The sequence below is a fragment of the Nonomuraea sp. AD125B genome, assembly GCF_041402765.1.
Classification (GTDB): domain Bacteria; phylum Actinomycetota; class Actinomycetes; order Streptosporangiales; family Streptosporangiaceae; genus Nonomuraea; species Nonomuraea bangladeshensis.
Genome location: NZ_JBGLOU010000014.1, coordinates 219,972 through 272,505, shown reverse-complemented (window position 1 = coordinate 272,505; position 52,534 = coordinate 219,972). Strand labels below are relative to the sequence as shown.

Genomic DNA, 52,534 nt, shown 5'->3' with positions numbered 1-52,534 from the left:
ACTTCCCGAACGAGACCGCCGCCCTGAAGTGCGTGTTCATGGCTTTGATGAGCCTCGATCCCACCGGGCAGGGCCGCAAGAGATGGACCATGCGCTGGAAGGCACCGTTGAACGCCTTCCAGATCGCTTTCGAAGGCCGCCTCACCCCTGCCAACCTCTGAACACTTCAACAACCAAGATCAGCCGTTAAGTTGACACTCCCTCGGTCTGCCTGGGCTTTCTCTATGAGAGCGGGTGACGGGAATCGAACCCGCGCTGTCAGCTCGGGAACTCTTTCTCGATCATAGCCTCCGACCAGGGGAAACGCTGACCTGGCCGTATGCCGGTCGAGTGGCCGTGGATCCCCGTGACTTCCCCATGGTCGCCATCCGAACGGGCACGCAACGGGCACGGGTTGCCCGACCTACTGGTCAGAAATCCGCAGCGACGTTTTCTTGGCCGCTGAGGGAGCAGTAGTGCAAATATTGATCTATGCGGTACTTCAGTGAGACGGGCTGGACTGCGATCTTCACCGGGACGGAGACTGAGACTGGACGCATGCGACCGGTAGAGGCATGGGATTCGACTACCGGGGTCGCACTTGTAGTGGATCCTCAAAGAGGTGCGCTGCGTCCAGTCACCGACTGGCCGGACTTCTCTCATCTGGAACGGGGGCAGCGCGTTGTGAGTGTCATCTCAGGGGATGGGTGGCGTACTCACTGGAACGAGGGACACGACGGCACAAGAGTGACTGAGCCGGTGCTTGCTTGGCTCGTCCATAGCGATGGCCGAGCCACTCCCATCAGCGTTGAGCCTGATGGGAGTGTGAGCACGGCAGAGTTGGCTGATCGTACTCTCGCGCCCGGACAGAATCTGGACTGAGTCGATTGGAGCAAAAGGCTCAGGTCTGGACCTGCGATCCTGAGCTGACCTTCTCGTTTGGAGCGAGTGACGCGAATCGAACCCGCGCTGTCAGCTTGGAACTGCACCGATCACGGTACGCGTAGCAGGGCGTTCCTGGTCGCAGCGATTGCCGGTTTGGTCGTGAGGGACCGTGGTCGACCCCTCGTCACCCTGTTCAATGGCCCGCTAATGGCCCGACGAGCAGCCTGCGACCTGGTGTTTCGGCCACGCGCGCACCCTGCCCGCCTGATCATCCCGTCTGCCGTCGACCCGCCCGGAGGGGAAGCGGGCCAGGGCCATGGGGAAAAGGGGGGGAGCCCCCAACTGGAGGAACGACCTTGGCCCCATGGCCCTGGCCCGCTCGGCTTGTCCCGGGTCGATGGTGGGCGGGATGATCAGGCTTCCACGTCAGCCCTCTACGGCCCGGCGCACCGCATGGCGATCATTCCGGAGCCGGAGTGCCCCCGCCGGAGGCATCTATGGCACCCTGCTCGGCATGGTGATGAGCGAACAGGCTTCAGAGAACCAGATCAGGTTGGAGGTGGGCCCCGCGCTCGGGGACGTGGAGCTGAACGAGTTGTTCGGGGCGTCGTGGCCTGATTATCGTCCTGCTTCGTTCTCGGGGATGCTGGCCCGCAGTCTCTGCTGGGTGGCCGCATACCGTGAGGGTGCGCTGGTGGGCTTCGTCAACGTGGCCACAGATGGTGGTATTCATGCCTTCATTCTCGATACCACCGTGCACCCCCGAGTTCGTCGACAGGGGGTGGGCGTGCGCTTGGTGCAGCGTGCCGCTCAGGAGGCACGCTCACGTGGTGCCAGTTGGTTGCACGTCGACTATGAGCCGCATCTCGAAGAGTTCTATGCGCGATGTGGGTTCCGGCCAACTGCTGCCGGGCTCATGCGGCTTTGATCGTGAGCGTCGTGGGCAGGGGCGCGGCGCAGGCAAGGCCTCCGCATGCTGGGAGCGGGTGACGGGAATCGAATCCGCGCTGTCAGCTTGAGAATCATCTACTGACCTTGCTGCCCTGAGCTGGGAAAACAGGAGTGCAGGTCAGGGTGGGTCGAGTCCCCGTGAATGACCGTGGGTCCCCGCCTGTTCTGGCACGCATCTGGCACGGGAAACTCGCTCGTCGTCCATTCCTTGACGGCAGTCTGGTTGCGCTGCCGCTGATCTTGTCGGTGGCGGAATTTATGCTCCCCGTCCATGACCAGAGACGAAACTCCTGTCGTGCAGATCAAGCAGCTGGAGGTGGAGGTGGATTACAGCCAGGCTTATCTCGTGGACGAGGGGTGTGATACGGCCGGCCAGTTCGACGACGTGCCGGGCCACCCTGCGGGAATCATCCGAGTGGAGACAGGCAAGGCCATCTTGATCGTGGGCCCTCAGTGGGGACTTGTGGAGTTCACGGTGGCTGTCGCCGATCGGGATCCGGGTGCCGACCTCGATGGCTACGAAGACATCGTCGAGATCAGCTACGAGTCCCCATCGGGCCGGCTTTCGCTGCAGGAGTGGGGAGGAGGGAGGACGCATTCTCTTCCTCCGCTGCCCGCCGGTCCCGGATCATATCGTTTGCGATACCACATCAGAGGAATGGACGAAGAAAACCGGGTCGACCCAGGTGATCATTACTTTCTGCAGATCTGGCCTGAGCCGCCATGTTATCCTGCCGTGCTCAAATCAACGAGTTCATCCTTTCAATGTTGGCTGAACCCTGAATGATCCGGAAAACTGGCATGGAATAGAGCGACCTGCTTTATTAGCTTGGGAACTCTTTCAAGATCATGCCCTCCGACCAGGCGAAATGCTGACCTGGGCATCCGTCCGTCGAGTGACCGCGAGTCCCTGTGACTCCCCGCTGATCGCTCTCCGAACGGGCATGCGATGGGCACGCACTTGCCAGTGCCCGCGTGAGCCGCCGATACTCGTGGTGATCCGCTGGCAAGCCCGCCCTCGTACCTGCTTGGTGAGCCGTATGGCGGCGCGTCGGGGCACTGGCGCGGCGAAGGTGTCTTGGAAGTCAGCGGATCTCCAATATGCGGATCAAAAGATCCAGTTCAGGCCGTTCCAGATCGTTCAATGCAGGTCAGAGGGCCTGTGAAGTCCACACTGAACAGCTGTGAACGGCATCGTATTGCAACCCGAACTGCAACCCTGGTGGCTCGCGAGCCCATCCGGAAACCTTCCACACGCGTGCTGCCGCTGAGCGCGCACTGTGGAGGATGGCCATGGAGGGAAGGGCAGACTCCATCCAGGACCGGCGGTTCCGCGCGATGGTGCTGCTGGCCACGTTCGCGAGCCTGCGTTGGGGGGAGGTCAGCGCACTACGCCGGATGGATGTCGATCTCAAGGCGCGTACGTCCGCGTCCGGTCGCCTTCGTTGAGCGCTCCACGGGCGGGCTGGTGCTGGGGCCTCCCAAGTCCAAGGCCGGACGCCGGACGGTCGGCATTCCGCAGAGCATCGTCCCCGTCCTCCACCCGCGCCCGGTGGGTGGACGTCGTCACGGAGATGGGCCTGCCGGGGCTCCACTTCCACGACCTGCGCCACACCGGGAACATGCTCGGCGCGGGTCTCAAGGACCTCATGGCGCGCATGGGGCACGACGACGTACGGGCGGCCATGATCTACCAGCACGCGGCCAGAGGAGCCGACGAGGCGATCACCAACGCCATTGATCGGCAACTCGGAGGTCGCGACGATACGACGACGAGGGCACTGCGGGCGTACTGGTCCCGGCAGGCTGATCAGGAGCTAATGGCCCGTCAATGGCCCGCGAAGATCGAACCAGGCAGGAAACAACTGAGGCCCGGGTCGGGATCAACGTCCCCATCTGGGCCTTCATAGTGAGAGCGGGTGACGGGAATCGAACCCGCGCTGTCAGCTTGGGAATTGCAGGGATCATGGCTGCCTTAGTTCGCATTCCCCGGTCAGCGCCGCTGTCGGGCCAGTCATGAGTGACCGTGGTTGACTCCTCGTCACCCCTCTTAATGGCACGCTAATGGCACGACGATCAGTCCGCGAATGTGGGGCGCCGGTCACTTTCGAAGGTCATTACCGGCCCAGGAGTGGGAATCGCTCCTCCGTGGCAACCAGGGCGTCAACGATCGCCGGGATGTCCGTCTGATCCAAGCCTTCTAGCTCGAACTGGAGAGTGTTACGCATCGAAGGATGGTCCGCTATCGTCCCCGCGACGGAGAGGGAACCTCGTGGATGGCACTCCACGATGAGCTCCACCCAGTGCTCCATAGAGGACAGTGCGGCGCGCCCCTGAACCTCTGCGTAGATGCGTTGTAGATCCACTCGGAAGTCACGTAGTTCCTCGACCCGGAGACCGGCGTCGATCTTGGCGATGAAGCCTCCGACGCGCACGAGGACGGGAGAGGTGAGCCAGTTTCCGTCCCAGAAATCAGTGGTGCCGGGGTGCATGCGACCTACTACTTGAATCGCTACATGATCGACCTGCTTGCTCCTGCCAATGACGATCTCCGTGGACTCCATGCGCTCATCCTGCACGAGCAGGCGCAGCCTCGCGCCTCCTGCCTGAGCATCCCGTCTGCCGTCGACCCGCCCGAAGGGGAAGCAGGCCAGGGCCACGGGTACCAGATGGAGCGCCCTACCGGACGAACGATCTGGTACCCGTGGCCCTGGCCTGCTCGGCTTGTCCCGGGTCGATGGTGGGCGGGATGATCAGGCTTCCACCTCAGCCACCTTTGGGCCTGCACCGACGCACCGTGATCACCCCGGAGCCGGAGTGCCCCCGCCGGAGGCCGTGCTTCTGCTGCGAATCCGAAGCTCTGCTAGCCATTCGGCTATCTGCTCGTCGCTGTGCAGGTAATCGTCATCAGGGCCGGGACGCAGGTCGATGCCGTGGAGGAGTAGCAGCGCCCACCACACGAGGTCGTCGTCCACGGCCGGGTCGTCCGCACAGACCCATTGGGCAGCCCATCGGTCGGCTTGGTCACGGGTAATGGAGCCGTTGAGGATGCCGTGGAGCTGCGCTTCGACCTGCGCGCGGGATGGTGCTGTGAACACAGGCTCAGGGTCTCACGCGCCTGACGCGGCCCGAGCGCGGGCGCGCGCGAGAACGGCCCCCAGGCCGCACGCGCAGCGTGTGGCCGCGAGCGGGCCGCGTGGCGGCGCGAAGCGCCGCCCTTGATACCTACAAGAGCTATTCGGCAATGTTCCGGCTGAACACCACGGACTCGCGAGTCTCCGCGATGAGTTCCACGAGGTCGGCCACGAGCTTTGGGCTCGCTGCAATGGTCGCGTGGGAGGTCATGCTGTGCGGGCTTCCGTCGAGATCGATCACTGTCGCTCCGGCCTCTCGGGCGAGGATGACCCCCGCTGCGGTGTCCCAGGGGTTGTTGCTGAGCATGATGTTGGCGTCGATCCTGCCCTCTGCCACCCAGGCGAGATCGATCGCGGCTGAGCCGAACATTCGGATGCGCTGGACACGAGCGGCGAGTTCTTTGGTCAGAGCGAGCCGGGGCTGGTTGCGCTCGTCGGCGTTCTCTCCCACGGCGTAGTCGCCGACCGCCACGATCGCGGTTTCCAATTCGCGGATATCGCTCACGCGGATTTCGGATCCGTTGGCGAAAGCGCCGGCCCCTTCGGCTGCCAAGTAGCGGAGGTTGAGGAAGGGCAGGTCGATCACACCGAGTGTGGGTGTGTCCTTGTCGATCAGGCCCAAGGAGACGCCGCAGAGCGGGATGCCGTGCAGGAAGTTGGCCGTCCCGTCCACAGGGTCCAGCGCCCACATTAGGCCGTTGCCTGGGTGACTGCCGCCTTCCTCCTCACCCAGAAAGCCGATTTCAGGAGTCTCACGAGATAGGAACTCCCGCACGGCATGCTCGACGGCATAATCCACCTCCGTCGCCATGTCCCGGTCCCCCTTGGCTGTGATGATGCCCGGAGCCTTGGTACGGATAATCTCGCTGGCGATCGACACGGCGCGGTCAGCGATGGGGAGAAGAGTTCGGGCGTCGATGGTCATACGGGTTTACTCCGCTCCCACATATCCCTGAACACCTGGTCGAAGACGGGGAACAGCCCCTCTGCGGCGGTGTTGTCTTTGATCACGAAGGTCGGTGAATCGACGCCGCGTGCCTGCGGCAGGTACGGCTGGACCACGCACAGCGCCCGGTCCACGAAGAGCAGGTTGAAGCGGATCGTCTCGTCGTATACGTGGAGTTCGAGGCGCTGGGCCGACGTGGTGTCGAGCCGATCGCGCAGCCTGGTCAGCATGCTGATGTTGAGCGCTGTGAGGGTCGTCAGGGCGCTGTCGGTGTAGCCCTCTTCTGCTTCGCGGGCGCGGATCGCCTGGCCCTTCGGGTCGAGGAAGAGACAGCGGATGCGCGTGCCGGTGTCGAGCAGACGCTTGAGCTGATGATCGGGGTAGCTCTGGCAGAGGATGTTGAGCGACAGGCCTGCCGCGTTGATCTCCTTCGCGTCGTCGAACAGTGACGAGGCAGGGTAGGCGGAGGAGAAGGCTGAGCGGCTGCTGAAGACCGCGGTCACGTCAGCCATCTGCGGCATTGGGCAGGCTGCGGTATCGGGGCCGGCGCTTCTGCCTGGCTCCGGGGCTGATCTCTGTGCGGGGATCTCAACCGCGGTCGCGGAGAACAGCTCATGTGCTGACCTGCCTGGGAACATCGCCTCCAGGACGCGGCAGTGGCCCGAGTACGGCAAGCCCTTGAGTTCCCCGTTCAGCCATCGGTGGAGCTGCGCCCGGCTCGGCCAGCCACCCTGCAACGACGGGTCCACCTTCTTGGCCGCCTTGTCGTACTCCTTGCAGAACGTGCTGTACGTCTGCCAATGGCGTTGCGTCAGGAGGGTCTTCAACAGGATCGGCTGGTCAGTCATGATCCGCGCCTCGGGCTGGGGTGCCATATAGGCCCAGGTTAGCGACAGAGACGGTCTCGGACGAGACAAAGAGGAGACGAACAGAGACGGGTCGATCACAGGCGGTGCTCGGGAGCGATCGAGACGTGACAGTTGCTCGGGCAATTCTCGTTCCATGACTGCGTCGTGTAACTCCTGCTCAGGCCGGGGCTGGAAATACATCAGCCTCCGCCGGACCGTGGTGGTGGCCGGGAACAGCTCAGACGATGTCGCTGCGGACGACCGGCACCGTGATGACTGCCGGCGGTGCAGCGGAACCGGGCGGGCGGGTGCGTCGCTGTGAAGATCTATGTCGGCTGTTTTGCGCCTCACGTCGGTCCGCCTCGTCCGAACCAGATGCGCTTGGTCTGGCGTGAGGTTGCTCGCGAGCAAGATCCTCCGCGCGTGGTCGAGTACACCTGTGGTTGCGAGGACACGTTTTACGAGCTGTGCCGCGAGGCCGGCCTTACGTACATCCGCCGGATCACCCGTCTCGACGGGGCGGTGCAGGCGATCCACGAGACGTATCGCTGGCGGTGCGAGGAGACGCACGAGGTCTGGATCGCCCTTCTCAACGGCGAGGCCCAGTAAGCGGGCGCGGCGGTCGGCGACTAAAGGGGTGCCAGGCCGTCGCGTTTTGGTGCTGGTGGAGGGAGTTGAAAGCATCCCCACCAGTCGAGCAGGACGGCCAAGGCGACCTTCCTCGGTGGTCCGGGGTATCTGACGATGATGTCCAGCAACACGTCGGTGCCTATGACGGCGGCTGGATAGAGCGTCCCAGCGTGATCGTTGCCTACCGCTGATCGAACGGCATGTCCCGGATCTTCGCCGCCGCGGGCGGTTTTGATCAGGCTTGTGAATGCCTCCGAGACAGTCTCAGGCTGGTACCACTGCGGTCCGGCAATGGCTGCCCATTCCATCGTCCGGGGATTCATGGGGGAAGCGTACGGCGATCTGGCGATGGCTGTGATTCGTCGCGGCACGCGCGCCACGCCCTCTGATCATCCCGGAGCTGGAGTCCTCGCCGGAGGCGTTAGGTTGAAGCCGCACAGATCGAATGCTCGACTTGGCCACGGCGAAGGGGCGAAGGGTATGGCGTCTCGTCCGAAGGCCTGGAGCAGAGAGTCACGCAGTGTCCTGCTCAAATGGACTGCCGGTATCGTGCTCTTCTTCTTGGTGGAGCTGGTCGTCGACTACATCACTGAAGGGGCCGAAAGGATCACGACGGCATACCTTTCAGCGCGCTCTCTCGTGCTCGCCTTCTTCTGGCTGATCGGAGCGATGTTCATCTGGCGCTGGGGCTATATCCGTGCTCTGAGACGGCAGAACGATTCGAACGGAGTCGAGAAGTAAGGCGTCTCGGCGGAAGGACGATGTCGGTTCCGCGGCTGGCGGCGGGGCCGCCGACGGTCGGCGAGTTGGCTGGGCACGGCCACCGTTAGCGGTGACCCGCGCAGGCTAGACGATTCTTTATTCGGGTTAGGCCGTCGCCTGCCCGGGGCAACGTGCGAGATGGCGAGCGGAGCGAGCGTCCGGGGGTCGAAGGGGGCGGAGCCCCCTGGGAGGCGCTGTCTGGAGCCCGATATGCGCAAAGCGCCCCAAAGCGGAAGGCGATGCAGTTGGAGCGGGTGACGGGAATCGAACCCGCGCTGTCAGCTTGGGAAGCTGATGTTCTGCCATTGAACTACACCCGCGCGCACCCCCCGAAGCCCGCAGCCGACAACCTCACAGCCCGCAGCCTTCGGGAAACTCGCGTCCCCCACTGTAGCGGAACTTTGGCCCGCAACAGCACTCCCGAGCGCCGAACTTCGACCTCGACCGGTAAGTTGCTCTGCGTGCTGCTATCTGATCGTGACATCCTCGCCGAGATCGACTCCGGCCGGCTGGTGCTGGAGCCCTTCGACCAGGAGATGATCCAGCCGTCCAGCATCGACGTGCGGCTCGACCGGTTCTTCCGGGTGTTCGAGAACCATCGTTACCCGCACATCGATCCGTCCGTGGAGCAGCCGGATCTGACGCGTATGGTGGAGCCGGACGGCGAGGAGCCGTTCATCCTGCATCCGGGGGAGTTCGTGCTGGCTTCGACGTACGAGGTCATCACGCTGCCCGACGATCTGGCGTCCCGGCTGGAGGGGAAGAGCTCGCTCGGGCGGCTCGGGCTGCTGACGCATTCGACGGCGGGGTTCATCGATCCGGGGTTCAGCGGGCACGTGACGCTGGAGCTGTCGAACGTGGCGACGTTGCCGATCAAGTTGTGGCCGGGGATGAAGATCGGGCAGCTGTGCGTGTTCCGGTTGAGCTCGCCGGCGGAGCACCCGTACGGCTCCGCCAAGTACGGCTCCCGCTACCAGGGCCAGCGCGGCCCGACCCCGTCGCGCTCCTATCGGAACTTCCACCGTACGAAGATCTGAATCAGATGAACATCAGGTGAACGATCGGGGAACAGTCGGGTGAACGGGCGGGCGTCCCGCCTGATCAGAGGGGCGGGCGCAGGCTCGCCGAACCCGGCTGGAGCTGCAAAAAGGCCCGAAAACTAGCGGCTTTCTCGGTGTCGCACTACCTACGACGGGTAGCCAGTAGGCGAAGGGGACATGAAGTTCGCATTTCGCCTGGTAGGCCATACCCTCTTCCACGGACCATCCCCGCACATCTGGAGAACGACGTGCGCCTGCGTCTCACGCCACGTGAGGACAGCTACTACGACCTGTTCGCCGACTCGGCGAACAACCTGGTCACGGCATCGCGCCTGCTGGTCGAGATCATCAGCGACGGCTCGGACAGGGAAGCCCTGGCCGAGAAGATGCGCGCCTGCGAGCACGCCGGTGACGAACGCACCCACGCGATCATGAACCGGCTCAACGAGAGCTTCATCACTCCGTTCGACCGCGAGGACATCTACCGTCTCGCCTCCAACCTCGACGACGTCATGGACGCGATGGAGGCCGCCTCCGACCTCATCGTCCTGTACCAGCTCGACCACCTCCCCAAGGACGTCGTGCGCCAGGTCGAGGTGCTGGAGCGGGCGGCCGAGCTGACCGCGGAGGCCATGCCGCGCCTGCGCTCGATGAAGAACCTCAACGAGTACTGGATCGAGGTCAACCGCCTGGAGAACCAGGGTGACCAGGTCTACCGCCGGTTGCTGGCCAAGCTGTTCAGCGGCGAGTACGACGCCCTCACCGTCATGAAGATGAAGGAGGTCGTCGACGCCCTCGAGGAGGCCGCCGACGCCTTCGAGCACGTGGCCAACACCGTCGAGTCGATCGCGGTCAAGGAAAGCTAGGCCCGCCCAGTGGACCTCACGCTCGCCCTCGTCATCGGCGTGGTCGTCGTCGCTCTGATCTTCGACTACACCAACGGGTTCCACGACGCGGCGAACGCCATCGCGACCTCCGTCTCGACCCGGGCCCTGACCCCCAGGGCCGCCCTGTTCATGGCGGCGGCCATGAACTTCATCGGCGCCCACCTGGGCACCCAAGTCGCCCAGACGGTCGGCAAAGGCATCATCGACGCACCGGACGGCTCACATGGTCTGGTGATCGTCGCCTCGGCGCTCATCGGCGCGATCGCCTGGAACCTCATCACCTGGTACTTCGGTCTCCCGTCCTCCTCCAGCCACGCGCTGATCGGCGGTCTCGTCGGCGCGGCGCTCGCCTCGGCCAGCGTCGTGCACTGGGACGGCGTGGTCGAGAAGGTCGTCATCCCCATGGTGCTGTCGCCGCTGGTCGGCTTCACGCTGGCGGCGGGCATCATGATCGCCATCTACTGGATCTTCCGGCACGCCCAGCCGGGCAAGACCAACCGCGGCTTCCGCTACGCCCAGACCGTCTCGGCCGCCGCCATGGCGCTCGGGCACGGCCTCCAGGACGCGCAGAAGACCATGGGTGTGATCTTCCTGGCCCTCGTCGTCGGCGGGTTCGCCTCTCCCGGCGACGACATCCCGCAGTGGGTCATCCTGGCCGCCGCGGGCGCGATCTCGCTCGGCACGTACGCGGGCGGCTGGCGGATCATGCGCACCCTGGGCCGGCGCATCATCGCGCTCGACCCGCCCCAGGGCTTCGCCGCGGAGTCGGCGGCGGCGACGGTGCTGTACGTGGCCGCCATCGGGTTCGGGGCGCCCATCTCCACCACGCACACGATCACCTCGGCGATCATGGGTGTCGGCGCGACCAAGCGGCTCAGCGCCGTGCGGTGGGGCGTGGCCGGCAACATCGTGACCGCCTGGATCCTGACCATCCCGGCCGCGGCCGCGGTGGCCGCCGTGTCCTACTTCATCCTCCACGCGATCATCGAGTAAGCGGGATCACGCGATCGCGTACATCACGTCCACGTCCCAGCGGGCGAACCCCAGCCCCTCGTACAGCCGGATCGCGGCCGTGTTGGCCTCGTCCACGTAGAGCATGGCCTGGGCGAGGCCGCGCGCCCGCAGGTGGTCGAGGCCGGCCAGGGTGAGGGCCTTGCCCAGGCCGGTGCCCTGCTGGGAGGGGTCGACGCCGACGACGTAGACCTCGCCCAGCGGCTCGTGGCCGTGCTCGGTGGACTCGGTGGAGCCGTGGATCTTCGTCCAGTGGAAGCCCACCAGCCGGTCGCCGCGGACGGCGAGGAAGAAGCCCTCCGGGTCGAACCAGGGCTCCCGCTCGCGCCGCAGGAGGTCGTCCAGGGTCCACGCACCCTGCTCGGGGTGATGGGCGAAGGCGGCGGCGTTGACCTTGAGCCAGGACTCCTCGTCCTGGCCGGGCACGAACGTCCGCATCCGCACCCCCTCCGGCAGCGTGTACGCCGCCAGCGGCGCGAACAGCGAGCGGCGCATCTGCCAGAGCGACCGGACCCGCTCCAGCCCGAACGAGGCCGCGAGCGCCCCGGCGGCGGCGTGGTCGCCGTGGGCCCAGAGGCGCAGCCGGCCGCCGGCCAGGTCGAGCACGGCCCGCAGCAGGCGGGCGCCGTTGCCGGCACGCCGGCGCTCGGGGTGGATGACCAGCTCGGCGCTCGGCCCCTCGACCTCGTCGGTCGGATCGACGTGGGCGTAACCTGCCAGAACATCGTCCTGGAAGAGCAGGAGCGAACGGGCTCGCGCGTCGCCGCCGTAGCGGAGGTGGAGCATCACGTGCTCGTTGAGCGGGCGGACGCCGTCGGCTCGCGTCGCGGCCTCCACCAGCCCCAGCACCTCGGCGATCTCGGTGTCGTCCAGTCGTTGCCTGATTTCCACGTGCGCGCTCACACCAGAACTCTAGGCGTACGACTGGCAAATAACGCCATGCGGCAGCCGGGCAAATCGTTACCTTTGCGACATTGGCCGCTTGGATTCCGGCTCTAACGTGGATGGCCATGACGTCTCGTTCATTCCTCCGGCTGGTCCTCGCCGGAGCCGTCGCCTCGGGCGCGGTCGCGCTGGCCGCCGCCCCCGCGGGCGCGGCGAGCCCGGGCAAGGCGAAGGCGCCGCTCACGGTCCCCGTGCGGCTGCTCGCGCTCAACGACTTCCACGGCAACCTCGAACCCCCGACCGGCTCCTCGGGCCGCATGGTGGACGAGAACGGCAAGACCGTCGACGCCGGCGGCGCGGCGTACATCGCCACGCACATGAAGGCGCTGACCGACAAGAACACGATCGCCGTGGCCCAGGGCGACCTCATCGGCGCCTCGCCGCTGCTGTCGGCGGCCTACCACGACGAGCCGTCCGTCGAGTTCCTGGGCAAGCTCGGGCTCAAGGTGGCCGCGGTCGGCAACCACGAGTTCGACGAGGGCTACACCGAGCTGCGCCGCATCATGAAGGGCGGCTGCCACCCGGTCGACGGCTGTTCGCCGGCCGGCACGTGGAAGGGCGCCTCGTTCGACTACGTGGGCGCGAACGTGCTGTTCAAGAACCCGAACGAGCGCACCGACGCGCTCGCCGCGCTCGGCGCCCAGCAGGCGCAGGCGAAGAAGCTCATGGCCGACTGGGGCGTGCCCGCCCTGCCGCCGGTCAGCGTCAAGTGGATCAACGGCGTGCCGATCGGCTTCATCGGCCTGGTCACCCAGACCACCCCGAACATCGTCACCGCCGAAGGCATCAAGAACCTCAAGTTCATCGACGAGGTCAAGGCCGCGAACGTGGCCTCGAAGATCCTCAAGCTCGTCGGCGTCAGGGCGCAGGTCGTGCTGGTGCACGAGGGCGACCAGGTCAACGCGGGGCAGTCGCCGGACGCCTGCTCGGCCGTCGCGGGCGCGGGCGCGCGCATCGCCACGCAGGTGGACCCGGAGATCGACGTCGTGCTCACCGGCCACTCGCACCAGGCGTACCTCTGCAAGATCAAGGATCCGGCGGGCAACGACCGGCTCTACTCGCAGGGCGGCTCGTTCGGGCGGGTCATCACGCAGGTGGACCTCAAGGTCAACCTGAAGAACCTGGACATCGACCGCTCCTCGGTCGTCGCGGACAACCACGTCGTGACCCGGACGGTCGACCCCGATCCGGAGATCTCCACCTTCGTCCAGACGTGGAAGGACCGGGTGGCCCCGGTCGCGAACAAGGCGATCGGCTCCATCACGGCCGAGCTCAGCAACACCGCCGGCCCCTCCGGTGAGTCCCCACTCGGCGACGTCATCGCCGACGCCCAGCTCGCCGCCACCCGGACCGGCGGCAACGCGCAGATCGCGCTCATGAACCCGGGCGGCGTGCGGACCTCGCTCAACTACCCCTCCTCCCCGGCCGGCGAGGGCGACGGCGTCGTGACCTACGGCGAGGCGTTCACCGTGCAGCCGTTCAACAACCTCATGCAGGTCGTGACGCTGACCGGCGCCCAGCTCAAGACGGTGCTGGAGCAGCAGTTCACCGGCGGACCCAACAACCAGGCGTTCACCAAGATCCTCCAGCCCTCCGCGAACTTCACCTACACCTACAGCACCAGCGCCCCCTGGGGCTCCAAGGTGTCGGACATGAAGATCGACGGCGTGCCGGTGACGGACACCCAGACCATCCGGGTCGCCGCGAACAACTTCCTGGTCGGCGGCGGCGACGCCTTCGCCGCCTTCACCGAGGGCACCGACCTGTGGAGCGGGCCGCTGGACATCGACGCCTTCGTCGACTACCTCGGCGCGAACAGCCCGATCACCCCGCCGGCCACGAACCGCATCACCGTGACCGGCTGAGCTCGACCAACGGGCCCGCCGCACGGCGGGCCCGTGAAAATCAGTTGCCAGGGGCCCGGCCCGGTGGCCATCGTCGGGCGGATGCGCATCGAGTTCACGAGGTTCGCGGCGGCCGACGCCGCCGCCCTGGCCGACTTCCTGACCGGCGAGGAGTGGCCCCACCACGCCGGCGTCCAGGAGCGGGAGGCCGTCCTGCGGCGGGCCGCCGAGGGCGGCTACGACGACGACGGCAACCGCACGTTCTGGATCGTGACCGGCGGCGAGCGCGTGGGGCTGGTCAGGCTCCAGGACCTCGACGACGACACGCCCATGTTCGACCTGCGCGTACGGGCCGCCTGGCGCGGCAAGGGCCTCGGCACGGCGGCCGTCGCCTGGCTGACCCGCTACCTGTTCACCGAGTTCCCGGGAATCGAGCGGATCGAGGGCAACACCCGCCAGGACAACCGCGCCATGCGCGCGGCCTTCCGCCGCAACGGCTACGCCAAGGAGGCGCACTACCGGCGGGCCTGGCCCGCCCCCGACGGGACGCGCCACGACACGATCGGCTACGGCATCCTGCGCGCCGACTGGGAGTCGGGCGAGGTCACCCCGCCCGACTGGGACGACGAGCTCACCTGAGCTCGGAGCTGAGCAGCCCCATCATGAGGAAGTCGTGCCGCTTGCCCCGCGTGCGGAAAGCCTCCCGCCTGCGGCCCTCCTCCACGAACCCGACCTTCGTGTACGCCTGCACCGCCGCCGCGTTGTCGGCCACCACCCACAACGTGATGCGGTGCAGGCCCATCTCCTCGAAGGCGTAGCGGCAGACGACCCGCAGGGCGTCGGTGGCGTAGCCGCCGCCCCAGCGGTCGCGGTCGCCGATGGCGATGCTCTGCAGCTCGGCCTCGCCGTGCCGGAAGTCGGTGTCGCCGAGGGCGACGTAACCGATGAGCTTGCCGTCGTCGAGCGCCTCGATGCCGAGGACCATCTGCTCGAAGGTGTTGCGTGGGCGGTTCTGGCCCTTCTCGATGTTCTGGGCGAGGGAGATGGGCGGGGTGCCGTCCATCCACCGGCCCACCTCGGGGTCGTGGTACCAGCGCCACAGCTGCTCGCTGTCGGCGGGTTCGAGGGCTCTCAGTCGTACGCGTCGTCCGGTCAGCACGCCGGCCAGATCTACCAGGCCGGCGCTCGCGCCCGCAAAGGGATTTCCGGGGTCAGGCGTACAGGAAGTAGAAGTTGTACTGGGACTCGCAGTGCCAGAAGCCCCACCAGCCCTGGCTGTAGCCGTACTGGCCTATCCGCTGGCACTCGGAGTAGTCGTAGTAGACGCCTCGCAGGCTCTCGGCGTGCGCCGGGGCGGCGGTGAACGTCGTCAGCGCGCCCCCCACCAGCAGAGCCGAGACGAGCAGAGCACGTGCTTTGCGCATCGATACCTCCCGCGGAACGGTTCCTGCCGGGATTGTCAGGGAAAAAGGCGCTCAACCCTCGCTCGGACAGCGGGTAAAGCGCAATGGAAGGGCCTGATCAGGAGAAACAGTGCATAAGGCCACTGAAAGTTTCACCCGCGCTCGTGACGGTTTCAAGCGCGACCACGCCGGGTAAGGCCGTCGGTAATTTCTGCGCTACCTGTTGTTCAGGAGCCACAAATGTCCGCTGTCACGCTCACTCCCGCGGCTCGTGAAGCTCTGCGTGACGACGAAGTGGTGTTCTTCGACTGGCACGTCACCGGCCTCTGCTGCGCGGACGCCGGCGAGTTCTCCGTCCGGCCGCTGCGCCGCTCCCGCCTGCCGAAGCGGGCGCGCGGCCTGCTGCCCGGCGTCGTGTACGCGCACCCCACCGCCTGGGTGCACCTGGCCGGGGCCCCGGTCGCGATCGACTGCCGCCCGCTGTGGCGCTGGCGGCGCTTCACCACCGATCTGCCGCCGGACGCCGGCCTCCGCTGCTGCCTGGGGCGTCCGCTGTATGGCTCTTCCCATGGGAGGTAACCGGTGAAGCTGCGTTCGGTCATCATCTGGACGGCGGTCGCCGTCGTGGGCGCCACCGGCTGGGCGGTGCTCGCCCTGTCCCGGGGCGAGAACGTCAACGCGGTCTGGCTGCTGTGCGCCGCGCTCGGCTCGTACGCCATCGCCTACCGCTTCTACGCCCGCTTCATCGTGCGCAGGGTGCTGCGGGCCGACGACCGCCGGGCCACCCCGGCCGAGCGGCTCGACAACGGCATCGACTACCAGCCGACGGACCGGCGCATCCTGTTCGGACACCACTTCGCGGCCATCGCCGGCGCCGGGCCGCTGGTCGGGCCGGTGCTGGCCGCCCAGATGGGCTACCTGCCCGGCACCATCTGGATCATCGCGGGCGTCATCTTCGCCGGGGCCGTCCAGGACATGGTGGTGCTGTTCTTCTCCATGCGCCGCAACGGCCGCAGCCTCGGCCAGATGGCCCGCGAGGAGATCGGCCCGGTCGGCGGGGTGGCCGCGCTCGTCGCCGTGTTCGCCATCATGATCATCCTGCTCGCGGTGCTGGCGCTGGTCGTGGTCAACGCGCTCGCGCGCTCGCCGTGGGGCGTCTTCTCGATCGCGATGACCATCCCGATCGCCCTGTTCATGGGCTTCTACCTGCGGGTGCTGCGGCCGGGCCGGGTCGTCGAGACGACCGTGATCGGGGTCGCGCTGCTGGTCCTCGCCATCGTGGCGGGCGGCTGGGTGCAGGGGTCGAGCTGGGCGCCGTTCTTCACGCTGAGCCCGTCGGCGCTCGCGCTCTGGCTCATCGCGTACGGGTTCGTCGCCGCGGTGCTGCCGGTGTGGATGCTGCTCGCGCCGCGCGACTACCTCTCGACGTTCATGAAAATCGGGACGATCGTGCTGATCGCGATCGGCATCGCGGTCACCATGCCGCCGCTGCGCACCACCGCCTTCACCGACTTCGCCTTCAACGGCAAGGGGCCGGTCTTCGCGGGCTCGCTGTTCCCGTTCGTGTTCATCATCATCGCCTGCGGGGCGCTGTCCGGGTTCCACGCGCTGATCTCCTCCGGCACCACGCCGAAGCTGATCCAGAAGGAGACCCAGGTCCGGATGATCGGCTACGGCTCCATGCTCATGGAGTCGTTCGTGGCGGTCATGGCCATCACGGCGGCCTGCGTGCTGTCGCCCGGCCTCTACTTCGCGATGAACGCCCCGGCCGGCGTGCTCGGCGCCACCGTGCAGTCGGCCTCCGAGGCCGTCGCGAACATGGGCTTCACGATCACGCCGGAGCAGCTCCAGGCCGCGGCGGCGGCCGTGCAGGAGGAGACGCTGATCGCGCGCACCGGCGGGGCGCCGACGCTGGCCGTCGGCATCTCGCAGATCTTCTCCGGCTTCCTCGGCGGGGCCGCGCTCCAGGCGTTCTGGTACCACTTCGCGATCATGTTCGAGGCGCTGTTCATCCTCACGACCGTGGACGCCGGCACCCGGGTGGGCCGGTTCATGCTCCAGGACACCCTCGGCAACCTGTGGAAGCCGATGGCGCGGGTGAGCTGGTGGCCGGGCCTCGTGGGATCGAGCGCGGTGGTCGTGGCGGCCTGGGGCTACTTCCTCTACCAGGGCGTCAACGACCCGCTCGGCGGCATCAACCAGCTCTTCCCGCTGTTCGGCATCGCCAACCAGCTCCTCGCGGCGGTGGCGCTCACCGTCGCCACCACGCTGCTGATCAAGAGCGGGCGGCTCAAGTGGGCCTGGGTGACGGGCGTGCCGCTGGCCTGGGACGCCGCGGTCACCCTGACCGCGAGCTACCAGAAGGTCTTCTCCGCCGACCCGACGCTCGGCTTCTTCGCCCAGCGCGACCGCTACCAGAGCGCGATCGACCAGGGGCAGGTGCTCGCGCCCGCCAAGTCGATGGACGCGATGCGGCAGATCGTCATCAACTCCACCGTGGACGGCGTGCTGGCCGCGCTGTTCGCCGTCATGATCATCATCGTGATCCTCGACGCGGTCCGCGTGTGGGTCACGGCGATCCGGGCGCGCGAGCCGCTGCCGACCACGGAGGAGCCGTTCGAGGAGTCGAAGCTGCTCGCGCCGTCCGGCCTCATCGCCACCCGCGAGGAGAAGGAGGCGATGGCCGCCCGCGGCCCCGCCGGCCCCTAGCGGAGCCAGCGGTCCGTGGGCCAGCCCTCGCGCCGCCAGGCGCTGTCCCAGAACATCCACTCGTACGCCGCCGCCGTCAGGTAGGCCTGCTCCATCGCCGCCCGCGTGCCGGCGTCCGCGCCTTCGGCGAGCCGGTCGGCGATGGCCCTGGCCCGGGTCACCGACGCCGCGAACTCCGGGTCGGAGTAGGTGGAGATCCACTTGCCGTACGGGTGGCCGCCGAGGTCGCCCGCCCGCCCCAGCAGCGCCGTGCCCACGTCCTGGTAGATCCAGAAGCACGGCAGCACGGCCGCCACCAGCACCGGGTACGGCGCCGCCAGCGCCGTCGCCTGGAGGTAGGACGCGTACGCCAGGCACGTCGGCGACGTGGCGATCCCGGCCGCGTCCGCGCCCAGCTCGGCCACGTAACCGGCGTGCAGCAGGCGCTCGGCGGCCAGCGCCGTGTGCGCGCTGCTCGCGAAGAACGCCGCCTCCTCCAGGTCGGTGGCCCGCGCCGAGGCGGTGGCGAGCGCCTTGGAGAACGCCTCCAGGTAGCGGGCGTCCTGCACGATGTAGAACGCGAACCGGTCGGCGTCGAGGGTGCCGTCGCCGAGCGCGACGTTGAACGGGTGGCCGTGGATCGCGGTCATCAGGTCGGCCGTGCGCAGCCACATGTCATCGCAGAACATGACGTCCCTTCGCTAGTGCGAGCTAGATCAGGTTCGACGGGTGTGATCTCAGCCCGGATCGCCGGGCACCCCGCGTCAGTCGATCACTGTAACAGGTGTTCGGATATCGTGGACGGGGTGACCGGCGAGGAGACCCGCGAGGGCGTGACGCTGACCAATCTCGACCAGCCGTTGTTCGACGGGGCCGAGGCCACCAAACGCGACCTGGTCGACTATCTCGACGCGGTCGCGGACCGCCTGGTGCCGGTGCTGCGCGACCGGGCGCTCTCGGTCGTCCGGGTGCGCCCCGGGCAGGAGCCCTTCATGCAGAAGAACCTGCCGAAGTACGCCCCTCCGTGGATCGAGCGCGTCTCGGTGTGGGCGGACTCCTCGCGGCGGCAGGTGACGTACGCGCTGGGCAACGACCGGCGGACGCTGATCTGGTTCGGCAACCAGCGGGCGGTGGAGTACCACCCGGCGCTGATCGCCGGCGACCACTTCACCCACCTGGTGCTGGACCTCGATCCGCCGGAGGGCGCGGAGTCGTTCGGGCTGGCCGTGCGGGCGGCGTTCCTGGTGCGGCAGGCGCTGGCGGACGCGGGGCTGGCGGGCGCGGTGAAGACCAGCGGGGCCAAGGGCGTGCACGTGTTCGTGCCGGTCGAGCCGGGTGTCCCGATGGAGGACCTGGCCGCCGCCACCCGCGCGATCGGGGCCCGCGCCGAGCGGCTGGACCCGGGGCTCGCGACGACGGCGTTCATCAGGGAGGACCGCGCGGGCAAGGTCTTCATCGACTCCACGCGGGCGGGCGGCGCGACGGTCGTGGCCGCCTACAGCCCGCGGATCCGGCCCGGCGTGCCGGTGTCGTTCCCCGTGCCGTGGCCGGACCTGGACCGGGTGACGCCGCGCGACTTCACCATCAGGACGGCGGCGGCGCTGGTCGACAAGAGCGATCCGTGGGCGGGGGAGATGCCCGGGCCGCAGCGCCTGCCCGCCGACCTGGTGGAAGAGGGGCACACGATCCCGGTGGCGCGGGTGCAGGCGATGCACGAGGGGAAGCGGCGTGCCCGTGCCCGCCGCGAGGCGACCTGAGACGGCGTGAATCCGCCGCGACAGTGGGTCTTCTCAGCGGCCCGGTGGCGGGTTACGTTCGCGTTCGGCGCGGCTCGGGGGGACGGCGCGCGCCGTAACCGATCCCGGCACAGGGAGATCCGTCGCATGCGTATGCGTAGAATCGCCGTCGCGCTCGGCCTGCTCCTCACCACGGTCCCCGCCGCGGTCCTCGCCGCGCCACCCGCGCAGGCGCGGACCGGCGGCCTCGACGACGTCTTCGCCAAACTGCTCGTCCAGCAGGTCAAGGGCACGAACGTGGCCAAGCACCTCAAGGCGTTCCAGGCCATCGCCGACGCGAACGGCGGCACCCGCGCCGTCGGCACCCCCGGCTACCGGGCCTCCCGGGACTACGTGGCCGGCAAGCTGCGCAGGGCCGGCTACAAGGTCACCCTGCAGCCGGTCACGTTCGTGGAGAGCTGGAGCGAGAACGCCCCGCCGACGCTCGCCGTGCAGGGCGGCGCGACGTACGCGCCGAACGAGGACTTCTTCACCTTCGCGCCGTCACCGTCCGGCGACGTGACCGCGCAGGTCCAGGGCGTGGACCTGACCCTGCCGCCCGCGCCGTCGCCCTCCTCGACCAGCGGCTGCGAGGCGGCCGACTTCGCCGGGTTCGTCGCCGGCCGGATCGCGCTCGTCCAGCGCGGCACCTGCCCGTTCGTCACCAAGGTCGAGAACGCGCTCGCCGCCGGCGCGAGCGCGATCATCATCTTCAACGAGGGCCAGCCGGGACGGACCGACGCCTACCCGCTGGACATCGGCGGCCTGCAGGGCCTGCCGATGGTGTTCGCCGACTTCGCGGTCGGCCAGGCGCTGGCCGCCACGCCCGGCGCGACCGTGCACCTCAAGGTCGACGCCAACCTGGTGCTCGGCACCGAGGACAACGTCATCGCCGAGTCCCGGCTCGGCGACCCGCGCCAGGTCGTCATGGTCGGCGCGCACCTCGACAGCGTGACCGAGGGCCCCGGCATCAACGACAACGGCTCGGGCAGCGCCGCCATCCTGGAGGTCGCCGAGCAGATGGCGCTCTACCCGGTCAAGCACAAGGTCCGTTTCGCGTTCTGGGCCGCGGAGGAGATCGGGCTGCTCGGCTCCACGCAGTACGTCGCCTCCCTGTCGCAGCAGCAGCGCGACCGCGTCCGGCTCTACCTGAACTTCGACATGATCGCCTCCCCGAACTACGCGTACAAGCTGTACGACGGTGACGACTCCGACGCCACCGGCTCCCCGGCAGGACCGCCCGGATCGGCCCAGATCGAGCAGCGGCTCGCCACGTTCTTCGGCTCGCGCGGCCTGGCCACGGTCGGCACCGACTTCGACGGCCGCTCCGACTACGGGCCGTTCATCGCGGTCGGCATCCCGTCCGGCGGCATCTTCACCGGCGCCGAGGGCGTGAAGACCCCCGAGGAGGCCGCGCTGTTCGGCGGCACGGCGGGGGCCGCGTACGACGGCTGCTACCACCAGGCGTGCGACACGCTCGCCAACGTGAACGCGACGGCGCTGGACGTCGACTCCGACGCCATCGCGGACTCCGTCGCCCGCTACGCCTTCGACCTGCGCTCCATCCCGCCGAGAACGGCCACCGCCGCCCGCGCCGCCCTCAGCGCGGCGGCCGGCTGAGTCCACCCGGCAGGGGGTCAGAGGTCGCTCATCAGGTCGAGGAAGGCGGTGGCGGCGGGGGAGGGGCGCTCGGCCCAGATCAGGTGCTCGACGCGGGCCGGGGCGTCGCGGAGGCGGATGACGCGCAGGTCGCGGAGCCGGGGCGCGTACGCGGCGGGGAGCAGGCCCACGCCGAGCCCGTGACGGACGAGGTCGGCCATGAACTCGGCGGACGACACCTCGAAGGCGACGTCCCTGAGCACGCCCGCGGCGGCGAACGCCTCGTCGGACTGGGCGCGGCCGGCGTGCCCGGCGCGGAAGTCGACGAACGGCTCGTCGGCGAGGCCCGCCAGGTCCGTCTCCTCGTCCGTCAGGTGGTGGTCGGGCGCGACCACGGCGACCAGCTCGTCCCTGGCCAGCGCGCGGCCGCGGACGCCCCTCGGCTCGGCGCGCGTGGTCAGGCCGAGGAAGGCCACGTCCACGTCGGCCCGCCGGACCCGCTCGATCAGGTCCTCGCTGCCGGCAGCCGCGAGCGTGACGCGCACCCGCGGATGCCGGCGGCGGAACTCCTTGAGCAGGGCCGGCAGGTCCACCGCCGCGACCGTGGTGATCGCGCCGATGGCCAGCCGCCCGCGCAGCTCGCCGCTCGCCGCGGCCACCTCGGCCCTGGCCCGGTCGGCGGCCTCCAGGCACTCGCGGGCCGCGGGCAGGAACGCCTCCCCGGCCGGCGTCAGGCGGACGCGCCGGCTGGTGCGCTCGAACAGGCGGGCGCCGAGCTCGCGCTCCAGGGCGGCGATCTGGTGGCTGAGCGCCGACTGCACCACCCGGCAGTGTTCGGCGGCCCGGGTGAAGTTGCTGGTCTCGGCGACCGCGACGACGTACCGCAGTTGTTGCAGCTCCATGACATCAATCGTGCAGCACGATCGATCTCGATGAAAACTATGTGTTGGACTCATTGATCGATGGGGGACCACTCTTGGATGTATGACTGTGCATGGAGATCGCCCGCTGTCAGCCACGCGGGCCTGGCTGGGGGTCGCCGCGATCACGGCGAGCCTGTTCGTCTTTCTCACCACCGAGCTGATGCCGGTCGGCCTGCTCACCCCCTTGAGCGAGAGCCTGGGGGTGTCGGTGGGCGCCGCCGGGCTCATGGTCACGCTCCAGGGCGTCTCCGCCGGGCTGGGAGTGCCGTTCATCGTGGCCTGGACCAGGCGGGTCAACCGGCGGGCGCTGCTGTCCGCGCTGCTCGCCGTGCTGGCCCTCGGCAACCTGGTGACCGCCCTGTCGCCGAGCTACGCGCTGATCCTGACCACGCGGCTGTTCATGGGGTTCGCCAGCGGGGTGTTCTGGGCCATCGGCGTGGGCATGGCGATGCGCCTGGTGCCCGAGCGGCAGGCGAACAGGGCGTCGGCGACGGTGATGTCCGGCATCTCGATCGCCACGGTGGCGGGCATACCGCTGGGGACGTTCCTGGAGAGCCGTACGGACTGGCGGACCACGTTCCTCATCTGGGCCGGGCTCAGCGTGCTGGTGTTCGTCGCGGTCACGGCGCTGATCCCGTCGCTGCCGTCGCGCAACGCCGTGCCGGTCAGGGAGGTCTTCGGGCTGCCGGTCAGCAACGTGCCGCTGCGGCTCGTGCTGGTCACCGTCGTGCTGTTCGTGCTCGGGCACTTCGGGGCGTACACGTTCGTCCGGCCGATCCTGGAGGGCCACACGGGCGCGACGCCCGCCTTCGTCACCGTCGTGCTCATGGTCTTCGGCGCCGCGGGGGCCGTCGGGAACTTCGTCGCCGGGCACACCGTGAGCAGGAGCCTGCGGGGCACGTTCGCCGTCGGCTGCGCGGGGCTCGTGGTGTCGTTGCTGGCGCTGCTCGCGATCGGCGGCGGGGAGGCGGGCGCGGTGGCCGCGCTGGTGGTGTGGGGGCTCTCCTTCGGGGCCGTGCAGCTGTGCCAGGTCAACCTGACGCTGGCCGCCGCGCCCGACACCTTCGAGGCCGCGATGTCGCTCAACACGATGGCGTACAACACCTCCATCGCGCTCGGGGCGCTCTTCGGCGGGCTGTTCGCCGACCACCTCGGAGTCACCAGCGTGATCTGGTTCGGGGTGGCGCTGACCGCCGGCTCGCTGGTGGTCAACCTCACCACCGGACGGAGGGCGGCGCGCGGGCGGGACGCCGTGGCGACGACCGCGTCCTGAGCGGGAACAAGTCGGCATGGCGTTGAACCGGGGGTCGCCGCGGGGCGTACCACGTGGCGGACGACGGCGTCTGACCTGCGCTGATCACCTGTGACGGGGATGCGATGGCGATGGACTTCCACGGATGGAGCGGCGGCCTCGCGCTGCAGCCGCGTGACTACCTCGCGAGCGGCCGGCCGCTCCTCGACGTCGTACGGGCCGCCGGCCCCTTCCGGGGCGAGACGCTCCACGAGCTCGCGCTCGGCACCGCCGCCACCATGGCCAGGCTGCACCTGGCCGGCATCGCGGGGCTGCGGCTCGGCCCGGACAACGTGCTGATCGGCCGGTACGGGCAGGCGCTCTTCGCCCCCGGGCCGCGCGACAGCGAGTTCCCTTCGAGCGACGTGCGGGCGTGGGCCGAAGTGATGATCTTCGCGGCCACCGGGGCGGAGGCGGGGCAGGGCGGGGAGGCCGGCCTCGACCGGCTGCCGCCGGCGCTGCGCACGCTGATCGACGAGTGCCGCAGGCCCGACCCGGACTCCCGGCCCACGGCGGCCGAACTGGTCGCCGTGCTGCTCGGCCGGCCCGTCCCCGGTGGCCGCGCCCAGGTCGAGCGGCTGCTGCGCGAGGCGGAGAGCCGGACCGTCCCGTACCGGCCGCCCGCGTACGAGGAGACGCTGATCAGCACGCCGCTCTGGCGGCGGCCCGCCTTCCTCGCGGGCGTCGCGCTCGGCCTGGCCGTCGTCGCGCTGCTCGCGGGCGCGGTCGTGCTGGTCTCCTCGCTGGCCACGGGAGGCGTGTGATGAGGGATCTCGGGCTCGGCGTGCTCGTCGGCATCCTGATCGGCACCGTGGTGGCGTCGCTGGCGCTCGCGCTGTCCGACCTGCCGTCGGCTCGCGCGGCGGGGACGACCCGATCGGCGGGGAGTGTGGGCTTCACGGCCGCGATCTCGGCTCCGGAGGCCGGCCAGCTTAACCTGATTTATCAATTGAATCTGGCTTTCGGGCGAATAGGGCGAAGCGCCTGACCGGGCTCCTGCCCCTAGCTAAAGTGATAAATCCCATATCAGCGCGGTATGCATTGATATCGCGTAGTGCGCGAGGAGCCCGCCCCCCAGTGAGGAATCGCCGCGTAACCGAAGACGCCATGGTCCGAGCCCTTTACCGCGAATACGGCACCCCCCTGTTGGCCTTCGCGGTCCGGCTGACGGGCGGCGACCGGCGCTGGGCCGAGGACGTCGTCCAGGAGACCCTGGTCCGCGCCTGGCGCAACCTCCCCGACCTGCGTACCGACTCCGGCTCGCTCATGCCGTGGCTCGCCACCGTCGCCCGCCGCGTCGTCATCGACGACCGCCGCCGCTCCGGCACCCGCCCCCTGGACACCGTCGAGCAGATCCCCGAACGCGCCCAGCCCACCCCCGCCGACGACGACCGGCTGCTGCGCGAGATCGTCGTGACGGACGCCATGCTCTCGCTCTCCCCCGCGCACCGCCAGGTGCTCACCGAGACCTTCCTGCTCGACCGCTCGCTGGCCGAGGCGGCCGAGACGATCGGCGTGCCGATCGGAACGATCAAGTCCCGCGTGTACTACGCCATGCGGGCCTTGCGCGTCGCATTGGAAGAAAGGGGGGTGATGCTGCCATGAAAGCGCCGGCGCGTCACAGTATGGAGTGGGGGTGGTGACACCATGACCGAGGTTCAACACGAGGACGTGGCGGCGTACGCGCTGGGCCTGCTCGACGAGGGGGAGCGGGCGGCGTTCGAACGCCACCTGGCGGGCTGCCCGAGCTGCGCCGCCGAGGTCGGCATGTTCGCCGAGATGGGCGAGCTGATCAAGGGCGTGCATCCCGACGACCTGCTGCCCAGCCCGCCCGACCCGCAGGTCGAGTCGCTGCTGGTGCGGCGGGCCGCGGCCGAGCGCCGCCGCCGGGGGCTGCACCGTACGCTGACGGCCGCCGCCGCGTGCGTGCTGATCGCGACCGGCGTGCTGCTGGCCGTCCGGTCGTTCGCCGCGGGGCCCAACCCGGACAGCGTCCACAGCCCGGCCGCGGCGCTGCTGATGACCGGGAAGACCTACAGCGAGACCGACCCGGCCAGCGGCGTCACCGCCGTCGTCGGCCTGGAGGACAAGGGCTGGGGCACCCACGTCGCGCTGCAGCTCAAGGGCGTGAAGGGGCCGCTCCAGTGCCGGCTGCTCGCGGTGGGCGACGACGGCCGCTCCGAGGTCGTGGCGAGCTGGGGCGTCCCCGACAAGGGCTACGGCGTGCCGGGCGCGCCCGACGCGCTGCTGCTGCACGGCGGCACGAGCCTCACCCAGGACCAGCTCAACCACTTCACGGTCGAGACCTTCGACGGCCGGACGCTCGCCTCGATCGCGGTATGATCCGGCCCTCATGCGCATCGACCTGCACAGCCACAGCAACGCCTCCGACGGCACGCAGCCGCCGGCCGACGTCGTGCGCCGGGCCCGCGAACGCGGCCTCGACGTGCTGGCGCTGACCGACCACGACACCGTCGCCGGGCACGGGGAGGCGGCCGCCGCGCTGCCCGGCGGGCTGACGCTGGTGCCCGGCATGGAGCTGTCCTGCCGCCGCGGCGAGCAGGGCATCCACCTGCTCGCCTACCTCTTCGACCCGGCCGAGCCCGAGCTGCGCGCCGAGTGCGTACGCCTCAGGGAGGCCCGCGAGACGCGCGCCCGGCTCACCGTCGAGCGGCTGGCCGAGCTGGGCGTGCCGGTGACCTGGGCCCAGGTGACCGAGCTGGCGGCGGGCGGCCCGGTCGGCCGGCCGCACATCGCCCGCGCCATGGTCGCCGCCGGGGCGATCGCCGCGCCCGACCTGGCGTTCACGCCGGAGTGGATCGGCACGGGCGGACGCGCGAACGTCAACCGCTACGCGCTCGACCCCGGACAGGCGGTCCGGCTCGTCCGCGCCGCGGGCGGCGTCCCGGTGCTCGCGCACCCCAAGGCCGCCAGGCGCGGTCCCGCCGTGCCCGACGAGTGGATCGCCGAGCTGGCCGCCGACGGGCTGTTCGGGGTGGAGGCCGACCATCTCGACCACGACGAGCCCGCCCGCGCCAGGCTGCGCGGCCTGGCCGGCGAGCTGGGCCTGGCCGTGACCGGCTCCAGTGACGACCACGGCGAGCTGACCGGCCACCGGCTCGGCTGCGAGACCACCGACCCCGAGGTCTACGAACGCCTCCTCGCCGAGGCCACCGGCGCCGCCCCGATCAGCGCACGCTAGATGGGTGCCCGGCCCGTGCGCGGGGCCGCGAAGTGCGTGACGAACCAGCCGCGGGCCAGGTCCGCGACCGCGTCCAAGGCGCCGGGCTCCTCGAACAGGTGCGTCGCGCCGGGCACGATCGTGAGCCGGCACTCGCACGGCAGCCGCTGCTGGGCCTCCTGGTTCAGCTCGATCACGACCGGGTCCCTGCCGCCGACCACGAGCAGCGTGGGCGCGCGGACCGCCGCCAGGCGCGGCCCGGCCAGGTCGGGCCGGCCGCCCCGCGAGACGACGGCCGCGATGTCGTTGCCCGGCTGGGCCGCCGCCCAGAGCGCGGCCGCCGCGCCGGTGCTGGCCCCGAAGTAGCCGATGGGCAGGCCGGCCGAGTCCGGGTGCTCCCGCGCCTCGCGGGTGCGCTCCAGCAGGCGTTCGGCCAGCAGGCCGATGTCGAACACGTTCGCCCGGTCGGCCTCCTCCTCGGGCGTCAGCAGGTCGAACAGCAGCGTCGCCAGCCCGGCCTCGTTGAGCGCGCCGGCCACGTACCGGTTGCGCGGGCTGTGCCGGCTGCTGCCGCTGCCGTGCGCGAACAGCACCAGCCCCCGAGCGGCGTCAGGGACGACCAGATCACCCTCCCCGGACACACGCAACACCTCCCCCTGCCAGGCCCGCTACCCCGGCAGGCTCCCTCTATCCACCGGCCCCCGCCTGCTCCACGCTGGTGCCATGCCTGAGACTCCCGCCCCGCACTGCCTGCTGCATCCCGCCGTCGAGGTCCGGCCCTCGCCGATCGCCGGCGAGGGCCTGTTCGCCATGACCCCGCTGCCCGCGGGGACCGTCGTCTCCCGCCTCGGCGGCCGGCTGGTGACCTGGGACGCGCTGCGGGAGCTGCTCGCCGACCCCGCCGTCCCGTACGTCGACACGGTGGCCGTCGGCGACGACCTGCACCTGGTCCTGCCGCCGGGCAGCCCGAACGGCAAGGGCAACCACGGCTGTGACCCCAACCTGTGGTGGAGCGGCCCCTACGCCCTCGTCGCCCGCCGCGACGTGCGACGAGGGGAGGAGCTGACGCTGGACTACGCGACCTGCACGAAGGCGCCCGGATTCGTGCTGGAGTGCCGGTGCGGCGCCCCGCTGTGCCGGGGACGGGTGACCGGGGAGGACTGGAGACGGACCGACCTGCGCGAGCGCTACGGCGACCACTGGTCGTTCCCGGTGCCCGTGGGGTGACCCGCCCCCGGTCAGCGCAGCAGCAGCGCCGTCACGAACTGGAGGAGGTGCCAGGCCCCGTACGCCCCCGCCGCCCAGAACGCCCACTCCTTGCCCCGCCGGATCCGGGACACCCGGCGCAGCTCCTCCACCGGGTCCCTGCGGGCGCGCAGGGTCCTGGTCACCAGGCAGGCGGCGTTCAGCCAGGCGAACCCGGAGACCAGGAGCAGCGCGACCGAGAGCCCGAGCAGCGGCTCGGCCCCGCCGGGCACCTCCCACGGCAGCTGTCTCACCCAGGCGGCGGCCACGCCCGCGAGCAGCGCGAGGGTGATCCGCCGGTCCGTACGGGCCTGCCGTTTCAGCCACTTCAGGTCGCCACGCCGGGTCCGGTTCTGCCGGAGCATCAGGATCACCTCCGCTGGTTCGGTCGAAGCCACCAGCGAACACGAGGCCCCCGCCGAAGATCTGCGACCTCAGCCCCCGGATTTCCCTACTTTCATCGGCGATTCACGGCAGATACCGGAGTTCTTCCGCCACCCGGCCGGCCTCCTGCACGTCGCCAACCTCCTCCAGCGTGCGCGCCGCCTCCGTCAGGCACGCGACGGCCGCGTCCCGGTCGCCGAGCCGCGCCGAGACCAGCCCGAGCGCCCGCAGCGCGCAGCCGAGGTCCCGCCGCGTGCCGCACTCCTGGTGCACGTCCCTGGCCTGCCTGGCCAGCTCCAGGGCCTCCCCGGGCCGGTCCAGGTCGAGCAGGACCAGCGCCAGGGCGGTGAGCGCCGCCGCCCACCGGTCGCGGCTGCCGGCCGCCCGCTGCAGCTCGACGGCCTCCGTCGCCGGGCCGAGCGCCTCCGCCGCCCGGCCGGCCGCGTGCGTGGCCTGCGCGACCGACAGCAGCGCGCTGGCCCGGTTGTCGCCCAGCTCCTCCCTGATCGCCAGCGACGCCCGCGCCGCCCGCAGCGCGGAGGCGTGCCGGCCGAGCGACAGGTACGTGTACGCCAGCGTCTCCTGCACGTCCGCCTCGGCCCGCCGGTTTCCGGTGCCCTGCACGATGTCCAGGGCCTCCAGCGCGTACACGAAGGCCACCTGCGGCTGCCCCTGCCGCCTGCGCACCCGGGCCAGCCGGTTGAGCGTGCGGGCCTCTCCCGGCGCGTCGTGGATCACCCGGCTGATCGCCAGCGCCTGGTTGAGATAGTCGTCGGCGCGCAGGTAGTCGGCCAGCCGCCAGTACACGAGCCCGATGTCGGCCAGCGTCTCGGCCTTGCCCTGCTCGTGGTGGAGCTCCACCTGCACCGTGAGCGCCTGCTCGTAGCAGGCCAGGGCCTCGTCGTAGCGGGCGCCGTTGCGGGCGACGCGGCCGAGCGCGCACAGGGCCCGGCCGCTGCCGTGGTGGTCGCCGGCGGCGGTGTAGCCGGCCAGCGCGCGTTCGGCGTCGCGCCGGGCGTCGTGCGGCAGGCGCAGCAGGTCGTAGATCTCGGCCAGGCAGAGCAGGGTCTCGGCCTCGGCCTGCTCGTCGCCCAGCTCCTGGCAGATCGACAGCGCCTCCAGGCCCTCCGACAGCGCCGCCTCCGGCTCGCCGAGGTCGCGCTGGACGCGGGCCAGCAGGATCAGGCTCTGGGCGGTGCCGCGCCGGTCGCCCAGCTCCGCGCGCACGGCGAGGGCCTGGCGGGCGTACGTGAGCGCCGGCTCGTAGCGCTCCTGCGACAGGTGCAGCCGGGACAGCGTGTGCAGGCAGCTCGCCACGCCGGTCCGGTCGCCGATCTCGCCGTACAGGTCCAGGGCCTCGCCGGCGCGGCGGAGGGCGTCCTCGACCTTGCCCGCGATGCCGTACACCTCGGCCAGGTCGATGAGCGCGCGGGCCCGGCCGACGTCGTCGCCGAGCGAGGTGTGGTCGGCGAGCGCCTCGCCGATGAAGCGGGCGGCCAGCGTGGACGGACCGATGTCGCGGTGGATGGAGCCGAGGTTGCCGCGCATGAGCGCGATCGCCCGCCGGTTGCCGACCTGGAGCGCGGAGCTCAGGCCGGCCTGCTGGACCTCCAGGTTGTTCTCGTAAAAGCGGAGCCGCCTGAACGGCGCGAACACCGCCTCGGCCAGCCGCCACGCCATCCCGTACGCGCCGCTCTCCTCGGCCAGCCGCACGGCCGACACCAGCGAGCGCCGCTCGGCCTCGAACCACTCGCGCGGCGTCGCCGGATCGCCGGCGACCGCCAGGTAGTGGTCGAGCAGCCGCGCCCGCGCCTCGCGCACGCCCGCCTCCGCGTGCCGGCCCAGCTCCCTGGCCAGCCGCTTGACCAGGTCGTGCACCCGGTAACGCGGCCCCGGCAGCGGCTCCACCAGGTAGGCCCGGTGCAGCCCCTCGACCGCCGCGACGGCCTCGGCCACCGGAACGCCCAGCGCGGCGGCCAGCACCTGCGGGGTGAAGTCGCGCCCCGGCAGCAGCCCGACGTGCCGGAAGGCCCGCCGCCGTGCCGGGGTCAGCGACTCGTACGCGAGGTCCAGCGCCGACCGGAACGCCTCCTCGGGATCGCCCACCAGCACCCGGCCGGGCCGGCGCAGCTCCTGGATCCGCTCCCCGACGCTCATGCCGGGGTTCTCGGCCAGCTTGGCGGCCGAGATGCGCAGCGCGAACGGATGGTAGGAGCACACCCGGGCCAGCTCGGCCAGCGCGTCCCGGTCGGCCGCCCGCGGCGAGCCCTTCCCGAGCACCCCGACCAGCAGCGCGACCGCGTTGCCCGGGTCGAGCACGGGCAGGTCCATGAGGTCGGCGTGGCCGGTCGCGCGCAGCGGCGCCATGCGGGTGCGGCTGGTCACCAGCACCACGCAGTCCTTGCCGCCCGGCAGCAGCGGGCGCACCTGGGCGGCGTAGTCGATGACGTAAACGTGATGAGGGGCGCGTAACGGGGAGCAGATGGTCTCGTTACGCCGGAACACGCGCGGCCGGGCGCCCTCGTCCACCAGTGACCTGAACGACTGCACCCCGACACCACCCATCGTCGGACGGCGGTGTCCTCGGCCTGACACTTGCTGAACGGATTGACCACCAATGTGTCACATCGGGCGGTCCCATTGTCAATGCCCGGCTGTCAGTGCCGGGCTGTCCATGCCGTTCAGACGGTCGCGGTGTCGGCCCGGTCGGGGACGAAACGGTAGCCGACGTTGCGGACCGTGCCGATCAGGGATTCGTACTCGGTGCCGAGCTTGGCGCGCAGCCGCCGGACGTGCACGTCCACCGTGCGGGTGCCGCCGAAGTAGTCGTAGCCCCAGACCTCCTGGAGGAGCTGGGCGCGGGTGAAGACTCTGCCCGGGTGCTGCGCGAGGTATTTCAGCAGCTCGAACTCCTTGAAGGTGAGGTCGAGCACCCGGCCGCGCAGCCGGGCGGTGTAGGTGGCCTCGTCGATGGACAGGTCGCCGCTGCGGATCTCGTCGGGCACGTCCTCGGCGGCGGCCTGGCTGATGCGGCCGGTCGCCATGCGCAGCCGAGCCTCGACCTCGGCCGGGCCCGCGCTGTCGAGGAGGACGTCGTCGACGCCCCATTCCGCGGTCATGGCGGCCAGGCCGCCCTCGGTGACGATCACCAGCAGCGGGCAGTCGATGCCCGTGGTGCGGATCAGCCGGCACAGGCTCTTGGCCTGCACGAGCTCCCTGCGCGCGTCGACGATGACGGCGTCGGCGGGCGGTGTGTCGATGAGCGCGGACGCCTCGGCGGGCGCCACGCGGACCGAGTGGAGCAGCAACCCCAGCGCCGGGAGCACCTCGGATGACGGCTCGAGGGCGTTGGTCAGCAGGAGCAGATTGCTCATTACGGCCTCCTCAAACACGCAAGGACCCGGGGGCTACGTCGCCCAGGTCCTGTGAGTGAGGATATCCCACGAGTAAGACCCGTCCATTGCGGGTCCACCAGGTGAACAGCGCGTCTCGTGAAACAACCTTGTTAAGGAAGACGCACAATGGTTCGGCAAGGATTGTGAGGATCAAATGGCCACAGGCAAAATACGGTATTGGGCGGCGGCCAAGGAAGCGGCTGGTGTCGCCGAGGAGTCGTTCGACGCGGTCACGCTGAGTGAGTTGATGACGAAAATCACAGCGGACCGGGCCGAGCTGGCGCGCGTCGTGCGGCGCTGCTCGTTCCTGGTCGACGGCGCGCCCGTGGGAAAGCGCCCGCACGACGAGGTCACGCTCGGCGACGGCGTCACCGTCGAGGTGCTGCCGCCTTTCGCCGGTGGGTGATCAACGGCTTCGCGGGGGAATGAGAGGTCTCGATCGATAGGCTCGTACCCCCGCCTGCACAGGGAGCCCCATGCGCAAGCTGATCGTTTTTCTGATCGTGCTGGTCATTCTCCTTGTCGCCGTCGACCGCGTCGCGGCCGCCGGGGTCGAACGCGACCTCGCCAACCGCATCGCGGCCGCCGCCGACCTCTCCGGCACGCCCACGGTCACCATTGAGGGCATCCCCTTTCTCACCCAGGCCGTCAGCGGGCATTATCCGGAGGTCCGGTTCGACCTCGGCACCCTCACCTACGGCGGCGTGCCGGTGAAGAACCTGCGGGGCGCCGCCTACGACGTGACCGCGCCGCTCGCCGACATCCTGCAGAACAGAGCCGACATCCGGGCCGGCCGCATGACCGTCAGCGGCACCCTCACCAGGGCCACGATCGACAAGTACGCCCCCCGCGGCGTCAAGATCGGCGGAAACGGGTCGCGGCTCACCGCGTCGGGCGAGCTGACGGTGGGGGCGAACAAGGTGAAGTTCGACGCCGAGCTGCGGGTCTCGGTGGTCGACGGGCAGATCAGGCTGCAGGCCGAGAAGATCGAGGGCGTGCCCGCGGCGCTCGCGCAGTTCGTCTCGATCCCGATCCCGTTCAAGGCCGACCTGCCCTTCGACGTGAAGGTCACCCGGGTCAGGAGCGTGGCCGACGGACTGGAGTTCACCGCCGAGGCGACCGACGTGCCGCTCCGTGGATGAGCCCCGTGGATGAGCCCCGTGGATGAGCCTGAACCGATCGGCGCCGCCGTACGTGATGAGGGCGTGAGCGCAGCCGGGACCGCCGACGAGGAACTCGTGAAGACCCTCTTCGACGAGCACGCGGGGCCGCTCTACGGCTACGTGCTGCGACTGACCGGCGACTCGGGAAGGGCGGAGGACGTGGTGCAGGAGACGCTGCTGCGGGCCTGGCGGCATCCCGACGCGCTCACCGACCGGCCGATCAGGGCGTGGCTGTTCACAGTGGCCCGTAACCTCGTGGTGGACCAGCACCGCGCCAGGAAGGCCAGGCCGCCCGAGATCAGCGACGAGGCGCTCACCGTCGTGCCGGCCGAGGACGAGCTGGAGCGCGCGGTCGAGTCGTGGGCGGTGGCCGAGGCGCTGGCCGCGCTGCGGCCCGAGCACCGCGAGGTGCTGATGGAGGTCTACTACCGGGGGCGATCGGTGAAGGAGGCGTCGGACACGCTGGGCATTCCACCGGGGACGGTCAAGTCGCGCACCTACTACGCGTTGCGCGCGCTCAAGCTCGCGCTGGAGGAGCGGGGGCTGGCACCGTGATGACCTGCGAGGAGGTCCGGATGTCCTTGGGGGTGCGGGCGCTCGGCGCGCTCGACCCCGAGGAGGCGCAGGAGGTCGACCGTCACCTGGCCGGCTGCGAGGCGTGCGCCGCCGAGCTGCTGGAGCTGGAGGACGTCACCTCGTTCCTGGGCAAGGTGTCGGAGCGGGACGTCGAGCTGGTCGCCAGCCCGCCGCGCCAGGTGCTGGACCGGCTGCTCGACGACCGCGCCCGGCGCACCAGGCGCGGCCGGATGCTGCTGCTGTCGGCGGCGTCCGTCGCGGCGCTGGTGGTGGGCGGCGCGGTCTGGACGGCCGTGACCGGCGGCGGGCCGGCCATGACCGCGGCGAGCGCGCCGGAGCGGGCGGCCTCCTCCGCCGCGTCCTCGTCGGATGCGGCCGACTCGGCCGCCACCGCCGCCGAGCAGCCCGTGCCGCTCGCCGACCAGAACAGCGAGCTGCGCGCGACCGGCGACCCGCTCCCCAGCCCGTCCGCCATGCCCACGAAGCAGAAGAAGCAGGCGGTGGCGGGCCCCGAGTTCACCGGCGAGAACGCCGCCGACGGCTACCACGCCACGATCCTGGCCTGGCCCGCGGACGACGGCGCCGAGCTGGCCGTACGGCTGCGCGGCGTGCCGGCCGGCACCCCCTGCCGGGTCCGCGTCGTCGGCGAGGGCGGGCGGCGGGACGTCACCGACGGCTGGGTCGCCGGAGGCGCCGGCTTCGAGGAGCGCGACGCGTTCAAGACCACGACCGGGCTGCCGCTCGCCGACATCGTCCGCTTCGACGTGATCGACGAGCGCACGGGCAAGCTGCTGGTCCGGGTCAAGGTGCCCGGCAGGTAGGCCGGGGGCGGGAAGCAATCGCCGGTCGCGCCGGTTGCATCCGACGTGACTTCGTTGTCCGAGGGGGACCTCGGCGCCGCCCTCGGTGAGCGGGCGACGCTGGTGCAGTTCTCCACCGCGTTCTGCCAGCCGTGCCGGGCGACCAGGCGGGTGCTCGCCGACGTGAGCGCGCTCGTGCCGGGTGTGCGGCACGTCGAGGTGGACGCGGAGTCCCGGCTCGACCTGGTGCGCAGGCTGGAGGTCACCGGCACGCCGACGGTGTTCGTGCTCGACGGCGCGGGGCGGATCGTCAAGCGGGCCGCCGGGCAGCCGCGCAAGGCCGACGTCCTGGTGGCGCTCGCAGGGGCGTTGAACCAGGAACCGTCTCATCAACCGGACGAGATGTGACAGATGGCGAGACGCCGAGTAGTGTCTTGGCTATGACCCCTTCGACAGAGCTGCTCACGAAGCGGCGCGCGGTTGATTTCTGCCGCGTGGCCACCGCGCTCTGTCGCGCTGCCTGAGGACGATCTAGCGCGGATCCTCGGATGATCCGCCCCAATCGACCCTTCAGGAGCATCCCGCGATGCGTGCCGACCTTCCATTGTCGCGCCTCCGCGCGCCGATCACGACCCTGACCACCGCCCTCGTCACTTCGACGGGGCGCTTCCGGGCGCCTGCGGCCGCGCGCATCCCGCCGGAGCTCCTCACGAAGATCCTCACCGCAGCCTCGGGATCCATCCTCGGCTGCGCCACGTACCCGCATATTCGCCGTCTACTGCCCGCCGCCAACATGGAGGTTTCCCAATGAGCCGCTCCGCCGCACTGGTGGACGCCGACTGGGTCGAGGCCAACCTCGACACGCCCGGAGTCGTCATCGTCGAGGTCGACGAGGACGTCAGCGCCTACGACAGCGGCCACATCCGTGGCGCTGTGAAGATCGACTGGCGGACGGACCTGCAGGACCCGGTCCGCCGCGACTTCGTGGACAAGACCGGCTTCGAGGCCCTGCTGTCCGACCGAGGCATCTCCAACGACGACACCGTGGTGCTGTACGGCGGCAACAACAACTGGTTCGCCGCCTACGCCTACTGGTACTTCAAGCTCTACGGCCACGACAACGTCAAGCTGCTCGACGGCGGGCGCAAGAAGTGGGAGCTCGACTCGCGCGAGCTGGTCAAGGACGTCACCGAGCGCCCCAAGACCCAGTACACCGCGCAGGAGCAGGACACCTCCATCCGCGCCTTCCGCGACGACGTGGTGAGCGCCATCGGCAAGCTCAACCTGGTCGACGTGCGCTCGCCCGACGAGTTCACCGGCAAGCTGCTGGCCCCGGCCCACCTTCCGCAGGAGGCGGCGCAGCGCGGCGGCCACGTGCCGACCGCCCGCAACATCCCGTGGTCCAAGGCGGCCAACGACGACGGCACCTTCAAGTCCGACGACGAGCTGCGCACCCTCTACCAGGACGCGGGCGTCGACTTCGGCAAGGACACCATCGCCTACTGCCGCATCGGCGAGCGGTCGGCGCACAGCTGGTTCGTGCTGCACGAGATCCTCGGGCAGGCGAACGTGAAGAACTACGACGGTTCGTGGACCGAGTACGGCTCGCTCGTGGGCGTGCCGATCGAGCTGGGGGAGGCCCGCTGATGACGGCACAGGGTTGCGGAGCGCCGGAGCAGACCGTGGCGCTGCCCGCAGGGATCGATCTGTCCAACCAGGCCGTGATCCAGGGCGTGGTGACCGGCACGGGCACCGCCTACGCCCGCCTGCTCGACCGCACCGGTGAGTTCACCGGCGAGGTCGTGGTGTCCGACGACGGCGTCTTCCGCTTCTTCGCCGCCCCCGGCGACTGGACCGTCCGCATCATCGCGGGCGGCGGCGTCACCAGGGACGTGCAGGTGGAGGCCAAGCTGGGCGAGGTCGCCCAGCTCGCGGTCGCCGTCTGACCTCTTCGTGGAAGGGCCCGCGCCGGTCTCCGGCGCGGGCCTTTTCGTGTGTCAGGGCTTGACCGGGTAGCGCATGAGCAGCGTGGCCCGGACGAGGTCGGGGCCGTGCGCGCGGTAGCCGTGGAGCACGTCGGAGCGCCAGGAGATGTGGTCGCCGGGGCCGGCGGTCAGCGGTTCCTTGATGGGCCCGGCGCTGAGCGTCCCGGTGAAGACCGTCACGTGCTCGGTGACGCCTTCGTGGTGGGCGGGGCTGGTCTGGGTGAGTCCGGGCGGGACACGCACCCGGTAGAGCTCGTAGATGACGCGATCGTCCTCGAAGACCTCCAGCAGTTCGGCCTCCATGGCCGTGCCGCGCATGATCCGCGGCTCGGGCGGCGGGTCGAGTACGGCCCCGATGGGCACGCCGAGCTGGGCGGTGATGGCCCAGAGCGTCGCGAGCGTCGGGCTGTGGGCGCCGGTCTCGACGCCCGCGAGCGCGTCCTTGCCGATGCCGGCCCGGCCGGCCAGCTCGGAGAGCGAGACGCCGCGCTCCTGACGCAGCCGCCGCAGTCGATCCCCCACCGCGCGAGGGTCGGTGTCGAACGCGGGGAGCGGTTCCATGCGCTCATGCTCCCCCCGTGCCGCCGGGGTTCCTACGGGGGACTAGCGACTTGTCACCCCGGCCGCGTTTCCGAGGTTGCTGCTGCGACACCAGGGACAGGCCGCTACGATTCCACAGATGTCCGGTTCGACAGGCGTGATGGCACCACCCGCGTCCGGGCCTGCACCGGCTCGGCGGATGCCCTCGCCGTACTCACTGCCCCTGCACGCGCTGCGGCTGGCGGGGAAGTGCGCGCTGCCCCTGATCCTCTGGTTCGCCGCCGGCGAGGCGGCCCGCTACGCGCTCCTCTACGGGGCCAGCGAGGTCGCCTACGGCGAATGGCGCCAGGTCCGCCTGGTGCTGGTCATGACGCTGCTCACGTTCATCGTCCTGGCCGCGATGGTCGTCACGACCGGGATGCTGCACGCGCTGCGCGGCGCGCTCTGGGAGATGCGCGCGAGGGCCGGGGAGGGCGTGGCGGACGAGCCGTTCTTCCGCACCCTCGACCGGGTCGCGCCGGCCTTCGCCGTCCTCTACCTCGCCTGGGGCTTCCAGACCGAGGACGCCAGGGACGTCTACCAGATGGACATGTTCCATCATCTCGACGAGCAGATGACGGCCTCGTTCTTCGGCGAGAGCAGCGACGTCGGCCGCGGTCTGACCGACCTCGACTGGCGGGTCTCGCTCGGCGCGATGGTCGTCACCTTCGCGCTGAAGACGCTCTTCGCCAAGGCGCTGGAGAAGGGCAAAGGCGGCTTCTTCGGGTTCTTGGCCGCCTTCTCCGAGTTCGCGTTCGTCTTCTACGGGCTGAACGCCACCGTGGCCTTCGCCGACGCCCGCTCCGAGTGGGTGGAGCACCGCAGCGTCGTCGCGGGCACCGAGGAGGTGGTGACCGCGGCGAAGGAGAACCTCCCGGTGTGGGACGCGATCACCGGCGACTACTGGCCGCTGTTCATCGACGCCGTCGCCGTGCCGCTGGCCTGGCTCACCGTGGCGATGCTGGTCTTCGGCGCCTACTCCGACGAGACCCGCGTCCTGGTCAAGGGGACCAGGCTGGAGAAGGGCGTGGACCGGCTGGAGAGCAGCCACGACCTCACCCAGAAGTCGTTCGACCGGCTCACCGGCGGCTTCAGGGACCGCTGGCTGCCGCTCGCGAACTCGCTGCGGCTGGTGTTCAGGAGCGGCTTCCCGCTGTTCGGCATGATGTGCCTGTGCTACGTGGCCCTCTCGGTGGGCGGCGCCTACGCGCAGCGCGCCGTGGTGGCGCTCGTCGGCTCCCGCGAGGAATGGGTGTGGGTCTACCAGGGCGTGCCGCTGGTCTACCTGCGCGAGATGGTCGTGACCGTGCTGACCATGGCGCTGCTGGCGGCGACGTACGATCTGGCGGCCACCCGGGCGCGGCTGCGCGGCCGGCCGCTCAACGACGTCTGAACCGCAGCACGTACACGTCCAGGCCCAGCGCCTTCACCTTCTCGTGGTCGAACAGGTCCTCCGTCGGGGTGTCCGAGCGGTAGTTGCTCGGCTCGAACGACAGCTCGACCTCCTCCGCCACGGGTGTCGGGACGATCGCCATGCCCTGGATCCGGTAGTCCTTGCCCACCTCCATGCGTTCCAGCGGGCGGTCGCCGACGACCTCGAAGGGGACCGTCCACTCGCGGCCGGCCCGGTCGCGGAGCTTCATGTCGCCGGGATCGCCGATCATGGTGGCGGAGGCCGCGTCCACGACCCTCCTCGTGATGTCGATCTTCAGCCAGGTCACCTCGGGGCCGTGCTTGTTGCCCTCCGGGGGCTTCATCGGGGCGACGGCGACCCGCCACTCGGTGTTGTAGACCTTGCCCGGCTGCCCGGGGGGGACGACGGTCTCGATGTGGTTCAGGCCGCGGGTGATCTGCTGCTCGTAGAAGTCGTGGTGGTCGTAGAGGTTCACCGCGACGGTGAGCAGCGAGACCGCGACGGCGGCGACGGCGACGAGGAGGCGGCGGCGGGGCTTTCCCGTCCGCGCGGGGGCCTGTCCGGCGTCCGCGGGCCGTGGCGGGAGGCCCTGGGGCGGCCACGGCCGGGAGGGCGGGGCTCCGGGGACGGCCGGGATGGGCTGCGTCGAGCTGCCCTGCTGCCGGCGGCCGACGGGCGGCCACACCTGCTGGTCCGGATGCGGGACCCTGGGCCGCCGGGCGTCGTACGGCTGCGGCCTGGCGGGGCGGCGCGGCGGCGCGGCGGGCCCCGGACGGGCGGGCTGCCCGGTGTAGCCCTCGGGGGCCGGCGTCCAGCCCTGCTGGGGTTGCCGCTGCTCCGGAGAGAACCAGTCACGCTCGTTCGTGCTCATGTGCCGATCACTTCTTGACGGTCGGGTAGACGTCCTGGGCCGAGGCCACGAGCTTGCGCGCGCCCTCGTCGTCCAGACCGAGATCGATCTCCACCTCCGGCTGGTACGGCTCCACCCACCCGGCCCCCTGCGGCAGGCCGAACCGCACGCTCGCCCCCGGCAGCGCCGACGCCGGCACCTCGAAGTAGAACCGCCCGCTCACCCAGATGTCCGGCTGCACGAAGGTGTTGGACAGCGTGACGGACCTGTCCACCCGGTCGGTGGCCTCGAACCGCTTGCCGTCGGCGGTGACGAGGACGGGCGTCGCCAGGTGGTACGGCTTGAGACTCGACTTGGCGGAGGCCCCGACGACGAGGAAGACGTTGTCCGTGGCGAGGGTCTCGGACGAGCCCTGGAGGGCCTTGGCGGCGGTGATCGAGTCGAGCCGGAGGGTGAACCTGCGGGCGTCGACGTTCTCGCCCTTGGCGCCCGTGTAGACGATCGGGTCGCCGACCTCGGTCTCCCCGAGCTTGAGCGTCTGCAGTCCCATCGCGCCCGCGATCAGGAGCACTCCGGCCGCCACGGCGAGCAGCCGCGCGCCGAGGCCGGGCCGGCGACCGGCCGGCGGCCCGCCGGGCGAGGGGAGCGCGGCGGCGCGGGGCGCGGTGGCGGTCATGCGCCGGCCTCCTGCTTGACGGGCAGCGTCACCCGCGCCTTGATCTCGGGGACGAACTTCTCGCCCACCTGCTCGGACACCATCTGCCACTGGGACGCGGCGTTGAGGAAGCTGGTCCCCTCCTCGAAGGAGCCGACGTCGATGGTGATCTTGTCCGGTGGCCGCTCGCCCTCCTTGAGCCGGTAGCGGACGATGACCTGCGTCGGGACGTCCGGCTGGAGCTGCTGCGACTCATCGCCCTTGATCAGCGCGAAGGTGAACGGCCCCGACTCCTTGGAGAAGGCGGGGCTGATCTTGAGGAGCGAGCCCGCGAAGCTGGTCAGCGTGAACGCCTGCGAGGGCTGCTCGGGCGGCATCCCGACCCTGGCGGTCTCGTCGGTCTTGTTGGTGACGTCGAAGACGAGCTCGACGAAGCGCTTGTCCTCGTCGAAGGAGAGCTCGCCCTTCTCCACCTTCACCCGTGACTCCACGAACTTGGTGGAGTACATGCCCTGGTCCAGCACCGCGCCCTGACCGAGCGGCTTCGGGACGTCGGGAGCCTCGTCGAGCCCGCCCAGCAGAGCGGTGATGCCGAGGGCGGTGAGCGCCACCAGGGCGACGGCGGGCACCACCACCGGGCGTCTCGGCCTCTCGTCGCTGCCGCCGGCGGGTTCCGTCATGGCTATGGATGGTAATAGGTATCGCTTGTACCATCTGCCGCATTGCTCCCAACGCTTCGGCCGAATTGCCGAGAAACTCTGCCGTTCCGGGGGTTGAAGCTCTTACGCTGTCACGAGGCGGGAAAGGGCGACCCGACATTGGGAGAACGATCGCGGCCGGAGGGTCACGTGGCAGACGTGCATCCCGAGCATGCCCAGCTTCAGGCTGACCGCATCTACCTGGGCTGGCAGTACCTCCTGCTGCACCCCGACCCCGGCCCCCCGCCCAAACGGCCCTCGCCGGCCTCGTCGGGCGAGGAGCCCGCGGCCGGGCCCGATCCGGTCCTGGCCGAGCTGGGCCGCCGCGAGCAGATGCAGGAGGACATGCTCAACCGGCCGGTCCGGCTGTTCCGCGTGTTCGCGCTCGTGCTGAGCGTGCTGATCCTGGCCGTCGCCGTCGCGGGCTACCTCGACTGGTCGTTCGCGATCGTCGGGCTGGTGGCGGCCGGCGGCGTGGCGGCCATCTGCACCTTCGCCCTCATGCAGGGCGACAAGGCGGTCCGCTACCGCGCGCTGGAGCAGCAGGCGCGGGACCAGCGGCGACGTCAGGAACGTGACAAGGAGCTCTTCCAGGCCCAGGAGGAGCACGCCAGGCGCTACCGCGAGTGGCAGGAGTCCAAGGACCGCCACGACCGCCAGCTCAGCTGGTACGCCGTCGCCGTCCCCGACGAGATCGACCGCATCGACGTGGCCGGCGGCACCTTGCCCGGCTGGTCCGCGCTGATCACGCTGCTCGGCGCCACCCGCCTCTACAGCGGCGGCCATCTCACCGTGCTCGACCTGTCCGAGGGCGCCATCGCCAAGGACCTCATCGAGCTGGCCCGCAAGGGCGGCGACGACCCCCTCGTGTGGGTGCTGCCGGTCGACCTGCCCAAGCTCGACCTCGGCGCGACGCTCAAGCCGGAGGCGTTCGCGGACGTCCTCGCCCACGTGGTCAGCGTGAGCGAGGAGCACCGCACCACCCGCGACCTCAGCTTCGACAACGCCATCCTGGAGCGGGTGCTGGAGGTCCTCGGCGAGAACGCCACCATCAGCCAGGTCACGGCCGCCCTGCGGGCGCTCGCGCAGGTCGGCGACCCGCGCGACGACCTGCGCTTCGGGCTGCTCACCGCCACCCAGCTCGAACGCATCGGCACGCTCTTCGGCCGCGGCGTCAGCGACCGCGTGGTGATCGAGCGGGCCTGGGCACTCGAATCGCAGCTCCGCAAGCTGGAGACGCTCGGCACCGAGGCCGTACGGCTGCCGCCGGCCCGGCTGCGGGTGGTGAGCATGGACCGGCAGGCGGGGGTGTTCGGCAACCGGGTGCTCGGCACGTACGTGGCCACCGCACTCACCCACATCCTGCGCCAGTCGCCCGCCTCCGACCGGCCCTGGTACCACACGATCATCGTGGCGGGCGCGGACAAGCTCAGGGGCGACGTGCTCGACCGGCTCATGGACGCCTGCGAGACCTCCCGCACCGGGCTCGTCCTGACCTACCGCTCGCTCACCCCCACCGTGCGCGAACGGCTCGGCAGGGGGCACGCGGCGGTGGCGTTCATGCGGCTCGGCAACGCCGAGGACGCCCGCGTCGCGAGCGAGCACATCGGCACCGAGCACCGCCTGGAGCTGGCCCAGCTCACCGAGACCATCAGCGCGTCGCTGCCGGGGCTCAACGGCGGCTACACCTCCACGGTCTCCCAGGTGGACGACGAGCGCGAGCTGCGCGACGAGAGCGAGGCCGACCTCGCCGAGGACATCACCGAGTCCACCGAGTGGGGCCGCACCGCCGACAAGATCTCCGAGAAGGAGCGCGTGCTCCAGCGCTCACGCGAGTTCCTGGTCGAGCCGCACGAGCTCCAGCAGCTCCCCACGACCTCCGTCATCGTCACCGACGCCACGGCCACCGGCCGGCGGGTCCGCCTCGCCGACGCCAACCCCGCCATCCTCACCTTCCCCAAGACCACGCTCGGCCAGCTGGAGGACGTACGCGAGGCCGTGCTGGCGCTCGACCCCCAGGCCGCCGACGGGGAGGAGCCGCCGCCCAACCTCGGACCGCCACCGCCACGGCTCGACTGGCGAAAGGGCCGGGCATGACCGGGCAATGACATGGTCAATGTCAAGGTGACGAGCTGGCGGTTGCTGGAATTTGGCGAAGAACCGTCTCTGGGGGATTGATGATGCAGCCGAGCGTCTCGCTGAGCGGGCCCTGGTATCGAATCCAGTCGATCGCCGCGCCCTCGCGAAGCTCGTCGGCGGAATGGGACTTCGTCACCGTGCTGCCCGCCGTGTTGTCGGCGGCGCAGCGCGACCGGCCGTTCGTCATCGGCTGGCTGTCACGGGGATCCGGCGCGCCGCTCGAACTCATCACCAACGCGGGCCCGCTGTCGCCGCCGCGTCAGCCGCGCCGCGCCACCGACGTGCCCGACCGGCCGAGGGGGCCGCAGCCGCTGCTGTTCCCCGGCGGGGCGCGCGGGGTCCAGCTCTCCGACGAGTACCTCGCCGACCTGGCCGACCTCGTGTGGGCGCCCTGCCCCGGGCGGCAGGCCCCGCCGCTGGGCGGGCGCGAACGCCACGCCGACCACGACGAGCTGACCCGGCCCACGCTGTTCGAGGCGACCCTGGTCACGCTGATGTCGCGGCCGTTCGCCTGGCTCGTCGTGGCCGAGCCGACCGACCTGCTGGACGCCGAGGTGGCTCACCTGCGCACCCAGCTCAACGTGCTGCGCCAGTACGGCGACGCCTCCGAGCGCTCCCGGTTCGACGCCGAGCGGGCCGAGCGGCGCATGCAGGAGCTCGACGCCTTCCGCGAGGCGGGGCTGTGGAACGTGCGGGTGCTGGCCGGCGCGGCCACCGCCGACGAGTTGCGGCAGCTCGCGCCCGTGCTGGTCGGGTCGGTCGAGATGAGCCATCACCCGTACCGGCTGCGGAGCTCGCACGGGGCCGCGTACTCGCTGGCGGAGTCGCTGGCCGTCACCGTGCAGGACCCGGCCGACGGGGCCGCCGCGCCGTTCGCCGCGACCGCGGGAGCGCTCGCCGCGCTGGCCGGGCTGCCCCGGCGCGAGGTGCCCGGCGTCCGCGTGCTCGACTCGGGCTTCTTCGACGTGACGTCCGAGGCCGACGGGGGCGAGCTGGAGCTCGGCGAGATCCTCGACGGGCAGGACCGCGCCGTCGGCACGTTCCGGGTGCCGCTCGCCACGCTCAACCGGCACGCCTTCGTCACCGGGGCGACCGGCTCGGGCAAGTCGCAGACCGTACGGCACCTGCTGGAGCAGCTCAGCCGGGCCCGCATCCCGTGGCTGGCGATCGAGCCGGCCAAGTCCGAGTACGCCGCCATGGCCGGCCGCGTGGACGAGCCGATCACCGTGATCAACCCGTCCGCGCCCGAGGGCGTGCCGTTCAGCGTCAACCCGCTCGAACCCGAGCCCGGCTACCCCGTACAGGCCCACATCGACATGATCAGGGCGCTGTTCATGGCCGCCTTCGACGCCGAGGAGCCGTTCCCGCAGATCATGTCGCTGGCGCTGCAGCGCGTCTACGAGGCCACCGGCTGGGACGTCGTCACCGGCGGCGCGGTCCCCGGCTCCAGCGTCCCGCCGAGCGTCCCCACCCTCGAACAGCTCCAGCAGCACGCCATGGACGTCATCAAGGAGATCGGCTACGGCCGCGAGGTCCAGGCCGACGTCGAGGGCTTCATCTCGCTGCGGCTGCGCTCGCTGCGCGTCGGCTCGGCCGGGCGCTTCTTCGAGGGCGGCCATCCCGCCGACGTCGGCGGCCTGCTGGAGCGCAACGTCGTGCTCGCCATCGAGGACGTCGCCAACGACGAGGACAAGGCGTTCCTCATGGGCACGCTGATCATCCGGATCGTCGAGCACCTGCGGATGCGGGCGCGCAAGGAGAAGTCCCACGACCTGCGGCACGTCATCGTCATCGAGGAGGCGCACCGGCTGCTGCGCGACCGCGGGCACGGGCGGGCCTCCACGCACGCGGTCGAGCTGCTGGCGGGGCTGCTGGCCGAGATCAGGGCGTACGGCGAGGGCATCGTCGTCGCCGAGCAGATCCCGTCCAAGCTCGTCTCCGACGTGGTCAAGAACACCGCGCTCAAGGTCGTGCACCGGCTGCCCGCCGAGGACGACAGGAAGCTCGTCGGCGCGGCCATGAACCTCAGCGAGGAGCAGTCCAGGCACGTCGTGTCGCTGCAGCCCGGCTCGGCCGCGGTCTTCGCCGACGGCATGGACCGGCCGCTGCGGGTCCGCGTCCCGCTCGGCGAGTCGAGGGAGAAGCTGCTGCCGGGGCCGCCGCCGCCCATCCGGGGCCGCCGCTCGGCCGCCTGCGGCGCCCAGTGCCGGGGCGGGCAGGCGTGCACGCTGGTCGAGCTGCGCGAGGCGGACGTGCTCGCCGACGCGCCCGAGTGGGCGTGGCTGCGCATCTGGTGCGACACGGTCGTGCTCGCGTTCGTCAGCAACCGGCCGCTGCCGGGCGTGCCGCGCGTCCTCGCCGCGGCCTGGGGCGAGCTGCCCGCGCGGCGGCGCGAATGCCTGCTCGCCACCCTCGTCGAACGGTCGGTGCAGCGGCGCGCCTGGTCGCTGCGGAGCTGGTTCGACCCCACGCTGCTGACCGAGAAGGCGGCCGAGAAGGCCACGCGGCTGCTCGCGGGGCTGGAGGGCGGCGGCGAGCGGCCTGGGGCGTCGTGGGTGATCCCGCAGGTGCGGTGGCTGCACGAGGTGGACCGGCTCTTCCCGCACGGGCAGTCCGCCCCCAACCTGCGCAGCCCGGCCCCGCCGATGGAGTACGCCCTGTTCCGCCCGCCCCACGCCGGCCCAACCGTGAACGGGTCTTCTGACCGCGTGCACACCGAGCTGCTCGGTCACCGCGCCAAGGCGCTGCGCCACCACCCGCTGTCCATGGAGGTGGACCGCAACCGGGCGCTGGCCTGGCGGGTCATCCTGGGCGACGACGAGAACGAGTCCGTGCAGCGCGACATCACGACCGTCGCCATCGGCATCGAGGCCTCGGCCAGGATCCGGCACGTGGGGCAGACGATGGGGGCGGGCTGGCTGGAAGGCGTGCTGTCCTGGCCCCGGCGCTTCGTCCTGCCCTTCGACCACGGCGGCACGCCCGAGCTCAGCTTCCCCGCCCCGGCTCCCGCCCTCTGAGCGAGGGTGGATCGGCACGTTTTCGTGTGCGTAACGAGAGTACGGCCCAATCCCGACTAGGATTCATGCACATGACCCAGCTTCCTCTGCGGGCCCAGCTCGCCAGCGCCCTGGGCCGCAGTGCCGCCACGCTGTCCAGGATGACCGGGCGCGGCGACGGCTCTGTGATCGGGGGCCGGGTCGGCCTGATGCTGGAGCCCGATCTCCTGCGCAAGCTGGCCCGCGACCGAAAGCTGGCCCTGGTCAGCGCCACGAACGGCAAGACCACCACCACGCGCCTGATCGTCAACGCCCTGCTCGACCTCGGCGAGGTCGCGACCAACGCCTTCGGCGCCAACATGCCGGCCGGTCACGTCTCGGCGCTGTCGCAGCACAAGCACGCCCCCTACGGCGTGCTGGAGGTGGACGAGAAATACCTGCCGGAGGTGCTCGACACCACCGGCGCGAGCGTGGTCTGCCTGATGAACCTCAGCCGCGACCAGATGGACCGCGCGGCCGAGATCTGGCTGCTGGCGCAGAAGTGGCGGCGCGCGCTGGCGGGCAAGCCCACGCACGTCATCGCCAACTGCGACGACCCGCTGGTCACCTGGGGCGCCTCGACGGCCGCCTCGGTCACCTGGGTCGCCGGCGGCCAGCGCTGGAAGGAGGACTCCTGGTGCTGCCCCGAGTGCGGGGGCCCGCTCGACCGCAAGGACTCCTTCTGGGCCTGCCGTGAGTGCACCTTCCACCGTCCCGAGCCGCACTGGGTGCTCGACGACGACATGGCGATCGACCCGCGCGGGCAGCGCTGGACGCTCGACATCCAGCTGCCCGGCTCGGCCAACCGCTCCAACGCGGTGATGGCGCTCGCGGTGGCGGAGACGTTCGGGGTGCCCGTGGACCGGGCGCTGCCGCGGCTGCGCGAGGTCACCTCGGTGGCCGGCCGCTACACGATGGTCGAGCGCGACGGCCGGCACGCCCGGCTGCTGCTGGCGAAGAACCCGGCGGGCTGGCTGGAGGCGTTCGACGTCGCCGACGCGCAACTGCCGATCATCCTGTCGGTCAACGCCCAGGGCCCCGACGGGCGCGACACGTCGTGGCTGTGGGACGTCGACTACCGCATCCTGCGCGGCCGGCCGGTGTTCGTGACCGGTGAGCGCCGGCTCGACCTCGCGCTCCGGCTCGACGTGGCGGACGTGCCGTTCACGCTGTGCAGCTCGTTCAACGAGGCGCTGGCCATGCAGCCGCCCGGCCGGGTCGACGTCATCGCCAACTACACCGCCTTCCAGCAGATCCGATCGGAGTTCGGTCGTGCCGTCTGACAGCGTCCTGCGCATCGTCTGGATCTATCCCGACCTGCTGAGCACCTACGGCGACCAGGGCAACGTCCTGGTGCTGGAGCAGCGCGCGCGGCGGCGGGGGATCGACACCGAGACGGTCCACGTGCGCTCGTCCGACCCGGTGCCGGAGAGCGGCGACGTCTACCTCATCGGCGGCGGCGAGGACCGCCCGCAGATCCTGGCCGCCCAGCGCCTGCGCAAGGACGGCGGCCTGCATCGCGCCATCGCCGGCGGGGCGTCCATGCTGGCGGTGTGCGCCGGCTACCAGATCATGGGCAGCACCTTCGGCGGCGAGGAGGGGCAGCCGGTCGACGGCATCGGCCTGCTCGACATCGCGAGCACGCGCGGCCCGGCCCGCGCCGTGGGCGAGCTGGTGGCCGAGGTGGACGCGGCGCTCGGCCTGCCCACGCTGACCGGGTTCGAGAACCACATGGGCGTCACCCGCCTCGGCCCCGGCGTCCGGCCGCTGTCGCGCACTGTCAAGGGCACTGGCAACGGCGACGGCTACGAAGGCTGCTACGCGGGCCACGTGGTCGGCACCTACCTGCACGGCCCGGCGCTGGCCCGCAACCCGGCGCTCGCGGACCTGCTGCTGGCCTGGCGGGTGGGGCAGCTCGCCCCGCTCGACGACTCCCGCTACGAGGCGCTGCGCCAGGAACGCCTGGCCACGGTCCTGGCCGACTGATTCCCTGATCAATCCGGGCGAACCAGGGTAGTCGGTTCGTCGTGGGTTCAACGGTGACGGTCCCCCAGACCCGGACGATGAGCGGCGAGGAGCTGTCCGCCGACGACGCCTGGGCGACCATGCGCAGCTACGGCGGCTGGCAGCTCGTACGCGACTCGCTGGTGAGGTTCCGCTACGGCGACGGCATGAGCCACGCTCGCGCGCTGGCCTTCCAGCTCTGCCTGGCCATCATCCCCGGCACGATCGCGCTGGTCGGGCTGAGCGAGGTGACCGACCACGGCCAGCTCGGCCGGGTGCTGGGGCTCACGCTGCGCGGCCTGGCGCCCGGCGGCGGGGCCGAGGCGGTCAAGGAGGCCCTGGAGGGCGGCAACCACCTCTCCGGTACGCTCGCCCTCCTGCTCGGCCTCGGCACCACGCTGGTGGCGCTGGCGACCGCGATGGCGCAGTTCGAGCGCGGCGCCAACCGCATCTACGGCGTCGAACGCGACCGGCCCTTCCCCCGCAAGTACGCGCGGGCGGCCGCGCTGGCCCTGACCGCCGGCGTCCTCATGATCACCGGGTTCACGGTCCTCGTGGGCGGCGGCGCGCTCGGCCACGCGCTCACCGAGGTCTACGGCTGGGGTGACGGGATGCGGCAGGCGTTCTCGCTGATCCGCTGGCCGCTCGGCTTCCTGCTGGCGATGGTGAGCACGGTCACGCTGTTCCGGGCCTCGCCCCGGCGGCGGCAGCCTGGCCACACCTGGCTGGCCGTGGGCGCGCTGGTGGCGCTCGCCCTGTGGACGGTCTTCACGCTGGCGCTCGCGCTCTACACCGACAACAACAGCTCGTTCGGCGAGACGTACGGGCCGCTGACCGCCGTCATGGCGCTGCTGCTGTGGTCGTTCCTCAGCTCGATCGCGCTCTTCCTGGGGATGGCGTTCGCGGCGCAGCTGGAGGCGTGCCGGGCCGGCTGCGCCGCGCCCGCCCACCCCGACCCGCTGCCGGACGGCACGGGCGCCCAGTAGACCGCCCAGTAGACCGCTCAGTAGACGAGCGCCTGCACGCCCTCCGCGGTCGCCTCCTCGACGAACGTCGGCGCCCCGGCGATGCGTACGCCGTCGATGACGTCGTCCACCGTGATCCCGCGGCGGGCGGCGCACTGCGTGCAGAGCGTCACCCGGCCCGCGGCCAGCACGGCCGCGAGCAGGTCGGTGAGCGGCGCGGCGTGCGGGAGCTCGAACTCCGCGGCCCGCCCCGGCAGCGCGAACCACGACGACTCGCCGGTCAGCCACAGGGAGACGGGGACACCGCTCGCCAGCGCGGCGGCCGCGACGTTGAACGCCTGGTTGCAGCGCTCGGGGGCGTCGGCCCCGGCGGTAACCTTGATCACCAGAGATCGTGCCATGCCCGCCACCCTAGCCCCGGCCACTAGGCTTGGGGACCATGGAAGAACCTGAGGTGCACCCCGCCCTGGAGCCGATCGCGTTCCTGCTCGGCCGGTGGGAGGGCGCAGGCGTCGGCGGCTACCCGACGATCGAGAGCTTCAACTTCGGGCAGGAGATCGAGTTCGGCCACAACGGCAAGCCGTTCCTGACCTACGTCAGCCGCACCTGGCTGCTCGACGAGGACGGCAACCGGGTCCGGCCGCTGGCCACCGAGTCCGGCTACTGGCGGGCCCTGCCCGACCGGCAGCTCGAAGTGGTGCTCTCGCACCCGACCGGCATCGTCGAGATCTACATCGGCGAGGTCGTCTTCCACAAGATCGAGCTGCGCACCGACGTGGTGGCCCGCACCGCGAGCGCGAAGGAATACACCGCGGGCTACCGCCTCTACGGGCTGGTCAACGGCAACCTCATGTGGGCCTACGAGATGGCCGCGATGGGGCAGCCGCTGTCCGACCACATGTCGGCCGAGCTGAAGAAGGTCGCGTGAGCACGCCGTTCACCCCCGACGCGGTCGAGGCGATCAAGCGCCACATGAACGACGACCACGCCGGCGACTCGCTGCTCATCGTCCGGGCCCTCGCCGGCCGGCCGTCCGCCACCACGGCGGTGACCAGCGACGTGGACGCCGAGGCGATCGAGTTCACGATCGACGGGGGCGAGCGCGTACGCGTGCCGTGGGGCGAGACGCTGACCGAGCGGGCGCAGGTGCGCAAGGCCGTCGTGACCCTCTACCGGCGCGCCTGCGCCGACCTCGGCGTCACGCCGCGCGGCGAGCACTGACCGGCGAGCACTGACCGGCGGGCCGACCGGCTAGCCGGGGCCGTAGCGCGCGGCGAGGTCCTGCGAGGACGCCCAGCCGCTGTAGGTCGGTCGCTGCGGCCAGCCCTCCGGGGAGTCCTGCCACTCCTCCTGCCGCCCGTACGGCAGCAGGTCGATCAGCGCGAAGGTGTGGGTGAGCTGCTCGGTGCCGCGTCCGTCGGTGTGCCAGGTGCGGTAGACGGTGTCGTCGCCGTCGCGCAGGAACACGTTGACGGCGAAGCCGCCGCCGGGCGGGGCGCCGACGTCGGCCCCGAACGGGCTGTTCGCGGTGGAGTACCACGTCATGGCGTTGCCGACGCGCCGCTTGTAGGCGAGCGCCTCGTCGATCGGGCCCTGGGTGACGACGACGAACCTGGCGTCGTAGTCGTGGAGGAACTCCAGGCGGGTGAACTGCGCGGTGAAGCCGGTGCAGCCCGGGCACTGCCACTCCTTGCCCGGGAACCACATGTGGTGGTAGACGATCAGCTGCCGCGCGCCGTCGAAGACGTCCGCCAGCCGGACGGGGCCGTGCTCGCCGTCGAGGACGTAGTCGGGCAGCCGCACCATGGGCAGGCGGCGGCGCTGGGCGGCGATGGCGTCGAGCTCGCGGGTGGCGGCCTTCTCGCGGGCGCGCAGCGCGTCGAGCTCACGCCGCCAGGTCGCGGCGTCGACGACGGGCGGCAAAGGGTTGGCGCTCATGGTCCCTCTCTCCACGGATGTGCGGGTACACATCTGTGGACCGGAACCGGGCGCGGAACTCATCGGGGGTGCCGGGAAATGAAGAAGGGCCCCGGACAACACTCCGCCCGCTCGTGCGGACGGGCCGGATGGACCACGGACGGGATGCGTTCGCTCCCGCCCTCCGGCTGTCAGGGGCCCCGGTGGTTGCCTCGTATTCGCGTCACGTCACGAGACCGAGACAGGCGTCCGCGACGTCAGCGGACAACCACCTCGCTAGCCCGACTATGACTCACCATTATTCGGACCACCTCCTTTCCGCGTACTCATGAAGTTATGTGCTCGTTCGCGCGGGAGGCAAATGAATATCACCGGGCCGTAGACTCGGGAGCATGACCGACACGCAGTGGCACGAGGAACTCCGCGCGAAGGGCTACCGGGTCACGCCGCAGCGCCAGCTCGTCCTCGAAGCGGTCAAGGATCTGGAGCACGCCACACCGGAGGAGATCTGCGTCAAGGTGCGCGAGACGGCGCGCGGGGTCAACATCTCGACCGTCTACCGCACGCTGGAGCTGCTGGAGGAGCTGGGGCTGGTCACCCACACGCATCTCGGGCACGGCGCGCCGACCTACCACCTGGCGGCCGAGGCCGACCACGTCCACCTGGTGTGCCGGGGCTGTGACCAGGTGTTCGAGGTGCGGCCGGAGCTGGCCGAGGGGATGGTGAAGGCGCTGGACGACGAGATGGGGTTCGTCGCCGACGTCCACCACCTGACCGTCTTCGGACGTTGCCGCGACTGCCGATAGCCTGGAGGGCATGCGTAGCCCTCTGCTCGACCTTCCCGGCGCGGTCGCCGCTGACGCCCCGGACTCCGACGTAGCCGCCCACTACGGCGACCTGTTCGCCGAGCAGCGCGCGCTGGCCAAGGGCGAGGCGGTCGTCGATCGCAGCAACCGCGAGGTGGTCCGGATCTCCGGCGCCGACCGGCTGAAATGGCTCAACGACCTGACCTCGCAGAAGCTCGACACGCTCAAACCGGGCGAGTGGACGCAGACGCTCGACCTCGACCTGCAGGGCCGCGTGCTGCACCACCTGACCCTGGTCGACGACGGCGAGAGCGTGCTGGCCCACGTCGAGCCGGGCACCGCGCAGAGCCTGATCGACTATCTCGACCGCATGCGGTTCATGCTGCGGGTCGAGGTGTCGCGGGCCGACGACCTCGCCGTGCTCTCCACGGCCGACGCCGACGTCCTGGTGCCGCGCGCCGAGCTGCCCGAGCACCTGGGCAGGCCGCTGGCGGGGCTGTGGGCGTACGAGGCGCTGCGCATCGAGGCGCACCGGCCGCGGCTGGGCTTCGAGACCGACCACAAGACGATCCCGCACGAGGTGGGCTGGATCGGCTCGGCCGTCCACCTGACCAAGGGCTGCTACCGCGGCCAGGAGACCGTGGCGCGGGTCCACAACCTCGGGCACCCGCCGCGCCGCCTGGTGTTCCTGCACCTCGACGGCAGCGTGGACACGCTGCCCGTGCACGGCGACCCGGTGATCTTCGAGAGCCAGGAGGTCGGCGTGGTCGGCTCGGCGGCCCGCCACCACGAGCTGGGCCCGATCGCGCTGGCCGTGGTCAAGCGCACGGTGCCGGTCGACGCGCCGCTGCTGGCGGGCGGCGTCGCGGCCAGCCAGGAGGTCGTGGTGCCGCCGGACGCGGGGCGCAACGTCTCCATCGACCCGTCGCTGCGCCGCCGGATCAGGTAAGCCGGGGTTCAGAACTCCAGGACGAGGGTGATCGGGCCGTCGTTGACGAGCGAGACCTTCATGTCCGCGCCGAACACGCCCGTCTCCACGCGGGCGCCGAGCGCGCGCAGCTCCTCGACGACGGCGTCCACCAGGGGCTCGGCGACGGGCCCCGGGGCGGCGGCCTGCCAGGTGGGCCGCCGGCCCTTGCGCGCGTCGCCGTAGAGGGTGAACTGGCTGATCACCAGGAGCGGGGCGGCGACGTCGGAGCACG

At 70.6% G+C, this 52,534-nt stretch carries 59 protein-coding genes, 1 tRNA gene, 1 pseudogene and 1 riboswitch (1 of these 62 running past the window's edge); of the genes and pseudogenes, 40 read left to right on the top strand and 21 right to left on the bottom strand.

Features of this window, described 5'->3' with window-relative positions; genetic code table 11:
• The 3 genes and pseudogenes from ACBR40_RS33900 to ACBR40_RS33890 all read left to right on the top strand — a co-directional run.
• Positions 1–161, top strand: a pseudogene (locus tag ACBR40_RS33900) (IS256 family transposase); the annotation flags it as partial.
• 1,217 nt (positions 162–1,378) lie between these two features.
• Complete coding sequence (locus tag ACBR40_RS33895) at positions 1,379–1,792, top strand: GNAT family N-acetyltransferase (protein WP_371251340.1); 414 nt, start codon at positions 1,379–1,381, stop codon at positions 1,790–1,792.
• 294 nt (positions 1,793–2,086) lie between these two features.
• Positions 2,087–2,602, top strand: a complete 516-nt coding sequence (locus ACBR40_RS33890; protein WP_371251339.1) for a hypothetical protein — start codon at positions 2,087–2,089, stop codon at positions 2,600–2,602.
• A gap of 1,330 nt (positions 2,603–3,932) precedes the next feature.
• Here ACBR40_RS33890 and ACBR40_RS33885 read toward each other — a convergent pair.
• From ACBR40_RS33885 to ACBR40_RS33870, 4 genes are all read right to left on the bottom strand, one after another.
• Positions 3,933–4,379: a hypothetical protein gene (locus ACBR40_RS33885; protein ID WP_371251338.1), complete on the bottom strand. Its 447-nt coding sequence runs from the start codon at positions 4,377–4,379 to the stop codon at positions 3,933–3,935.
• 237 nt (positions 4,380–4,616) lie between these two features.
• Positions 4,617–4,913: a hypothetical protein gene (locus tag ACBR40_RS33880; RefSeq protein ID WP_371251337.1), complete on the bottom strand. Its 297-nt coding sequence runs from the start codon at positions 4,911–4,913 to the stop codon at positions 4,617–4,619.
• 136 nt (positions 4,914–5,049) lie between these two features.
• The gene (locus ACBR40_RS33875) at positions 5,050–5,874 is read right to left on the bottom strand and encodes an inositol monophosphatase (protein WP_371251336.1); all 825 of its coding nucleotides are present in this window, start codon (positions 5,872–5,874) and stop codon (positions 5,050–5,052) included.
• On the bottom strand, positions 5,871–6,770 hold the full coding sequence (locus ACBR40_RS33870; protein ID WP_371251335.1) for a DUF5919 domain-containing protein: 900 nt from the start codon (positions 6,768–6,770) through the stop codon (positions 5,871–5,873). Before ACBR40_RS33870 ends, ACBR40_RS33875 begins: the two co-directional genes overlap by 4 nt.
• Before the next feature lie 396 nt (positions 6,771–7,166).
• Between ACBR40_RS33870 and ACBR40_RS33865 the strand changes: the two genes are divergently transcribed.
• Together ACBR40_RS33865 and ACBR40_RS33860 are read left to right on the top strand one after the other, a co-directional pair.
• On the top strand, positions 7,167–7,352 hold the full coding sequence (locus tag ACBR40_RS33865; protein ID WP_371251334.1) for a hypothetical protein: 186 nt from the start codon (positions 7,167–7,169) through the stop codon (positions 7,350–7,352).
• A gap of 312 nt (positions 7,353–7,664) precedes the next feature.
• Positions 7,665–8,114 carry a hypothetical protein gene (locus ACBR40_RS33860; RefSeq protein WP_371251333.1) on the top strand — a complete coding sequence of 150 codons (450 nt, stop codon included), beginning with the start codon at positions 7,665–7,667 and terminating at the stop codon, positions 8,112–8,114.
• A gap of 267 nt (positions 8,115–8,381) precedes the next feature.
• Here the strand turns inward: ACBR40_RS33860 and ACBR40_RS33855 are convergent.
• Positions 8,382–8,455 (bottom strand) — tRNA-Gly (locus ACBR40_RS33855).
• Positions 8,456–8,596: 141 nt separating this feature from the next.
• Here ACBR40_RS33855 and dcd point away from each other — a divergent pair.
• The 3 genes from dcd to ACBR40_RS33840 all read left to right on the top strand — a co-directional run bounded on the left by dcd (position 8,597) and on the right by ACBR40_RS33840 (position 11,055).
• Entirely contained in the window at positions 8,597–9,172 is a 576-nt protein-coding gene (gene dcd / locus ACBR40_RS33850) for a dCTP deaminase (RefSeq protein ID WP_026214653.1), read from the top strand.
• 251 nt (positions 9,173–9,423) lie between these two features.
• Positions 9,424–10,041 (top strand): DUF47 domain-containing protein, encoded by a 618-nt coding sequence (locus ACBR40_RS33845; protein ID WP_043625094.1) that lies wholly within the window; start codon positions 9,424–9,426, stop codon positions 10,039–10,041.
• Positions 10,042–10,050: 9 nt separating this feature from the next.
• Complete coding sequence (locus ACBR40_RS33840; RefSeq protein ID WP_364462734.1) at positions 10,051–11,055, top strand: inorganic phosphate transporter; 1,005 nt, start codon at positions 10,051–10,053, stop codon at positions 11,053–11,055.
• Between the two features lie 6 nt (positions 11,056–11,061).
• Here the strand turns inward: ACBR40_RS33840 and mshD are convergent, their stop codons facing one another.
• The gene (gene mshD / locus ACBR40_RS33835) at positions 11,062–11,976 is read right to left on the bottom strand and encodes a mycothiol synthase (RefSeq protein ID WP_364462737.1); all 915 of its coding nucleotides are present in this window, start codon (positions 11,974–11,976) and stop codon (positions 11,062–11,064) included.
• Between the two features lie 107 nt (positions 11,977–12,083).
• Here mshD and ACBR40_RS33830 point away from each other — a divergent pair, with 107 nt between their 5' ends.
• Positions 12,084–13,883, top strand: a complete 1,800-nt coding sequence (locus ACBR40_RS33830) for a bifunctional UDP-sugar hydrolase/5'-nucleotidase (RefSeq protein WP_371251332.1) — start codon at positions 12,084–12,086, stop codon at positions 13,881–13,883.
• An 81-nt stretch (positions 13,884–13,964) separates the two neighbouring features.
• A complete protein-coding gene (locus ACBR40_RS33825; RefSeq protein ID WP_371251331.1) occupies positions 13,965–14,501 on the top strand; it encodes a GNAT family N-acetyltransferase in 537 nt (178 codons plus the stop codon).
• On the opposite strand, the gene ACBR40_RS33820 is transcribed toward ACBR40_RS33825, so the two are convergent.
• Both ACBR40_RS33820 and ACBR40_RS33815 read right to left on the bottom strand, forming a co-directional pair.
• Positions 14,494–15,021: a GNAT family protein gene (locus ACBR40_RS33820; RefSeq protein WP_344218054.1), complete on the bottom strand. Its 528-nt coding sequence runs from the start codon at positions 15,019–15,021 to the stop codon at positions 14,494–14,496. The genes ACBR40_RS33825 and ACBR40_RS33820 overlap by 8 nt on opposite strands.
• A 52-nt stretch (positions 15,022–15,073) precedes the next feature.
• Positions 15,074–15,286, bottom strand: coding sequence for a hypothetical protein (locus ACBR40_RS33815; RefSeq protein WP_344218052.1), 213 nt, complete (start codon positions 15,284–15,286; stop codon positions 15,074–15,076).
• A 219-nt stretch (positions 15,287–15,505) separates the two neighbouring features.
• Between ACBR40_RS33815 and ACBR40_RS33810 the strand changes: the two genes are divergently transcribed.
• Positions 15,506–15,844: a hypothetical protein gene (locus ACBR40_RS33810; RefSeq protein ID WP_344218050.1), complete on the top strand. Its 339-nt coding sequence runs from the start codon at positions 15,506–15,508 to the stop codon at positions 15,842–15,844.
• A 3-nt stretch (positions 15,845–15,847) separates the two neighbouring features.
• On the top strand, positions 15,848–17,974 hold the full coding sequence (locus ACBR40_RS33805) for a carbon starvation CstA family protein (protein WP_344218048.1): 2,127 nt from the start codon (positions 15,848–15,850) through the stop codon (positions 17,972–17,974).
• Here the strand turns inward: ACBR40_RS33805 and ACBR40_RS33800 are convergent.
• The gene (locus ACBR40_RS33800; protein ID WP_371251330.1) at positions 17,971–18,642 is read right to left on the bottom strand and encodes a TenA family protein; all 672 of its coding nucleotides are present in this window, start codon (positions 18,640–18,642) and stop codon (positions 17,971–17,973) included. The two genes, ACBR40_RS33805 and ACBR40_RS33800, sit on opposite strands and share 4 nt — an antisense overlap.
• A riboswitch (TPP riboswitch) is annotated at positions 18,630–18,725 on the bottom strand. Its footprint overlaps the gene before it by 13 nt.
• A 25-nt stretch (positions 18,726–18,750) precedes the next feature.
• On the opposite strand from ACBR40_RS33800, the gene ACBR40_RS33795 reads away from it, so the two are divergent.
• Both ACBR40_RS33795 and ACBR40_RS33790 read left to right on the top strand, forming a co-directional pair.
• The gene (locus tag ACBR40_RS33795; RefSeq protein WP_344218044.1) at positions 18,751–19,710 is read left to right on the top strand and encodes an ATP-dependent DNA ligase; all 960 of its coding nucleotides are present in this window, start codon (positions 18,751–18,753) and stop codon (positions 19,708–19,710) included.
• 126 nt (positions 19,711–19,836) lie between these two features.
• Positions 19,837–21,348: a M28 family metallopeptidase gene (locus tag ACBR40_RS33790; RefSeq protein ID WP_371251329.1), complete on the top strand. Its 1,512-nt coding sequence runs from the start codon at positions 19,837–19,839 to the stop codon at positions 21,346–21,348.
• A 17-nt stretch (positions 21,349–21,365) separates the two neighbouring features.
• Here ACBR40_RS33790 and ACBR40_RS33785 read toward each other — a convergent pair whose 3' ends face one another.
• Positions 21,366–22,229, bottom strand: a complete 864-nt coding sequence (locus ACBR40_RS33785; protein ID WP_371251328.1) for a LysR substrate-binding domain-containing protein — start codon at positions 22,227–22,229, stop codon at positions 21,366–21,368.
• Between the two features lie 82 nt (positions 22,230–22,311).
• On the opposite strand from ACBR40_RS33785, the gene ACBR40_RS33780 reads away from it, so the two are divergent.
• The 6 genes from ACBR40_RS33780 (at position 22,312) to ACBR40_RS33755 (ending at position 26,743) form a co-directional block, all read left to right on the top strand.
• Entirely contained in the window at positions 22,312–23,523 is a 1,212-nt protein-coding gene (locus tag ACBR40_RS33780) for an MFS transporter (RefSeq protein ID WP_371251327.1), read from the top strand.
• A 110-nt stretch (positions 23,524–23,633) separates the two neighbouring features.
• A complete protein-coding gene (locus ACBR40_RS33775; protein WP_371251326.1) occupies positions 23,634–24,305 on the top strand; it encodes a hypothetical protein in 672 nt (223 codons plus the stop codon).
• The gene (locus ACBR40_RS33770; protein ID WP_344218034.1) at positions 24,305–24,529 is read left to right on the top strand and encodes a hypothetical protein; all 225 of its coding nucleotides are present in this window, start codon (positions 24,305–24,307) and stop codon (positions 24,527–24,529) included. Before ACBR40_RS33775 ends, ACBR40_RS33770 begins: the two co-directional genes overlap by 1 nt.
• A gap of 119 nt (positions 24,530–24,648) precedes the next feature.
• A complete protein-coding gene (locus ACBR40_RS33765) occupies positions 24,649–25,146 on the top strand; it encodes a sigma-70 family RNA polymerase sigma factor (RefSeq protein WP_344218032.1) in 498 nt (165 codons plus the stop codon).
• 42 nt (positions 25,147–25,188) lie between these two features.
• Positions 25,189–25,884, top strand: a complete 696-nt coding sequence (locus ACBR40_RS33760) for a zf-HC2 domain-containing protein (protein ID WP_364462782.1) — start codon at positions 25,189–25,191, stop codon at positions 25,882–25,884.
• Positions 25,885–25,894: 10 nt separating this feature from the next.
• A complete protein-coding gene (locus ACBR40_RS33755) occupies positions 25,895–26,743 on the top strand; it encodes a PHP domain-containing protein (RefSeq protein WP_371251325.1) in 849 nt (282 codons plus the stop codon).
• Here ACBR40_RS33755 and ACBR40_RS33750 read toward each other — a convergent pair.
• Positions 26,740–27,363, bottom strand: a complete 624-nt coding sequence (locus ACBR40_RS33750; RefSeq protein ID WP_344218028.1) for an alpha/beta hydrolase — start codon at positions 27,361–27,363, stop codon at positions 26,740–26,742. The genes ACBR40_RS33755 and ACBR40_RS33750 overlap by 4 nt on opposite strands.
• 82 nt (positions 27,364–27,445) lie before the next feature.
• On the opposite strand from ACBR40_RS33750, the gene ACBR40_RS33745 reads away from it, so the two are divergent.
• Positions 27,446–27,949: an SET domain-containing protein gene (locus ACBR40_RS33745; RefSeq protein WP_371251324.1), complete on the top strand. Its 504-nt coding sequence runs from the start codon at positions 27,446–27,448 to the stop codon at positions 27,947–27,949.
• 11 nt (positions 27,950–27,960) lie between these two features.
• Here the strand turns inward: ACBR40_RS33745 and ACBR40_RS33740 are convergent, their stop codons facing one another.
• From ACBR40_RS33740 to ACBR40_RS33730, 3 genes are all read right to left on the bottom strand, one after another.
• Positions 27,961–28,332 (bottom strand): hypothetical protein, encoded by a 372-nt coding sequence (locus ACBR40_RS33740; protein WP_371251323.1) that lies wholly within the window; start codon positions 28,330–28,332, stop codon positions 27,961–27,963.
• Between the two features lie 103 nt (positions 28,333–28,435).
• Positions 28,436–30,916: a tetratricopeptide repeat protein gene (locus ACBR40_RS33735; RefSeq protein ID WP_371251322.1), complete on the bottom strand. Its 2,481-nt coding sequence runs from the start codon at positions 30,914–30,916 to the stop codon at positions 28,436–28,438.
• Positions 30,917–31,032: 116 nt separating this feature from the next.
• Positions 31,033–31,725: a response regulator transcription factor gene (locus ACBR40_RS33730; protein WP_344218020.1), complete on the bottom strand. Its 693-nt coding sequence runs from the start codon at positions 31,723–31,725 to the stop codon at positions 31,033–31,035.
• Between the two features lie 175 nt (positions 31,726–31,900).
• Here ACBR40_RS33730 and ACBR40_RS33725 point away from each other — a divergent pair, with 175 nt between their 5' ends.
• The 9 genes from ACBR40_RS33725 to ACBR40_RS33685 all read left to right on the top strand — a co-directional run bounded on the left by ACBR40_RS33725 (position 31,901) and on the right by ACBR40_RS33685 (position 36,231).
• Positions 31,901–32,152, top strand: a complete 252-nt coding sequence (locus ACBR40_RS33725; protein ID WP_344218018.1) for a MoaD/ThiS family protein — start codon at positions 31,901–31,903, stop codon at positions 32,150–32,152.
• A 70-nt stretch (positions 32,153–32,222) separates the two neighbouring features.
• Positions 32,223–32,888 carry a DUF2993 domain-containing protein gene (locus ACBR40_RS33720; RefSeq protein WP_344218016.1) on the top strand — a complete coding sequence of 222 codons (666 nt, stop codon included), beginning with the start codon at positions 32,223–32,225 and terminating at the stop codon, positions 32,886–32,888.
• Positions 32,889–32,897: 9 nt separating this feature from the next.
• Positions 32,898–33,464: a sigma-70 family RNA polymerase sigma factor gene (locus ACBR40_RS33715; protein ID WP_371251321.1), complete on the top strand. Its 567-nt coding sequence runs from the start codon at positions 32,898–32,900 to the stop codon at positions 33,462–33,464.
• Positions 33,464–34,306, top strand: a complete 843-nt coding sequence (locus tag ACBR40_RS33710) for an anti-sigma factor (RefSeq protein WP_371251346.1) — start codon at positions 33,464–33,466, stop codon at positions 34,304–34,306. Before ACBR40_RS33715 ends, ACBR40_RS33710 begins: the two co-directional genes overlap by 1 nt.
• Positions 34,307–34,360: 54 nt before the next feature.
• Entirely contained in the window at positions 34,361–34,693 is a 333-nt protein-coding gene (locus tag ACBR40_RS33705; protein ID WP_371251320.1) for a TlpA family protein disulfide reductase, read from the top strand.
• A gap of 32 nt (positions 34,694–34,725) precedes the next feature.
• Positions 34,726–34,809, top strand: coding sequence for a putative leader peptide (locus ACBR40_RS33700; RefSeq protein WP_350773254.1), 84 nt, complete (start codon positions 34,726–34,728; stop codon positions 34,807–34,809).
• Between the two features lie 62 nt (positions 34,810–34,871).
• On the top strand, positions 34,872–35,096 hold the full coding sequence (locus tag ACBR40_RS33695) for a hypothetical protein (protein WP_344218013.1): 225 nt from the start codon (positions 34,872–34,874) through the stop codon (positions 35,094–35,096).
• Positions 35,093–35,932, top strand: a complete 840-nt coding sequence (locus ACBR40_RS33690; protein WP_344218011.1) for a sulfurtransferase — start codon at positions 35,093–35,095, stop codon at positions 35,930–35,932. The genes ACBR40_RS33695 and ACBR40_RS33690 overlap by 4 nt, the downstream gene beginning before the upstream one ends.
• Positions 35,932–36,231: a DUF1416 domain-containing protein gene (locus ACBR40_RS33685; RefSeq protein ID WP_344218009.1), complete on the top strand. Its 300-nt coding sequence runs from the start codon at positions 35,932–35,934 to the stop codon at positions 36,229–36,231. The genes ACBR40_RS33690 and ACBR40_RS33685 overlap by 1 nt, the downstream gene beginning before the upstream one ends.
• Before the next feature lie 51 nt (positions 36,232–36,282).
• On the opposite strand, the gene ACBR40_RS33680 is transcribed toward ACBR40_RS33685, so the two are convergent.
• On the bottom strand, positions 36,283–36,831 hold the full coding sequence (locus tag ACBR40_RS33680; RefSeq protein WP_371251319.1) for a helix-turn-helix domain-containing protein: 549 nt from the start codon (positions 36,829–36,831) through the stop codon (positions 36,283–36,285).
• Between the two features lie 118 nt (positions 36,832–36,949).
• On the opposite strand from ACBR40_RS33680, the gene ACBR40_RS33675 reads away from it, so the two are divergent.
• Positions 36,950–38,242: a hypothetical protein gene (locus ACBR40_RS33675; protein WP_344218005.1), complete on the top strand. Its 1,293-nt coding sequence runs from the start codon at positions 36,950–36,952 to the stop codon at positions 38,240–38,242.
• Here the strand turns inward: ACBR40_RS33675 and ACBR40_RS33670 are convergent.
• From ACBR40_RS33670 to ACBR40_RS33660, 3 genes are read right to left on the bottom strand one after another with little or no spacing between them, the layout of a single operon-like run.
• Positions 38,229–39,134, bottom strand: coding sequence for a hypothetical protein (locus ACBR40_RS33670; protein WP_371251318.1), 906 nt, complete (start codon positions 39,132–39,134; stop codon positions 38,229–38,231). The genes ACBR40_RS33675 and ACBR40_RS33670 overlap by 14 nt on opposite strands.
• 7 nt (positions 39,135–39,141) lie before the next feature.
• A complete protein-coding gene (locus ACBR40_RS33665) occupies positions 39,142–39,789 on the bottom strand; it encodes a hypothetical protein (protein ID WP_371251317.1) in 648 nt (215 codons plus the stop codon).
• A complete protein-coding gene (locus ACBR40_RS33660; RefSeq protein ID WP_371251316.1) occupies positions 39,786–40,448 on the bottom strand; it encodes a hypothetical protein in 663 nt (220 codons plus the stop codon). Before ACBR40_RS33660 ends, ACBR40_RS33665 begins: the two co-directional genes overlap by 4 nt.
• A 168-nt stretch (positions 40,449–40,616) precedes the next feature.
• On the opposite strand from ACBR40_RS33660, the gene ACBR40_RS33655 reads away from it, so the two are divergent.
• The 5 genes from ACBR40_RS33655 (at position 40,617) to ACBR40_RS33635 (ending at position 48,630) form a co-directional block, all read left to right on the top strand.
• Positions 40,617–42,563, top strand: a complete 1,947-nt coding sequence (locus ACBR40_RS33655; RefSeq protein WP_344217997.1) for a hypothetical protein — start codon at positions 40,617–40,619, stop codon at positions 42,561–42,563.
• Between the two features lie 80 nt (positions 42,564–42,643).
• Positions 42,644–45,622: an ATP-binding protein gene (locus ACBR40_RS33650; RefSeq protein WP_371251315.1), complete on the top strand. Its 2,979-nt coding sequence runs from the start codon at positions 42,644–42,646 to the stop codon at positions 45,620–45,622.
• Between the two features lie 71 nt (positions 45,623–45,693).
• Positions 45,694–46,923, top strand: a complete 1,230-nt coding sequence (locus ACBR40_RS33645) for a MurT ligase domain-containing protein (protein ID WP_371251314.1) — start codon at positions 45,694–45,696, stop codon at positions 46,921–46,923.
• Complete coding sequence (locus ACBR40_RS33640) at positions 46,913–47,626, top strand: glutamine amidotransferase (protein ID WP_344217991.1); 714 nt, start codon at positions 46,913–46,915, stop codon at positions 47,624–47,626. The genes ACBR40_RS33645 and ACBR40_RS33640 overlap by 11 nt, the downstream gene beginning before the upstream one ends.
• Positions 47,627–47,679: 53 nt before the next feature.
• A complete protein-coding gene (locus ACBR40_RS33635) occupies positions 47,680–48,630 on the top strand; it encodes a YihY/virulence factor BrkB family protein (RefSeq protein WP_344217989.1) in 951 nt (316 codons plus the stop codon).
• Between the two features lie 17 nt (positions 48,631–48,647).
• On the opposite strand, the gene ACBR40_RS33630 is transcribed toward ACBR40_RS33635, so the two are convergent.
• The gene (locus ACBR40_RS33630; protein WP_371251313.1) at positions 48,648–49,010 is read right to left on the bottom strand and encodes a DsrE family protein; all 363 of its coding nucleotides are present in this window, start codon (positions 49,008–49,010) and stop codon (positions 48,648–48,650) included.
• A 38-nt stretch (positions 49,011–49,048) separates the two neighbouring features.
• Here ACBR40_RS33630 and ACBR40_RS33625 point away from each other — a divergent pair, with 38 nt between their 5' ends.
• Positions 49,049–49,537 (top strand): FABP family protein, encoded by a 489-nt coding sequence (locus ACBR40_RS33625; protein WP_344217985.1) that lies wholly within the window; start codon positions 49,049–49,051, stop codon positions 49,535–49,537.
• Positions 49,534–49,830, top strand: coding sequence for a DUF2470 domain-containing protein (locus tag ACBR40_RS33620; protein WP_020544689.1), 297 nt, complete (start codon positions 49,534–49,536; stop codon positions 49,828–49,830). Before ACBR40_RS33625 ends, ACBR40_RS33620 begins: the two co-directional genes overlap by 4 nt.
• Before the next feature lie 30 nt (positions 49,831–49,860).
• Here ACBR40_RS33620 and ACBR40_RS33615 read toward each other — a convergent pair whose 3' ends face one another.
• Complete coding sequence (locus ACBR40_RS33615; protein ID WP_364462837.1) at positions 49,861–50,547, bottom strand: DUF899 family protein; 687 nt, start codon at positions 50,545–50,547, stop codon at positions 49,861–49,863.
• Positions 50,548–50,918: 371 nt separating this feature from the next.
• Here ACBR40_RS33615 and ACBR40_RS33610 point away from each other — a divergent pair, with 371 nt between their 5' ends.
• Complete coding sequence (locus ACBR40_RS33610; protein ID WP_344217979.1) at positions 50,919–51,332, top strand: Fur family transcriptional regulator; 414 nt, start codon at positions 50,919–50,921, stop codon at positions 51,330–51,332.
• 10 nt (positions 51,333–51,342) lie between these two features.
• Positions 51,343–52,281, top strand: a complete 939-nt coding sequence (locus ACBR40_RS33605; protein WP_371251312.1) for a folate-binding protein YgfZ — start codon at positions 51,343–51,345, stop codon at positions 52,279–52,281.
• A gap of 8 nt (positions 52,282–52,289) precedes the next feature.
• Here ACBR40_RS33605 and dtd read toward each other — a convergent pair whose 3' ends face one another.
• Positions 52,290–52,534: the 3' portion of a D-aminoacyl-tRNA deacylase gene (gene dtd, locus ACBR40_RS33600; protein ID WP_344217976.1), read on the bottom strand. It continues 181 nt past the right edge of the window; 245 of the gene's 426 nt are visible here — the last part of the coding sequence; its start codon lies beyond the right edge, outside the window; the stop codon is at positions 52,290–52,292.

Coding starts and splice junctions, on each gene's coding strand:
- ACBR40_RS33665 (WP_371251317.1), bottom strand. CDS start 39,789: ATGACCGCCACCGCGCCCCGCGCCGCCGCGCTCCCCTCGCCCGGCGGG.
- ACBR40_RS33660 (WP_371251316.1), bottom strand. CDS start 40,448: ATGACGGAACCCGCCGGCGGCAGCGACGAGAGGCCGAGACGCCCGGTG.
- ACBR40_RS33760 (WP_364462782.1), top strand. CDS start 25,189: ATGACCGAGGTTCAACACGAGGACGTGGCGGCGTACGCGCTGGGCCTG.
- ACBR40_RS33860 (WP_371251333.1), top strand. CDS start 7,665: ATGGCTGCCCATTCCATCGTCCGGGGATTCATGGGGGAAGCGTACGGC.
- ACBR40_RS33690 (WP_344218011.1), top strand. CDS start 35,093: ATGAGCCGCTCCGCCGCACTGGTGGACGCCGACTGGGTCGAGGCCAAC.
- ACBR40_RS33715 (WP_371251321.1), top strand. CDS start 32,898: ATGAGCCCCGTGGATGAGCCTGAACCGATCGGCGCCGCCGTACGTGAT.
- ACBR40_RS33790 (WP_371251329.1), top strand. CDS start 19,837: ATGCGTATGCGTAGAATCGCCGTCGCGCTCGGCCTGCTCCTCACCACG.
- ACBR40_RS33785 (WP_371251328.1), bottom strand. CDS start 22,229: ATGGAGCTGCAACAACTGCGGTACGTCGTCGCGGTCGCCGAGACCAGC.
- ACBR40_RS33645 (WP_371251314.1), top strand. CDS start 45,694: ATGACCCAGCTTCCTCTGCGGGCCCAGCTCGCCAGCGCCCTGGGCCGC.
- ACBR40_RS33775 (WP_371251326.1), top strand. CDS start 23,634: ATGGACTTCCACGGATGGAGCGGCGGCCTCGCGCTGCAGCCGCGTGAC.
- ACBR40_RS33720 (WP_344218016.1), top strand. CDS start 32,223: ATGCGCAAGCTGATCGTTTTTCTGATCGTGCTGGTCATTCTCCTTGTC.
- ACBR40_RS33770 (WP_344218034.1), top strand. CDS start 24,305: ATGAGGGATCTCGGGCTCGGCGTGCTCGTCGGCATCCTGATCGGCACC.
- ACBR40_RS33615 (WP_364462837.1), bottom strand. CDS start 50,547: ATGAGCGCCAACCCTTTGCCGCCCGTCGTCGACGCCGCGACCTGGCGG.
- ACBR40_RS33680 (WP_371251319.1), bottom strand. CDS start 36,831: ATGGAACCGCTCCCCGCGTTCGACACCGACCCTCGCGCGGTGGGGGAT.
- ACBR40_RS33810 (WP_344218050.1), top strand. CDS start 15,506: ATGTCCGCTGTCACGCTCACTCCCGCGGCTCGTGAAGCTCTGCGTGAC.
- ACBR40_RS33895 (WP_371251340.1), top strand. CDS start 1,379: ATGGTGATGAGCGAACAGGCTTCAGAGAACCAGATCAGGTTGGAGGTG.
- ACBR40_RS33830 (WP_371251332.1), top strand. CDS start 12,084: ATGACGTCTCGTTCATTCCTCCGGCTGGTCCTCGCCGGAGCCGTCGCC.
- ACBR40_RS33675 (WP_344218005.1), top strand. CDS start 36,950: ATGTCCGGTTCGACAGGCGTGATGGCACCACCCGCGTCCGGGCCTGCA.
- ACBR40_RS33755 (WP_371251325.1), top strand. CDS start 25,895: ATGCGCATCGACCTGCACAGCCACAGCAACGCCTCCGACGGCACGCAG.
- ACBR40_RS33875 (WP_371251336.1), bottom strand. CDS start 5,874: ATGACCATCGACGCCCGAACTCTTCTCCCCATCGCTGACCGCGCCGTG.
- ACBR40_RS33745 (WP_371251324.1), top strand. CDS start 27,446: ATGCCTGAGACTCCCGCCCCGCACTGCCTGCTGCATCCCGCCGTCGAG.
- ACBR40_RS33780 (WP_371251327.1), top strand. CDS start 22,312: ATGACTGTGCATGGAGATCGCCCGCTGTCAGCCACGCGGGCCTGGCTG.
- ACBR40_RS33700 (WP_350773254.1), top strand. CDS start 34,726: ATGACCCCTTCGACAGAGCTGCTCACGAAGCGGCGCGCGGTTGATTTC.
- ACBR40_RS33695 (WP_344218013.1), top strand. CDS start 34,872: ATGCGTGCCGACCTTCCATTGTCGCGCCTCCGCGCGCCGATCACGACC.
- ACBR40_RS33730 (WP_344218020.1), bottom strand. CDS start 31,725: ATGAGCAATCTGCTCCTGCTGACCAACGCCCTCGAGCCGTCATCCGAG.
- ACBR40_RS33670 (WP_371251318.1), bottom strand. CDS start 39,134: ATGAGCACGAACGAGCGTGACTGGTTCTCTCCGGAGCAGCGGCAACCC.
- ACBR40_RS33870 (WP_371251335.1), bottom strand. CDS start 6,770: ATGGCACCCCAGCCCGAGGCGCGGATCATGACTGACCAGCCGATCCTG.
- ACBR40_RS33610 (WP_344217979.1), top strand. CDS start 50,919: ATGACCGACACGCAGTGGCACGAGGAACTCCGCGCGAAGGGCTACCGG.
- ACBR40_RS33740 (WP_371251323.1), bottom strand. CDS start 28,332: ATGCTCCGGCAGAACCGGACCCGGCGTGGCGACCTGAAGTGGCTGAAA.
- ACBR40_RS33650 (WP_371251315.1), top strand. CDS start 42,644: ATGATGCAGCCGAGCGTCTCGCTGAGCGGGCCCTGGTATCGAATCCAG.
- ACBR40_RS33765 (WP_344218032.1), top strand. CDS start 24,649: ATGGTCCGAGCCCTTTACCGCGAATACGGCACCCCCCTGTTGGCCTTC.
- ACBR40_RS33825 (WP_371251331.1), top strand. CDS start 13,965: ATGCGCATCGAGTTCACGAGGTTCGCGGCGGCCGACGCCGCCGCCCTG.
- ACBR40_RS33625 (WP_344217985.1), top strand. CDS start 49,049: ATGGAAGAACCTGAGGTGCACCCCGCCCTGGAGCCGATCGCGTTCCTG.
- ACBR40_RS33630 (WP_371251313.1), bottom strand. CDS start 49,010: ATGGCACGATCTCTGGTGATCAAGGTTACCGCCGGGGCCGACGCCCCC.
- ACBR40_RS33890 (WP_371251339.1), top strand. CDS start 2,087: ATGACCAGAGACGAAACTCCTGTCGTGCAGATCAAGCAGCTGGAGGTG.
- ACBR40_RS33885 (WP_371251338.1), bottom strand. CDS start 4,379: ATGGAGTCCACGGAGATCGTCATTGGCAGGAGCAAGCAGGTCGATCAT.
- ACBR40_RS33685 (WP_344218009.1), top strand. CDS start 35,932: ATGACGGCACAGGGTTGCGGAGCGCCGGAGCAGACCGTGGCGCTGCCC.
- ACBR40_RS33725 (WP_344218018.1), top strand. CDS start 31,901: ATGGCCACAGGCAAAATACGGTATTGGGCGGCGGCCAAGGAAGCGGCT.
- ACBR40_RS33710 (WP_371251346.1), top strand. CDS start 33,464: ATGACCTGCGAGGAGGTCCGGATGTCCTTGGGGGTGCGGGCGCTCGGC.
- ACBR40_RS33605 (WP_371251312.1), top strand. CDS start 51,343: ATGCGTAGCCCTCTGCTCGACCTTCCCGGCGCGGTCGCCGCTGACGCC.
- ACBR40_RS33735 (WP_371251322.1), bottom strand. CDS start 30,916: ATGGGTGGTGTCGGGGTGCAGTCGTTCAGGTCACTGGTGGACGAGGGC.
- ACBR40_RS33815 (WP_344218052.1), bottom strand. CDS start 15,286: ATGCGCAAAGCACGTGCTCTGCTCGTCTCGGCTCTGCTGGTGGGGGGC.
- ACBR40_RS33800 (WP_371251330.1), bottom strand. CDS start 18,642: ATGTTCTGCGATGACATGTGGCTGCGCACGGCCGACCTGATGACCGCG.